Annotated in this window: 60 protein-coding genes and 2 pseudogenes (1 of these 62 cut by a window edge); 35 read left to right on the top strand and 27 right to left on the bottom strand. The window is 67.5% G+C overall.

Annotation, left to right across the window (positions count from 1 at the left end; translation table 11 throughout):
- Positions 1–158 precede the first annotated feature (158 nt).
- The 8 genes from ABEA43_RS39825 to ABEA43_RS39860 all read left to right on the top strand — a co-directional run bounded on the left by ABEA43_RS39825 (position 159) and on the right by ABEA43_RS39860 (position 5763).
- Positions 159–770 (top strand): helix-turn-helix domain-containing protein, encoded by a 612-nt coding sequence (locus ABEA43_RS39825; protein WP_345570664.1) that lies wholly within the window; start codon positions 159–161, stop codon positions 768–770.
- A gap of 57 nt (positions 771–827) precedes the next feature.
- On the top strand, positions 828–1217 hold the full coding sequence (locus tag ABEA43_RS39830; RefSeq protein WP_345570306.1) for an integrase core domain-containing protein: 390 nt from the start codon (positions 828–830) through the stop codon (positions 1215–1217).
- Between the two features lie 166 nt (positions 1218–1383).
- Entirely contained in the window at positions 1384–1725 is a 342-nt protein-coding gene (locus ABEA43_RS39835) for a hypothetical protein (RefSeq protein WP_345570307.1), read from the top strand.
- An 8-nt stretch (positions 1726–1733) separates the two neighbouring features.
- Entirely contained in the window at positions 1734–2351 is a 618-nt protein-coding gene (locus tag ABEA43_RS39840; protein WP_345570308.1) for a DsbA family oxidoreductase, read from the top strand.
- Between the two features lie 12 nt (positions 2352–2363).
- Positions 2364–2951, top strand: a complete 588-nt coding sequence (locus ABEA43_RS39845; protein ID WP_345570310.1) for an NADPH-dependent FMN reductase — start codon at positions 2364–2366, stop codon at positions 2949–2951.
- A gap of 15 nt (positions 2952–2966) precedes the next feature.
- Positions 2967–3716, top strand: coding sequence for an SDR family oxidoreductase (locus ABEA43_RS39850; RefSeq protein ID WP_345570312.1), 750 nt, complete (start codon positions 2967–2969; stop codon positions 3714–3716).
- Between the two features lie 123 nt (positions 3717–3839).
- Positions 3840–4535: an antibiotic biosynthesis monooxygenase gene (locus tag ABEA43_RS39855; protein WP_345570314.1), complete on the top strand. Its 696-nt coding sequence runs from the start codon at positions 3840–3842 to the stop codon at positions 4533–4535.
- A 385-nt stretch (positions 4536–4920) separates the two neighbouring features.
- Positions 4921–5763 carry an NAD(P)H-binding protein gene (locus ABEA43_RS39860; protein ID WP_345570316.1) on the top strand — a complete coding sequence of 281 codons (843 nt, stop codon included), beginning with the start codon at positions 4921–4923 and terminating at the stop codon, positions 5761–5763.
- 23 nt (positions 5764–5786) lie between these two features.
- Here the strand turns inward: ABEA43_RS39860 and ABEA43_RS39865 are convergent, their stop codons facing one another.
- Positions 5787–6422, bottom strand: a complete 636-nt coding sequence (locus ABEA43_RS39865; protein ID WP_345570318.1) for a TetR/AcrR family transcriptional regulator — start codon at positions 6420–6422, stop codon at positions 5787–5789.
- Between the two features lie 83 nt (positions 6423–6505).
- Here ABEA43_RS39865 and ABEA43_RS39870 point away from each other — a divergent pair, with 83 nt between their 5' ends.
- Positions 6506–7288, top strand: coding sequence for an SDR family oxidoreductase (locus ABEA43_RS39870; RefSeq protein WP_345570665.1), 783 nt, complete (start codon positions 6506–6508; stop codon positions 7286–7288).
- A 244-nt stretch (positions 7289–7532) separates the two neighbouring features.
- Here the strand turns inward: ABEA43_RS39870 and ABEA43_RS39875 are convergent, their stop codons facing one another.
- Entirely contained in the window at positions 7533–8069 is a 537-nt protein-coding gene (locus ABEA43_RS39875) for a nuclear transport factor 2 family protein (protein WP_345570320.1), read from the bottom strand.
- Between the two features lie 304 nt (positions 8070–8373).
- Positions 8374–9213, bottom strand: coding sequence for an arylamine N-acetyltransferase family protein (locus ABEA43_RS39880; RefSeq protein ID WP_345570322.1), 840 nt, complete (start codon positions 9211–9213; stop codon positions 8374–8376).
- Between the two features lie 249 nt (positions 9214–9462).
- Between ABEA43_RS39880 and ABEA43_RS39885 the strand changes: the two genes are divergently transcribed.
- The 4 genes from ABEA43_RS39885 to ABEA43_RS39900 all read left to right on the top strand — a co-directional run bounded on the left by ABEA43_RS39885 (position 9463) and on the right by ABEA43_RS39900 (position 13039).
- Positions 9463–10071 (top strand): hypothetical protein, encoded by a 609-nt coding sequence (locus ABEA43_RS39885; protein ID WP_345570324.1) that lies wholly within the window; start codon positions 9463–9465, stop codon positions 10069–10071.
- A 950-nt stretch (positions 10072–11021) separates the two neighbouring features.
- Positions 11022–11663, top strand: coding sequence for a hypothetical protein (locus tag ABEA43_RS39890; RefSeq protein WP_345570326.1), 642 nt, complete (start codon positions 11022–11024; stop codon positions 11661–11663).
- Between the two features lie 305 nt (positions 11664–11968).
- Entirely contained in the window at positions 11969–12478 is a 510-nt protein-coding gene (locus ABEA43_RS39895; RefSeq protein WP_345570328.1) for a hypothetical protein, read from the top strand.
- A gap of 63 nt (positions 12479–12541) precedes the next feature.
- Positions 12542–13039, top strand: a complete 498-nt coding sequence (locus tag ABEA43_RS39900; protein WP_345570330.1) for a hypothetical protein — start codon at positions 12542–12544, stop codon at positions 13037–13039.
- Positions 13040–13294: 255 nt separating this feature from the next.
- Here ABEA43_RS39900 and ABEA43_RS39905 read toward each other — a convergent pair whose 3' ends face one another.
- Positions 13295–13942, bottom strand: a complete 648-nt coding sequence (locus tag ABEA43_RS39905) for a hypothetical protein (RefSeq protein ID WP_345570332.1) — start codon at positions 13940–13942, stop codon at positions 13295–13297.
- 319 nt (positions 13943–14261) lie between these two features.
- Between ABEA43_RS39905 and ABEA43_RS39910 the strand changes: the two genes are divergently transcribed.
- From ABEA43_RS39910 to ABEA43_RS39925, 4 genes are all read left to right on the top strand, one after another.
- Positions 14262–15434 (top strand): serine hydrolase domain-containing protein, encoded by a 1173-nt coding sequence (locus ABEA43_RS39910; protein WP_345570334.1) that lies wholly within the window; start codon positions 14262–14264, stop codon positions 15432–15434.
- A 131-nt stretch (positions 15435–15565) separates the two neighbouring features.
- Complete coding sequence (locus ABEA43_RS39915) at positions 15566–16351, top strand: MerR family transcriptional regulator (protein ID WP_345570336.1); 786 nt, start codon at positions 15566–15568, stop codon at positions 16349–16351.
- Positions 16352–16650: 299 nt separating this feature from the next.
- Positions 16651–17181, top strand: coding sequence for a hypothetical protein (locus ABEA43_RS39920; RefSeq protein WP_345570338.1), 531 nt, complete (start codon positions 16651–16653; stop codon positions 17179–17181).
- A gap of 230 nt (positions 17182–17411) precedes the next feature.
- Positions 17412–17597, top strand: coding sequence for a hypothetical protein (locus ABEA43_RS39925; RefSeq protein WP_345570340.1), 186 nt, complete (start codon positions 17412–17414; stop codon positions 17595–17597).
- Between the two features lie 258 nt (positions 17598–17855).
- Here the strand turns inward: ABEA43_RS39925 and ABEA43_RS39930 are convergent, their stop codons facing one another.
- From ABEA43_RS39930 to ABEA43_RS39955, 6 genes are all read right to left on the bottom strand, one after another.
- Positions 17856–19751 carry a CocE/NonD family hydrolase gene (locus ABEA43_RS39930; protein WP_345570342.1) on the bottom strand — a complete coding sequence of 632 codons (1896 nt, stop codon included), beginning with the start codon at positions 19749–19751 and terminating at the stop codon, positions 17856–17858.
- A 146-nt stretch (positions 19752–19897) separates the two neighbouring features.
- Complete coding sequence (locus tag ABEA43_RS39935; protein WP_345570345.1) at positions 19898–20305, bottom strand: hypothetical protein; 408 nt, start codon at positions 20303–20305, stop codon at positions 19898–19900.
- 72 nt (positions 20306–20377) lie between these two features.
- On the bottom strand, positions 20378–21607 hold the full coding sequence (locus ABEA43_RS39940; RefSeq protein WP_345570347.1) for a serine hydrolase domain-containing protein: 1230 nt from the start codon (positions 21605–21607) through the stop codon (positions 20378–20380).
- A 278-nt stretch (positions 21608–21885) separates the two neighbouring features.
- The gene (locus ABEA43_RS39945) at positions 21886–22266 is read right to left on the bottom strand and encodes a VOC family protein (RefSeq protein WP_345570349.1); all 381 of its coding nucleotides are present in this window, start codon (positions 22264–22266) and stop codon (positions 21886–21888) included.
- 138 nt (positions 22267–22404) lie between these two features.
- Complete coding sequence (locus ABEA43_RS39950) at positions 22405–22920, bottom strand: substrate-binding domain-containing protein (protein ID WP_345570351.1); 516 nt, start codon at positions 22918–22920, stop codon at positions 22405–22407.
- Complete coding sequence (locus ABEA43_RS39955) at positions 22830–23291, bottom strand: LysR family transcriptional regulator (RefSeq protein WP_345570353.1); 462 nt, start codon at positions 23289–23291, stop codon at positions 22830–22832. Before ABEA43_RS39955 ends, ABEA43_RS39950 begins: the two co-directional genes overlap by 91 nt.
- Before the next feature lie 296 nt (positions 23292–23587).
- Between ABEA43_RS39955 and ABEA43_RS39960 the strand changes: the two genes are divergently transcribed.
- Positions 23588–24382 carry a 2-phosphosulfolactate phosphatase gene (locus tag ABEA43_RS39960; RefSeq protein ID WP_345570355.1) on the top strand — a complete coding sequence of 265 codons (795 nt, stop codon included), beginning with the start codon at positions 23588–23590 and terminating at the stop codon, positions 24380–24382.
- A gap of 687 nt (positions 24383–25069) precedes the next feature.
- On the opposite strand, the gene ABEA43_RS39965 is transcribed toward ABEA43_RS39960, so the two are convergent.
- Complete coding sequence (locus tag ABEA43_RS39965; protein WP_345570357.1) at positions 25070–25636, bottom strand: TetR/AcrR family transcriptional regulator; 567 nt, start codon at positions 25634–25636, stop codon at positions 25070–25072.
- Between the two features lie 69 nt (positions 25637–25705).
- On the opposite strand from ABEA43_RS39965, the gene ABEA43_RS39970 reads away from it, so the two are divergent.
- The 3 genes from ABEA43_RS39970 (at position 25706) to ABEA43_RS39985 (ending at position 29184) form a co-directional block, all read left to right on the top strand.
- Positions 25706–26626, top strand: coding sequence for a zinc-binding dehydrogenase (locus ABEA43_RS39970; RefSeq protein ID WP_345570359.1), 921 nt, complete (start codon positions 25706–25708; stop codon positions 26624–26626).
- 359 nt (positions 26627–26985) lie between these two features.
- Positions 26986–28074: an FAD-dependent monooxygenase gene (locus tag ABEA43_RS39975; RefSeq protein ID WP_345570361.1), complete on the top strand. Its 1089-nt coding sequence runs from the start codon at positions 26986–26988 to the stop codon at positions 28072–28074.
- A gap of 849 nt (positions 28075–28923) precedes the next feature.
- Positions 28924–29184, top strand: a complete 261-nt coding sequence (locus ABEA43_RS39985) for a hypothetical protein (RefSeq protein ID WP_345570670.1) — start codon at positions 28924–28926, stop codon at positions 29182–29184.
- A gap of 103 nt (positions 29185–29287) precedes the next feature.
- On the opposite strand, the gene ABEA43_RS39990 is transcribed toward ABEA43_RS39985, so the two are convergent.
- Entirely contained in the window at positions 29288–29923 is a 636-nt protein-coding gene (locus ABEA43_RS39990) for a TetR/AcrR family transcriptional regulator (protein WP_345570363.1), read from the bottom strand.
- A gap of 131 nt (positions 29924–30054) precedes the next feature.
- On the opposite strand from ABEA43_RS39990, the gene ABEA43_RS39995 reads away from it, so the two are divergent.
- The 4 genes and pseudogenes from ABEA43_RS39995 to ABEA43_RS40010 all read left to right on the top strand — a co-directional run bounded on the left by ABEA43_RS39995 (position 30055) and on the right by ABEA43_RS40010 (position 32456).
- Positions 30055–30408, top strand: a complete 354-nt coding sequence (locus ABEA43_RS39995; RefSeq protein ID WP_345570365.1) for a hypothetical protein — start codon at positions 30055–30057, stop codon at positions 30406–30408.
- Complete coding sequence (locus ABEA43_RS40000; protein WP_345570367.1) at positions 30405–31310, top strand: NmrA/HSCARG family protein; 906 nt, start codon at positions 30405–30407, stop codon at positions 31308–31310. The genes ABEA43_RS39995 and ABEA43_RS40000 overlap by 4 nt, the downstream gene beginning before the upstream one ends.
- Before the next feature lie 333 nt (positions 31311–31643).
- A pseudogene (locus ABEA43_RS40005) lies at positions 31644–31853 on the top strand (transposase); the annotation flags it as partial.
- 123 nt (positions 31854–31976) lie between these two features.
- On the top strand, positions 31977–32456 hold the full coding sequence (locus ABEA43_RS40010) for an IS3 family transposase (protein ID WP_345570666.1): 480 nt from the start codon (positions 31977–31979) through the stop codon (positions 32454–32456).
- A gap of 170 nt (positions 32457–32626) precedes the next feature.
- Here ABEA43_RS40010 and ABEA43_RS40015 read toward each other — a convergent pair whose 3' ends face one another.
- Positions 32627–33154, bottom strand: a complete 528-nt coding sequence (locus tag ABEA43_RS40015) for a hypothetical protein (protein ID WP_345570369.1) — start codon at positions 33152–33154, stop codon at positions 32627–32629.
- Positions 33155–33703: 549 nt separating this feature from the next.
- Entirely contained in the window at positions 33704–34423 is a 720-nt protein-coding gene (locus ABEA43_RS40020; RefSeq protein WP_345570371.1) for an FAD-dependent oxidoreductase, read from the bottom strand.
- Positions 34424–34527: 104 nt separating this feature from the next.
- On the opposite strand from ABEA43_RS40020, the gene ABEA43_RS40025 reads away from it, so the two are divergent.
- Entirely contained in the window at positions 34528–35115 is a 588-nt protein-coding gene (locus ABEA43_RS40025) for a TetR/AcrR family transcriptional regulator (RefSeq protein ID WP_345570373.1), read from the top strand.
- Between the two features lie 67 nt (positions 35116–35182).
- Here the strand turns inward: ABEA43_RS40025 and ABEA43_RS40030 are convergent.
- Positions 35183–35356 (bottom strand): annotated as a pseudogene (locus ABEA43_RS40030) (ISKra4 family transposase); the annotation flags it as partial.
- 644 nt (positions 35357–36000) lie between these two features.
- Positions 36001–36855, bottom strand: a complete 855-nt coding sequence (locus tag ABEA43_RS40035) for an NmrA family NAD(P)-binding protein (RefSeq protein ID WP_345570376.1) — start codon at positions 36853–36855, stop codon at positions 36001–36003.
- Positions 36856–36937: 82 nt separating this feature from the next.
- On the opposite strand from ABEA43_RS40035, the gene ABEA43_RS40040 reads away from it, so the two are divergent.
- A complete protein-coding gene (locus ABEA43_RS40040; protein WP_345570378.1) occupies positions 36938–37903 on the top strand; it encodes an AraC family transcriptional regulator in 966 nt (321 codons plus the stop codon).
- A 296-nt stretch (positions 37904–38199) separates the two neighbouring features.
- Here the strand turns inward: ABEA43_RS40040 and ABEA43_RS40045 are convergent, their stop codons facing one another.
- Positions 38200–38439 carry a DUF1963 domain-containing protein gene (locus ABEA43_RS40045; RefSeq protein WP_345570380.1) on the bottom strand — a complete coding sequence of 80 codons (240 nt, stop codon included), beginning with the start codon at positions 38437–38439 and terminating at the stop codon, positions 38200–38202.
- Positions 38440–38689: 250 nt separating this feature from the next.
- Positions 38690–39616 carry an SDR family oxidoreductase gene (locus tag ABEA43_RS40050; protein ID WP_345570382.1) on the bottom strand — a complete coding sequence of 309 codons (927 nt, stop codon included), beginning with the start codon at positions 39614–39616 and terminating at the stop codon, positions 38690–38692.
- 82 nt (positions 39617–39698) lie between these two features.
- Here ABEA43_RS40050 and ABEA43_RS40055 point away from each other — a divergent pair, with 82 nt between their 5' ends.
- Together ABEA43_RS40055 and ABEA43_RS40060 are read left to right on the top strand one after the other, a co-directional pair.
- Positions 39699–40283 carry a TetR/AcrR family transcriptional regulator gene (locus ABEA43_RS40055; protein WP_345570384.1) on the top strand — a complete coding sequence of 195 codons (585 nt, stop codon included), beginning with the start codon at positions 39699–39701 and terminating at the stop codon, positions 40281–40283.
- 45 nt (positions 40284–40328) lie between these two features.
- Positions 40329–40706, top strand: coding sequence for a recombinase family protein (locus ABEA43_RS40060; RefSeq protein WP_345570386.1), 378 nt, complete (start codon positions 40329–40331; stop codon positions 40704–40706).
- 118 nt (positions 40707–40824) lie between these two features.
- On the opposite strand, the gene ABEA43_RS40065 is transcribed toward ABEA43_RS40060, so the two are convergent.
- Complete coding sequence (locus tag ABEA43_RS40065; RefSeq protein ID WP_345570388.1) at positions 40825–41016, bottom strand: hypothetical protein; 192 nt, start codon at positions 41014–41016, stop codon at positions 40825–40827.
- A gap of 261 nt (positions 41017–41277) precedes the next feature.
- On the opposite strand from ABEA43_RS40065, the gene ABEA43_RS40070 reads away from it, so the two are divergent.
- Positions 41278–42771, top strand: coding sequence for a recombinase family protein (locus ABEA43_RS40070; protein WP_345570390.1), 1494 nt, complete (start codon positions 41278–41280; stop codon positions 42769–42771).
- A gap of 151 nt (positions 42772–42922) precedes the next feature.
- Here the strand turns inward: ABEA43_RS40070 and ABEA43_RS40075 are convergent, their stop codons facing one another.
- The 7 genes from ABEA43_RS40075 to ABEA43_RS40105 all read right to left on the bottom strand — a co-directional run bounded on the left by ABEA43_RS40075 (position 42923) and on the right by ABEA43_RS40105 (position 48749).
- On the bottom strand, positions 42923–44365 hold the full coding sequence (locus ABEA43_RS40075) for a hypothetical protein (protein ID WP_345570392.1): 1443 nt from the start codon (positions 44363–44365) through the stop codon (positions 42923–42925).
- Positions 44366–44543: 178 nt separating this feature from the next.
- Entirely contained in the window at positions 44544–44870 is a 327-nt protein-coding gene (locus ABEA43_RS40080) for a helix-turn-helix domain-containing protein (protein ID WP_345570394.1), read from the bottom strand.
- Positions 44867–45307, bottom strand: coding sequence for a hypothetical protein (locus ABEA43_RS40085; protein WP_345570396.1), 441 nt, complete (start codon positions 45305–45307; stop codon positions 44867–44869). Before ABEA43_RS40085 ends, ABEA43_RS40080 begins: the two co-directional genes overlap by 4 nt.
- Positions 45304–46419, bottom strand: a complete 1116-nt coding sequence (locus tag ABEA43_RS40090) for a tyrosine-type recombinase/integrase (RefSeq protein WP_345570398.1) — start codon at positions 46417–46419, stop codon at positions 45304–45306. The genes ABEA43_RS40085 and ABEA43_RS40090 overlap by 4 nt, the downstream gene beginning before the upstream one ends.
- 225 nt (positions 46420–46644) lie before the next feature.
- A complete protein-coding gene (locus ABEA43_RS40095; protein ID WP_345570400.1) occupies positions 46645–47442 on the bottom strand; it encodes an alpha/beta fold hydrolase in 798 nt (265 codons plus the stop codon).
- A 12-nt stretch (positions 47443–47454) separates the two neighbouring features.
- A complete protein-coding gene (locus ABEA43_RS40100) occupies positions 47455–47745 on the bottom strand; it encodes an alpha/beta fold hydrolase (RefSeq protein WP_345570402.1) in 291 nt (96 codons plus the stop codon).
- A 215-nt stretch (positions 47746–47960) separates the two neighbouring features.
- A complete protein-coding gene (locus tag ABEA43_RS40105; RefSeq protein WP_345570404.1) occupies positions 47961–48749 on the bottom strand; it encodes a MerR family transcriptional regulator in 789 nt (262 codons plus the stop codon).
- Positions 48750–49184: 435 nt separating this feature from the next.
- Here ABEA43_RS40105 and ABEA43_RS40110 point away from each other — a divergent pair, with 435 nt between their 5' ends.
- From ABEA43_RS40110 to ABEA43_RS40130, 5 genes are all read left to right on the top strand, one after another.
- Positions 49185–49784, top strand: coding sequence for a recombinase family protein (locus ABEA43_RS40110; RefSeq protein ID WP_345570406.1), 600 nt, complete (start codon positions 49185–49187; stop codon positions 49782–49784).
- Between the two features lie 591 nt (positions 49785–50375).
- A complete protein-coding gene (locus ABEA43_RS40115) occupies positions 50376–50525 on the top strand; it encodes a hypothetical protein (RefSeq protein WP_345570408.1) in 150 nt (49 codons plus the stop codon).
- Positions 50526–50753: 228 nt separating this feature from the next.
- The gene (locus ABEA43_RS40120) at positions 50754–51368 is read left to right on the top strand and encodes an RNA polymerase sigma factor (protein WP_345570410.1); all 615 of its coding nucleotides are present in this window, start codon (positions 50754–50756) and stop codon (positions 51366–51368) included.
- Positions 51361–52539, top strand: a complete 1179-nt coding sequence (locus ABEA43_RS40125; RefSeq protein WP_345570412.1) for a CU044_5270 family protein — start codon at positions 51361–51363, stop codon at positions 52537–52539. The genes ABEA43_RS40120 and ABEA43_RS40125 overlap by 8 nt, the downstream gene beginning before the upstream one ends.
- A 57-nt stretch (positions 52540–52596) precedes the next feature.
- Positions 52597–53061, top strand: coding sequence for a pentapeptide repeat-containing protein (locus ABEA43_RS40130; protein ID WP_345570414.1), 465 nt, complete (start codon positions 52597–52599; stop codon positions 53059–53061).
- A gap of 455 nt (positions 53062–53516) precedes the next feature.
- On the opposite strand, the gene ABEA43_RS40135 is transcribed toward ABEA43_RS40130, so the two are convergent.
- Positions 53517–53995: the 3' portion of a sigma-70 family RNA polymerase sigma factor gene (locus ABEA43_RS40135; protein WP_345570416.1), read on the bottom strand. The gene runs 418 nt beyond the window's last position; only the last 479 of its 897 coding nucleotides appear in the window; the start codon falls outside the window, past its right edge — the gene reads right to left on this strand; its stop codon occupies positions 53517–53519.

Raw genomic sequence — 53995 nt, forward strand, 5'->3', positions numbered from 1 at the left:
GAAATCTTCGAAGTCGTGTTACTACACTCTCGGGCCTTCGTGACGCCCCGGAGCTCTCTGCAAGCCATCTACCAGCAGATTCTCCCAGCCCAGTCTCCACGTGTGACTACGAACTGCGGAACCCGGGTGTCTGACCTGGCCTTCTAGGCTTGACTCTCGTGCTGTTTCGACTTGTGTATCTGCTGGTGATCAGGGTGTTCGGCTGGCTGGTGCTGCTCACACGGGGCAGCGCTTCCCAAGAGGTGGAGATCTTGGTGTTGCGGCATGAGGTCGCGGTGCTGCGTCGCCAGGTCGCCCAGCCCAGACCGGACTGGGCCGATCGGGCGCTGCTGGCCGCGCTGGCCAGGCTGTTACCCGCTCGCCTTCGACGGCATCGCATCGTGACGCCCAGCACGCTACTCGCCAGGCATCGCAGGCTGGTCAAGAAGAAGTGGACCTACCCCGCCAAGCAGGGCCGACCCTCAATCTCCCAAGAGATCCGCGATCTGATCATCCGGCTGGCTCGGGAGAATCCACGATGGGGACATCGACGCATCCAGGGCGAGCTCCTCGGTCTTGGCTACAGAGTCGGGGAAGGGACGGTCCGCCGGGTTCTGGCAGCGGCGGGGTTGGGGCCCGCGCCGCGCCGGGCCTCACCGACCTGGCGCCAGTTCCTCATCGCTCAAGCCTCCGGCATCCTGGCATGCGACTTTCTCCACGTTGATACGGTGTTCCTCAAGCGGTTGTACGCGCCGTTCGTCATGGAGATCGAAACATGGCGCGTGCACTGAGGTGCCCCAGCTCATCCGACCAGTGCCTGGACGACACAGCAGGCACGCAACCTGGTGATGGAACTGGGCGAGCGAGCCGGCAGGTTCCGGTTCCTGATCCGGGACAGAGACGGCAAGTTCGGCAGAGCATTTGACGAGGTCCTCGCCAGCGCGGGCGTGCGAGTCCTGAAGATTCCGCCGCGCTCGCCATGGGCGAACGCGTTCGCCGAGCGGTTCGTCGGCACACTCCGGCGCGAATGCCTCGATCAACTTCTGGTCCACGGTGAACGGCATCTTCGACAGATCTTGGCCGAGTACGAGCGCCACTACAACCAGCACCGTCCGCATCAGGCGCTGTCTCTACGTCAACCTCTTCACGATCCGGCCGAGGTGGTCGATCTCACGGCTCGAGTACAGCAACGAAGCGTCGTCTGCGGTCTGATCCGTGAATATCGCAGGGCCGCATGACGGCTGCGTGAAACCGCAGGCCAGCGCTATGAGCGAGTTTTGGCACCAGACAGGCCGGTCAGCAGCGCGATCAGTCAGCCTCGGACATCTGGCTCTCTATTTGCGTACATAGTACCTGAATGGCTATGGTTCATTTCGAGTACGAAGTACGCAAAATGGAGGATGTGTGGACCGACTTCCTCGTACGGGCTTTGCCGGGCTGATGCTCGGCATGATCGCCGTGCTGATCGGCACCGGCCGCGCCCGGATCCATCCCATCCTCGGCAGCGCCTTCACCCCTGGCCTGCTCGTCCTGCGACCTGGCACCGGTCTGGCGCTCGCCTCCGGTCTCACCCTGATCCGCGGCATGGGAGTGGGCCTGCTGATGCAGAGCATCACGATCATCACCGTCAACAACGCCCCGGGCGCGGCCGTACTGGGAGTCATCGCCTTCGCGCTCTCCTGGTCCATCCGCGAGGTCCCGCTACGTGACCGGACTCCCGCCGATCTCACCACCGCAGCAGTGTGAGGGCCCGCATGCCGAACAGAGCACAGAGCGTGCACGTGAAGATCGTCCTGGACGTCATCTGCGCGCACTCCTACCTCGGCTACAGCCGCCTCATCCGCGCGGCAGACCGACTCCGGAGCCAGGACGTCGCGGTGACGGTCGAGGTCTCGCCCTTCGAACTCGCCCCCGGTGCGTCCACCGAAGGGCAGCCGCTGCTCGCCGTCCTGGAGCAGACCTTCGGTCCCGAGGTCGCCGCCGGCACAGCGAGCTTCGCCGCGCGCGCGGCGCTGGAGGGCCTGCGGTTCGAATACGGCAAAGCCATCGCCACCGGCACCTTCGAGGCGCACCGGCTGATCGCGAGCGCCGCCCTCCAGCACAAGGCCGAGCCGATGGTTGAACGCCTCTTCCGCGCGCACTTCACCGACGGGCTGCACATCGGCGACCCCGGCACCCTGGCCCGGCTGGCCGCCGAGGTCGGTGTCGTCATGGACGGCGTGCCGACCGGCGAACTGCATGCCCGGCTCGAGCGGGTACGCCGGCTCGGCGTCACCGGCGTACCGATCTTCCTGATCGAGCGGCTGCCCCCGCTGACCGGATCCCAGAGCGAGAACACCCTGTTCGCGGCCCTGACAGAGGCGCACAGATGAATGGAGAACACCATGTCCGATAGACAGCTCAGGCTGACCGTCATCGTCGGCAGTGTGCGCGACGGCCGCATCGGCTCGACCGTGGCCACCTGGTTCGCCGGCCAGGCGGCGCAACGCGCTGACATCGAGGTCGACGTGGTCGATCTGGCGGAGGTGCCGCTGGGTGCCGCCGCTCCGTCCATGTCGCCGCCCAAGGAGGTGCAGAGGGCTCTGAGCGATCTGACACCGCGGCTGGATGCGGCCGATGGGTTCGTGGTGGTGACCCCGGAGTACAACCACAGCTACCCGGCGGCGTTGAAGAACGCGATCGACTGGCACAACGCGCAGTTCCACGCCAAACCGGTGGCGTTCGTGTCCTACGGCGGCCTGTCGGGAGGCCTGCGGGCGGTGGAACACCTGCGCACGGTCTTCGCCGAGCTGCATGCCGTCACCACGCGGGACACGATCAGCTTCCACGGCGTGTGGGAGTGCTTCGACGGCGATGGACACCCCAGGGATCCGCACGGGCCCGCCACCGCCGCCAAGACCCTCCTGGACCAGGTGACCTGGTGGGCGCGCGTGCTGCGCGATGCCAAGGCCACCACCCCCTACACCGTTTAACAGAAAGGCATGATCATGACGACATTGACCGGCAAGACAGCGCTGGTGACCGGCGCGAGCAGGGGAATCGGCCGGGCCATCGCCACCCGGCTGGCGCGACAGGGCGCCCGGGTGGCCGTGCACTACGGCAGCAACGAGACGGCGGCCAAAGAGACGGTCTCGGCCATCGAAGCGGCAGGCGGGCAGGCCTTCGCCGTCAGGACCGAGCTGGGCGTGCCCGGAGACGCCGAAGCCTTGTGGGCCGCGTTCGACGTGCACGCCGACGGTCTGGACATCCTGGTCAACAACGCGGGAATCCTCGGCGGCCAGGCCGAGATCGCGGGCGTGACCAGGGAGGGCTTCGAGCGGCTGTTCGCGGTCAACACCACGGCTCCGTTCTTCATCACCCAGCTCGGCCTGCCGCGGCTGCGAGACGGTGGCCGGATCATCACCATCGGCACGATGCTCACCCGAGGCATGGCCATGCCCGGGGCTATCGACTACGCCATGTCCAAGGCGGCACTCGACGTGCTCACCTCGGTGCTCGCCAAGCAACTGGGGCCGCGCGGCATCACCGTCAACACCGTGGCGCCCGGCGTCATCGACACCGACATGCACCAGGGCCGCCTGGTCGGCCAGGCTCTGGCCTGGCTGTCATCCCTGTCGCCGCTGGGCCGGCTGGGCACGCCGGAGGACATCGCCGACACGGTGGCCTTCCTCGCCTCGGACGACAGCGGGTACGTGACCGGGCACCACCTGGACGTCTCCGGCGGGACGCTCGTGTAGCCGTGCACCGCCATTCGTCAAGTGTCCGCCCAGCTGAACGCAGTTGCCTTGCGCGACACGGTCCCCCGAGTTGCACGAAGCCTGTACGCCGCCTGATCCACCAGGAACGAGCAAAGGAGAGAAATGACCGTCAGCCGTGATCGGTCGCCCGATATCACCCGTCCCGATGCCGGCACCGTCCTGGTCACCGAATCGTCCGCACACCACCTCACGGTGGAGGAGATCGTGGCCGCGGTGGAGCACGCGCCCTGGCCTGAGGAGCTCATCTCTTTCAGTACGTTAGTGAGTACCGACGGCGAGACGACGCTGACCTACACTCAGTGGGCCCATGGCGAAGCCGGCCATGAGTTCATGGCCGGACTCACCGGCGCCGAGCCGGTCGAGTATCGGCTGTACCGCAGCAGCGAGCGGGAAAATCCGCCGGTCCCAGGCTGCGTCGTCGTCGTCAGTGTCGAGTTCGGCGGACCCGATGACCAGCGGCAACAGCACTGGATCGACGCCGTGTTCGACGCGATGGCGGGCGAAGCCCAACCACATCCCGGCGGGATCTCGGGCCATTTCCACACGAGCACAGACGGCACCCGGGTGCTCAACTACGCGGAGTGGACCGATGAACAGGCACACCGCGACGCCCTCGACAAATCCGGCCAGGCAACGGTGGGGTCGTCGCCCGGGTGGCGGCGGGTCGTAGATTTTCCCGGCGTGAAAAGCGGCGGATTCCGGCGCTACTACCTGCGGTACAGCCGTTCCGCAGCTTCGTCGGCAGAGCTGTCCGAACGGTCCGGGCGAGACGAGGTATTGGACAGCCCTGCGGGCTGAGCGGCCGAGCACGTCCGCACGTACGTCGAAACCAACGGCCAGAGCGGCCACCTTTACCAGGGCCGGCCAACACTGCCACAACACGAGCAAGCTCCGGTGCACCACGTTGATTTTCGGACAGGACGGCAGCCACCACCTCGGGGGCTCGAGCAATGGCTCACCACACCACCTCGCGTGGCACTCAACCTGCCCGCGCGCCGTTCAGGGCGGCGCGGAGACGTTCACCGCGCTCGCCCACACCCGTCCACCACTGAGGAGAAACAACAGCCGTGGCCAAAGATGACAGCGATCCTTCGCTCTACGACACCCACCAGGATCGAACCAGCCGTACATCGCCCCCGGTCATCGTGGAACGCCCTACGAGAAAGGCAGGTCTGAGCAACCGATGATTCTGGTGACAGGCGCGACCGGCAACATCGGTCGACAGGTGACGGCCCAACTTCTGGACGCAGGCGTGCCGGTGCGAGTCTTGACCCGCGATCCCGACTCCGCCCGGCTACCAGAGGGCGTTCAGGTCGCGGGCGGCGACCTTCTCGCGCCGAACACGATGGCGACCGCCCTGCACGACGTGGAAGCCGTGTTCCTGATGTGGCCCTTTCCGACGGCCGAGCCCGCACCCGCGCTGTTCGATGTTCTCCGAAAGCACGCCCGACGGATCGTCTTCCTTTCGTCCGGGGCCATCCGCGACGACCTGGACGAGCAGGCCGAGCCGATCGGCAGACTCCATGCCGACGTGGAGCGGGCGATCGAACAGTCCGGAATGGAATGGACGTTCCTCCGCCCGCACGGATTCGCAAGAAACACTCTTTCGTGGGCACCACAGATCCGCGCCGGCGATACTGTACGTGGCGCCTACGGGACAGCGGCCATGACCCTGCTGCACGAGCTCGACATCGCCTCCGTAGCGGCACGAGCACTGATCGAAAACGAGCATGCCGGACGCAGATACATTCTCACCGGCCCACAGATCCTGACGCAGGTAGAGCAGGTTCACATCCTTGGTGACGCGATCGGTCGCCCATTGCACTGGGAAGAGATCTCTCCAGGCGCCGCGCGGCAACAGATGCTCGCCTGGCTACCCGCCTCGGTCGTCGACGTCGTGCTCAACGGGTATGCCCACATGGTGACGGAACCAGGCCCCATAACGTCGACTGTGGAGGAGACCACCGGAGTGCCGGCACGCACCTTCCAAAAGTGGGCCACCGACCACGCCCACGAGTTCCGTTAAGCACCCCTGTATGCTCCCTTGACTCAGTTCGGCGGGCCCTGGCGTGGCTCGCCTCTCGGCCAGGCGGCCATCGCCATGTCGGCGATCTCGGCCAGTTCGGTCGCGTCGGCTCCATCCCGGGCGCGCTGTGACATTCCCTGGATGACGACGGCGAAATAGCCGGCCAGCGCGCGGGGGTCGGCGTCGGAGGGCAGCTCGCCTTCCTGCTGGGCGGTGCGCAGGCGGTCGTGGAGAATCACGAGGTTGGCGTTGCGCAGGTCGCGCAGGAACGCCGCTATCTCGGCGTCCTGGACGGCGACATTGGTGGCGGCGCTGATGGTCAGGCAACCAGCGGGGTGGGATGGGTCGGGGTAGATCACCGCAGCCTCGCGCAGGATGCGGGCGAAAGCCTGGAAGGCGGCGGGCTCCTCCTTCAGGGCGATGCCGACGAACGCACCGACGGGCGAGCGCGCGTAGGCGCGTACCACCTCCTTGAACAACGACTTTTTGTCGCCGAAGGCGGCGTAGAGGCTGCCCGGGCGAATGCCCATCGCTCTGGTGAGCTCGTTGAGCGAGGTGGCCTCGTAGCCCTGCTCCCAAAACAGCTGCATGGCCTGGGTGAGGGCGGCGTCGCGATCGAACGTGCGCGGACGTCCCCGTGGGGCACCTGTCTGGCTCATGCCCCCATTCTAGAACGCTCACTCAACAAACCGTGCTAGCCTCTTTGTTGAGTGATAGCTCAACAAATGAGGGGAAGGACATCATGAGCGCACACGTACGGAGTGGCCTGAAGGACAAGGTCGCGCTGGTCACGGGCGGCAGCCGAGGAATCGGCCGGGCCATCGCCGAGCGGCTCGGCCGAGACGGCGCCGTCGTGGCCGTCGCCTTCGCCCGCGACCAAGCCGCGGCCGACGAGGTTGTCGAAACGATCGGCAAGGACGGCGGCCGGGCGTTTGCGATCCAGACAGAGCTGGGCCGCCACGGCGACGCGGCCGCGCTCTGGTCCGCCTTCGACTCCCAGATCGGACAGCACTTGTCACGGGCCGGGGTCGACATCATCGTCAACAACGCCGGCATCGGCCGCAGCGCGGACCTGGCCACGCTCACCGAGGAAGGATTCGACGAGGTCTTCGCGGTGAACGTCCGGGCGCCGTTCTTCATCGTGCAACAAGGACTCAAGCGGCTCCGCGACGGCGGGCGCATCATCAACATCTCCAGCGGCGCGGCCCGCCTGGCCATGCCGGAGATCATCGCCTACGGCTCCACGAAAGGCGCTCTGGATACCTTCACCCTCAACCTGGCCAAGCAACTGGGTCCGCGAGGCATCACGGTCAACTCGGTGGCCCCCGGAATCGTCGACACCGACGTCAACGCGGGATGGCTGCGCGGCAATGCAGAAGCCCAGGCCCACGCCGCATCGCTGGCGGCCCTCGGCCGGATCGGACAGCCCGAGGACATCGCCGACATCGTGGCGTTCCTCGCTTCGGACGACGCCCGCTGGGTAACCGGCAGAGTGATCGACGCGACCGGCGGCGCCGGACTGTGACGCCCTTCTCGGGCGGGAAGTGACCGCCGTACCGCTCCCGCCCGAGGTGACCAACCCACAGCGATGACAACCGCCCGGCCGGGCGCCCTGCACCGCTGACCTGGACCTACGCCGGCGGATACGCCTTCGCGTCCATGCCTGACGACTGGATCACCTACGAGCGCTCGCGGCTGCGCACCGAGCTGACCCGGATCAGCCGGTTCCTGTCGGCCACCGTGCGCCGCGGGCCGCCTGAGCCCCTGGTTCAAGAGGCCGTGATGGGCCCGACCGACACCGAGTCACGCGTATCAGCGTCACGTGGCCGGCAGGCGTCGGCGATGGCCTTGGGGTCCCAATAGAAGGGGCGGCACTCGAGCATGCGTCCGTTCCTGACGGTGATCAGTTGCACGATCAATGTGTCGACCTCCTGGCCGCTGACACGAGCGCGAAAGCGCACCCGGTTCCGCACGACCACGGTGTCCCCGTCACCCCAGTGCTCCTGCTCCAAGAACTCCATCGACTCCCAGACCTCACTGAAGCGGGCCAGAAATCGCTCCATGCCATCGTGGCCGCGCCAGGTTCCCGTGCCGGTGAAGGGCAGCCCGGGAGCTTGATGCAAGACCACCTCCGCATCCAGGTAAGCAGCGACCTGGTCGTAGCTCGCCTTGCCGAATCCGCCTGCGGCCACATACGCGGCCTCGGCCTCGTAAAACTTCTGCATCACCGTCCAAGCGTCGGCCGGCGACTGCTCGTCTGCTCTCGGTCTGCCAACCTGATCCCTTGCCAAGTCCGCTGTGCTCATGGCGCTAGCATCGCTGGCTGGGACGGGTCTCCACTCGCGGCAATCAGACCTCTGACCGAACCGCGCCTTCCAGGATCTCGTCAGAGACGCTCCCGGGCATTGCCGGAAAGCCAAATGATCAACTCTGGGCGATCAGGTGCAAAGACACCTTCTGAACCGTCGCTGCCTGGCTGGACAGCGGCACCCAGACTCGCTCGTAGCTCCGGTACCAGAACTCACGCGTAGAGCCGTCGGCGGCCTGCGGTGTTCCGATCCTGATGTACGCGGGCACGACTGATCCCTGGCACGACCACACAGGCACCCCTCACCGCCGCCCCGCGGCCTCCCGCTCCTGGTGCGCGGTGTGGACGCGGTGCCACAGTTCCGCCCGCGTGGGGACGTCGACGTCGGTCAGGTCCAGCCGGAACACGTCGGCCAGTACGTCGTACCAGTCGTCGGCCGAGTCGATGATCCGCTCCTCCGTGCCCCTGGCCTCGATCCGGCGCAGCACACAGCCGCGCAGCATGTCCACGCCCTTGGCGTCGCGAAGCTGGGCTTGGAAGACCCGGACGAAGCCGGACTCGGGGGAGGTGGACAGCCGGGCGTGCTCCGCGGCGAAGGAGGACAGCTCCACGGGCTCCGGCGCGAAGACCATCGCCGTGAACGCGCCGCGGGGGTCATGGGCGAACCGCCAGCCGCCGGGCACCACCACCGACGGGGCCATCCCGTAGGTGAACGGCCCCTGGGTGTAGCTGCCTTCGCGCAGCGGCAGCGGCTCGTACATTCCGCCGGCGAGCCCGGTGTCGACCAGCCACCGCTCGCCGTCCAGCCACACGGTGAGCGCGAGATGGTCGCCGGCCGCGCCCGCGGGGTCCTCGACCTCATCCTGCACCCCGGCCCGGTGCAGGGTGACGTCGTAGCCGAGCGCCGTCAGCAACGCGGCGAAGGCCCCGTTGAGGTGGAAGCAGTAGCCGCCGCGCCCGCGCAGGATCCGGGCCACGGATTCAGCGGCGCCGATGCCCGTCGGCCGGCCCAGTTGGTTGTCGAGGGTCTCGTAGGCAACCCGTTCTACCTGCGCCCGGTGCAGCGCCCACAGTGCCTCGGCGGTCGGGGCCGCCGGCCGGGCCACTCCCAGCACGGCCAGATACCCATCGACGTCGATCATGCTCCTCCTTCACCGTCCGAACGGATGAGCAGCATAGTCGCCGGTACCGCCGTCTCACGCCCGTCCCCCTGGGTACTACGCCCTCCCGGATCCCGCCACGGTCACGAACACGGCCCACCTCTACCCGAGTACGCGGTCCCGCGAGTTCGCCCACGAGGCTGGCTGCTCCATCGGCCGATCCAACGACGACTCCAACTTGGCCGGGCCTACCACGGGCGCGCCGGGCGAACCCGTCCCACACTGGGAGCCATGACGGATCCGGTGTTCGAGGCCCGTACCCACCTGGGCCCCGTGGAGCCCCTGCATCAGGTGATGGACCTGCTGAACATGCCGCCGCTGGAGGCGGCCGTGCTGAACAGCGGGGCGCCGCCGCACCGGCAGCAGGCCACGCTCTACGCCGCGCTCGCCGAGTGGGCCGCGCGCTCCGCCCAGGCGGCCGAGCAGTTCGGGGACAAGGAGCACACCGCCAGGCTGACCACGCAGTACGCGTATCTGATCGAGAGCGTCAATGAATACAGCACCTCCGGGTGGACCGCGCCCGGCGACGACTGCGTCGCCGGGGTCGGGGCCTCGCCCGACACCGCCGAGACCTTCGCACGCCTTGTCCGCGACCGCTATCTCCGGCACGTGGCCGATCATCTCGACGACTTCGACGGTTGGCTGGAGCAAGAGCCGTACCTGAGGATCAGCGTCTGGGGCGCTCGCGGTGCAGCCGACGGCTACCGGCACAAGCTGGGTTCCGGCGACTACCCGCCGGATCAGTACGGCCGGGTGCTCAAGCTGTCGAAGGTCCCGCCCACGGCGGTGAACATCCGCACGCCGCTGCAGGTGTCCCGCCAGGTGCACGCGCGTCGTTGATCCTGCCCTCGACCACGAGAGCGGCGGCGCCACACACGTCGCGTGGCGACACCAGACCAGCCGGAAATAGCGTCCCAAGCCTGCTACCTCGGCATGAGCGTGATGCGCACCTGGTTCATGGGGCACTCGCAGGAGCGCGGCGGCGACTCGACGTATTCGAGGGTCGCCGTACCATGTGCGATGACTGCGCTGGTGTGGTCGCGCAAGGTAACGCGTACGCCGGTCCCCGTCCACCGTGCGAGGCCCTCGGAGCTTCCTATCGGTGGACTGACGTATTCCCTGTTGAATGCGAAAGATTCCGGGTCGCGCCCTGCGTCCGCGTCTCCTGACCGGGGCCGCTGCCATGGATATGTCCGGCAGGGGCCGAAATCGGTGCACACTTCGTACGATCGGCCACGCTGTAACAGCTCGGCGGACTCAAAGATCAGCACTTCGTTACTCCTCACGCATGGCCCGCAGAGCGGTTCTCTCGTGGAGCAACTCACCAGGAGTGCGCACGCCACCACGCCGAGGAGCAACCGCGCTTTACGCGTCACCTCAAGATCGTAACTGACTTGATGGCAGGCGGCGAGTTCGTCGCATGTGACGCCGTCGAGCACTGTGAGCGTCTTCCCACGCCTGGCCGGGTGGCCAGCACGAGGTCACGTCATGATCAATGGCCAGATTCGATTGTCACCTGACAGCCGTCCTGGGGATCAGGCGCCAGGACGGTGCGGGTGCCGAATATTCATCCGTGCAGGTCGAAGACCTGATGGGCAGGTTCGGTCTCTGGTGGATGTCGCGAGCGCTGCGCCAGATGGCGGCATGATGGTCGGTTGTGTTACTGCGCTTGGCCTACCTCACGATGACGACCACCTTCTCGTTCCTAGGGCTACTCCCCCGAACCAATCGGGACAAAGAGATCGGAATCTTAGTGTTACGGCACCAGTTTGATGGTGCTACAGCGGCAGGTGACCAAGCCCGCGTTCACGCCAGCTGATCGGTTTCTCCTCGCCGGGCTGCTTCACCTCCTGCCGACAGACAAGCTCCGGCACCTTATGTTGCTGGTCCGCCCGGACACCATCCTGCGCCGGCACCGTGATCTACTGCGGCGCCATCACGCCGCGGCCAGCGCGCCTCGCGGGCGTGGACGTCCACGTACTGCCCGGTCCGTTCGATTGCTGGTGTTGCGGCTGGCTCGGGAGAACCCCTCCTGGGGCAATCGGCGCATTCACGGTGAGCTGGCCGCACTCGGCATCAAGATCGCCGCCTCCACCGTGTGGGAGATCCTCAAAGCACACGGCATCGACCCGTCCCCCGAGCGGACCGCCACAACCTGGGCCACGTTCCTGCGTAACCAGGCAGGCGCCCTACTCGCGTGCGACTTCTTCGAGGTTCGTACCCTCACCGGCGCGCGCCTGTACATTCTGGCGGTCATCGAGCACGCCACCCGCCGTATCCGCATCCTCGGCGTAACCGCCCATCCCACCGGGCAGTGGGTCACCCAACTCGGCCGCAACCTCGCCATGGATCTGCAGGATGCGGGAGCCACGGCCAGGTTCCTCATCCGCGACCGAGACGCCAAATTCACCGCGACCCTCGACACGATATGAGCCGATGCCGGAGTACGCATCGTCAAGAATGGCGTCCGAATACCGCGGATGAACTCCATCATGGAATGCTTTTCATCCTCAGGCGGCCTGGGCAACGCGGTGGTTCTGAAGGACGGCGATGGCCTTGCAGAGGTGGCCGGCCTTGCTGGGGCTGCAGCGTAGCTTTCGGAGGATCTTCCAGCTCTTCAGCTGTGCGCCTGCCGATTATCACATCCGCCCTGGTCATGACCATGTGAGGGCTTCGCGTGGCGGCGCGAGCTCCGAGCATCCAGGCGACGGAACCAAGTGCGGCAGGATGATCGGCCGTGCTCCTTCGCCTGGCCTACCTCGCCGTCACGAACGCTTTTGCCGCGCTGTGGCTGCTACCCGTGAGCGATCGGGACAAGGACGTGGAGATTCTTGCTCTGCGCCACCAGATCACTGTTCTTGAGCGCCAGCTCGGCGCTGACACCAGAGTGAGATTCGCGCCTGAGGACCGGGCCTTTCTCGCCGCCCTTCTGACCTCGCTGCCCCGCGAGGTCCTGCGCCGACTGCGGCTGCTCATCCGGCCGGACACCGTCCTGCGCTGGCATCGCGATCTGATGAGACGTCGTCATGCCCGTACCTGCCGGCCGAAGCGGTTGGGGCGCCCGCCCACGGTCCGCTCCATTCGCGCTCTCATCCTGCGCCTGGTTCGAGAGAACCCCGGCTGGGCCTATCGGCGGGTCCACGGTGAACTCGCCACGCTCGGCATCAAGGTCGCACCGTCCACGGTGTGGGAGATCCTCAAGCAGGCAGGTGTTGACCCGGCGCCCGAGCGTGCGTCCACCACGTGAGCCGATTTCCTGCGCTCGCAAGCCGACGCCCTGCTGGCCTGTGATTTCATCGAGACCATCACTTTGAACGGGCAGCGCCAGTACATCCTGGCCGTCATTGAGCATGCCACCAGGCGTGTCCGTGTGCTGGGCACCACCGCTCATCCGAGCGGGAGCTGGGTCATCCAGGCGATAAGGCCCGAAAGGCGGCTGCTGCAGGACCTACGTCACGACCCGGTCCTCGGGCCCGCCGTGTGGACGCAGCTCATCGATGCCGGGGAGATAAAGCCCGGGTCGTTGAGTGAGCGGGAGAACCTGCTGATGGGGGCGGAGAACTTCCTGTCGGTGCTGGAGCTCGCAGGGCCTGAGGGGCTTGTCGGGCAGCTCAAGAGGATGGGGGGCGGGGACGCGTACGAGTTCGTGGAGGCGATCCTGACGTCGGGGCACCCCGATGTCGTGGGGTTGCGGGAGCTACGCGAGCTGGTGGCCGAGCCGCTCCGCAACACCGCCCGACACCCCCTCCGCCTCGTTCCCACCCGGCCGCCGGGAGCCCGAGGCCGCCGGAAGAAGCGTAAACACTGATCTTGATCTTTGACTTGCGCGCCAGGGTTCACAAGGTAGTCCGGTCTTCCCGCGCCTCCCCTCCAGTATCGACCACTCGGCATCGGTCAGATCCGAGTACCGGGAGGGCCTCTCCCACGCCTACGACTCCAACGAGTCCATCGCCGAACCCGCTGGAGGCTCCGGCGGGCCTCGTCGAGACGATCGCCGCCTTCGTACCCGTCGCCTGACCAGGTGCCGGGGCGAGGCGTCCGAACAGCGCGTCCTGGTGCCCGGTCAGCTGGTCGAGGCGAGTATCCGGTTCAGCACTTCCCTGAGCGTGCCCATGCGCCGACCTTCGCGATCGCCGAGCCGTAGCGTGTCGACCCGGCGGACGGCCGTCCATGCCGCGTCCATCGCGTCCTCCTGCAGCGCCGCCTCCAGGACGCTCACCGCCACGTACCGTGGGTGCCAGCCGTTCATCTCCTCGGGCGGCGCGCCGGCGGGTGGGGCCTGGGCCAGCAGGTCTTCGCCGAGGCGGCGTACCTCAGCCCGCAACTCGGCCAGCACCGCCGGGGCGGGCGATCGCGCCAGCGCGGTCACGACCCGGTCGGCCAACGGCACGCACTTATTCGATGGGTTGAAGGCGAGCCCGAGGTTGAACGGGAATGTATCCGCCGCCGCCTTGGCTGGGGCCACCATGGCCGGGAAATCCGATTTCCCGTCCCGATCGATCTCGTCCACGTAGAAGAACACCTTGAATTGCCGGCTCTTGTACTGGTTGGCCTGCCGGGCCTGGTTGTTGTTCCTCTCTCCGGTGAAGGAGTGTGCGATAAGGGTGACACGGGCGTCGTATCTGAGCGAGCCCACGACCTTGCCGTTCTGCGTGAAGGTGACGCTGGAGCCGATCTCACCCCACATGCACCAGTTATAAGAGTTCTTCACCGCGTAGGCCTTCGGACCCGTCAGGGGGGCCTCGACCGGAACGGTTCCCGGAGCACCTATACGGAACACCCCGACCTGGGGCGGTTGCCCGGGCGGCTGGTGTTCCGGTGGGGATCGCCTTACGGAACACCCGCCGGGCCTCCCGCGCGAGATGCGACTGTCACCCAGCGGGGGACGGCGTCCTGCTCCCAAAGCTGTCTCGAACCCCAATGCAGCTGTGAGCTAGATCACGCTTGAGGTTGACCTTGGGTCAGGGTGGAAGCTCGGCGCAGCGGCGAGACGCCGACCCGGACATAACAACTTCGAAGGGCAAACCACCATGACGATCACCCGTTCCGACCAGGGCAAGAGCACCCTGCCGGCAGCTGCGGCCGGGCAGGATCGCCCGGAACTGCACAAGGCGATCGAGGAGATCGTCGAGTCCGGTTTCCTCGGGGTGTCGCTGCGCGTACACGATGAGCGGGGCGAGTGGGTCGGCAGCGCCGGGGTGGCCGAGCTGGGCGGGACCGCGAAGCCGCCGGTCAACGGGCATGCCCGGATCGGCAGCAACACCAAGACCTTCACCGCGACCCTGGTGCTGCAGCTGGTGGCCGAGGGCAAGATCGAGCTGGACACCTTGGCGGCCGACTACCTGCCCGAGTTCGGGCTGGACCGGCGGATCACGGTGCGGATGCTGTTGCAGCACACCAGCGGGCTGTTCAACTTCACCGGCGAGGTCTACGACGACGGGTCGATCGTGCACGGGATCCCCGTGCCCTACAGCACCACGGGCAAGGAGTGGGTGGACAACCGGTTCCACACCTACCGGCCCGAGGAACTGGTACGTCTGGCGCTGTCCAAGCCGGCCCGGTTCGAGCCGGGCACGGGCTGGAGCTATGCCAACACCAACTACGTGCTGGCCCGGCTGCTGATCGAGAAGGTCACCGGCCGCTCGCTGGCCGAGGAGATGCAGCGGCTGATCCTGGGGCCGCTCGGGCTGTCGGGCACCGTGGTGCCGGACGCCTCGCCGGAGATTCCTGCGCCGCACGCCCACATCTACTACTGCTACGAGGAAGACGGCCAGCACAAGACGATCGACATCACCCGCTACAACCCCTCCTGGGTCTCCACCGGCGGTGACATGATCTCGACCACCCAGGACCTGCACACGTTCATCTCCGCGCTGGTAGGTGGCAAGCTCCTGCCGGCCGCACTGCTGGCCGAGATGTGCACCCCGCACGCCACGGGCATCCCGAACATGGACTACGGGCTGGGGGTGTTCGTCCAGAAAACCGACTGCGGCGGCGCCGTCATCACCCACAACGGCGGCAACGTCGGCTCCGCGACGCTGATGTACAGCACGCCCGACGGCAGCAAGACCCTGACCTCCGTACTGACCTGGGTGGACGACGCCGCCATGTCCATAGCGACAGCGTTCCCGAATGCTCAGCAAAAGCTCGTCAACAAGGTGTTCTGCGGCGAGCAGGCCGATCCAGCCCGGCCGGCGCACTGAGCACCTGTGACCCGCACCCCTCCAGAGGCGGCCCCTTCCGGGTCGTGCATCAGGGAGAACGTGAACCGGGGCCACATGCTCGGCTGTGGTCTGCCTGGTCGCCGAGCTCGAGCACAAGGCAGGATGAGCGGATGAGGAACGGAGTCACGATCGGGCAGGCGGCGGCATTCGTCGGCGTCACGGTGAAGACGGTGCGTCACTACCACAAGCTCGGCCTGGTGAAGGAGCCGGAACGCGACAGCTCCGGCTACCGCAGATACGGATCGGCCGAGCTGTTGCGGCTGGTGCAGATCCGGACGCTGGCCGCCGCCGGGGTGCCGCTGGCCGAAGTCGGGCCCCTGCTTGAGACCGACGCCGCGCTGTTCGCCACCGCGCTCGCCGACGTCGAGCGGCAGCTCACCGAACGGATCGAGGAGCTGATCGCGCGCCGTGACATGCTGCACCGGCTCGCCGACGGAGACCGGGCTCTGCTACCCGACCGCGCTGTGGCGCTGCTGGAGCGGATGGCCGGCCTCGGCCTCCCCTCGGACGAGGTGGCGGCCACCAGGGAGGGCTGGGTACTGGCCAGGGCCCTGGTCCCCGAGGGCTTCGACGACTTCCTCACCCATGTCGAGCACGCCCTCGACGACCCCCGCTTCGTCGCGTTGAGCAAGCAGGCAACCGAAGCCACGGCATGGGAGCCGGACGACCCGCGTCTGGCCGAACTCGCCACTGCCATTGCCGAGCACTTCCTCGCCAACCCCGCACACCTGAAGATCGTGACCGGCCTGCAAGCCCGCACCGACACCGCGGCCCGGTACCACCTGATCGCCCACTACGGCGAAGAGCAGGGATCGGCCGCGGCCCGGGGGGCCGCGCTCGTTGAGGCCAAGCTCCGCGCTGCGGGCATCCACATCCCCAGACCAGAAACCCACTGACCGGCCGGGATCTGCCGGCCGACACTGCTGGAGCGGCTCGTCCCACGCTGGATGCATCGCCTCAGCCATCCACACGTCCTTCGAAGGAGCGGCCAAAGGACAGGATCGCGCAACCAGGCCGGGCACGACGGGCGATTCGCCGTCCAGCTCAAGAAAAGCCTCAGGACAAGGACGCCGGCCACGATCCTGGCCGCTACACCCCCCTCCTCGCCTAAGATCCACTCACGGCACCTACCTCGTCGAGCTATTTACACCGCTCCGATCCGAAGACGCCACCCCCTTCCAGGCAAGGAAGCCACATGAGCGATGCATATTCGCCCGTCCCGGGGCTGAACCTGCTCAAAGAGTTCGACGACCGGATCGGTCCGGTCTACTACTCAGAAGGATTCGAACTGTTGGAGTACGGCGAGGACGCTGACCTCGACACCTGGTCGGAGCATCCGGAGTTCCTCAGCCGATTCATTCCCTTCGCCCGGGCCACTCGCTCCGGCTCCAACTACGCCCTGTGGCGGTGCGACGATCGGACCGAACTTGCCGCCTTGCCCGTCGTCTTGGTCGGCGATGAGGGAGACCTCTGTGTAGTCGCGCGGAGCCTGCCGGAGCTGTTTCAGCTTCTCGCCATCGATAGTGAGCCCACCTCCAGAGGGTTCCCTGACCCCGTCAGCGTCGAGGAGTACAGCGATGGCCACCAAGAGTTCCTCATCTGGTTGGACCAGAACTTCGGCCTGGGGCCGCCAGAGGACCTGGACGCGTTTTGGGCTGAACGAAAGGAGTGTGACGAACGGTTCAAGACATGGGTGAGCCGGTTTGTCGAGCTGTACGAATGTTGATAATCGTCATGTCTAGGCGGTTTGTTCGCCGGTAGTGGCGGGCCTGGACTCGTCGCGCCACCGCACATTCCACGTGACGGCAGGCATGGTCGCCACGGCCTCCCGGTACCACCGCGACACGTCGTAACTCGCACCGGCGACCACACCGCTGTATCCGGGGTAGTCGTCAAGCGCCACCGCGCTGCCACCCGACTGGGTGCTGGTCAGCTGCCCAGGACATCTCCGACGTCGTGCGGCAGCTCGTTGCTGAGGGCTGGAGCATCACTGCCGACCGGCTCGGCCAGATCGCCCCGCACCTACGCGCCCACATCAGCCGCTTCGGCGCCTACGCCCCCGACGACCTGCGCCGCCGGCCTGACCCGTTCGATCCCCTCCTGAAAGAGGTCGGCTTCACCGTGATCGAGCTGGCTGCCTGATTCTCGGCAGGTCAGTTGGTGCTGTGCCCCTTGACTGGTGAGAGTCCTGCTACAGCCTTTACTGGCACGGCCGTTCTCGGCGAGAACGCTCGTAGTCGGTGCTGGATGCCGTCGCGGTGCGCGGACCCGGGAGTTCACGCTCGTCAACCCCCTCTTCGGGCCAGGCCGCGGCTGCACTGATCCGGCACGTTCGGTTCTGCCCTGTCCGGGTACGGTCGCGGCCGCCATTGGCCGCGACCGTACGCGGACGTCGATCTTCTACTTCTTGAGGGGCGTGCCGTTGACCAGCGGCAGCGTGATCGAGGTGCCGGCCAGGTCGATGGTGACCTGGGCCCCGGTGCCGGGCTCGACGTCCTGCCCGGTGCCGTTGCCGCTCACGTCGAGGTTGAAGTCGTCGTTGGTGCCGGTCAGCACCAGGCCGAGGCGGTGTCCGGCCTTGAACTCGTAGTCCTGCGGCAGCATCTTCCAGGTGATCTGGTACGGCTTGCCCGGCGTGAGCGGGGCCTGGCGGCTGAGCGACGTGTGGTTCTGGGCGTCCAGGAGTGCGCGGGTGACCACGTTGAAGGCGGAGGTCGCCGTGTTGTCGCCGGCCTTGAGGTAGCAGCCGTCGTCGTCGGCCGTGCTCTGGCCGACGCAGTCCTCGCCGCCGATGAACTTGAGGCCTTCCGCGGCCGTAGCACCGCGTTCGCGGTAGTTGATGCGGGTGTCGGTGCCGTAGTCGACGAGCAGGACGCCCAGGTTGGCGGTCGGCTTGTCGAGCTTGACCTTCAGGCTCACCGTCGGCGTTCCGGACAGTCGCATCGCGGTCTTCAGCGGCGGGGTCAGGTAGGCCAGCCGGTGGGGGTTGGTGGCGGCGGGGTTGTCGGCCATCGCGATCTCGGTCTGGGCGGTGTCGAGGTAGCTGCCGGTGCCGGTCGAGGGCGTGCGGCTCAGGGAGCCGTCCTGCCGCGGCCTGAAGGTCGCCTTCTGTGTCGGTGCCGGCCAGTCGGCCTGGCTGATCCACCGGTCCGGGCCGAGCTGCACATCGACGCGCGGCCGGCGCATGATGTCGTTGGCGACGCCCATCAGTTCGTGGTCGAACCACTGGTGCAGGGTGTCGACCCACACCTCACGGCGGGCCCAGAACGGCTCGAGGTGCCCGTACTGCGTCACCCACATCTTGCGCTGCACGTTGGAGGGAAGCAGGGCCCACCACTCGGGGATCTGGTTGCTCACCACGTTGCGGTCCTGCATGCCCATCACCGCGAAGACACTGGCCTGGATGTTGCGCGCCTTGGAGATCGACCCGTTGCGGTAGTTGCGCTCGTGCCAGTAGGCGTTGTAGTTGCCGGTGGCGTCGTCGGAGTCCTCGAGCATCTTCTGGCGCACCGCCGCGCACTTTTGCGCCGGATCCTTGTCGACCCGCTCGGCCTGCCACGCCGCCGCGCCCTTGAACCAGGTCAGGACGCTGTTGAAGCGCGAGTTCTCATACCCGCTGGTATAGCCCGCGATGTTCACGATCGTCTCCAGCCCCTGCACGCCGGTGCCGGCGACACCGGCGCCGAGCGCCCCTTCGTAGGAGTGGCCGATCATCGCGGTGCGTCCGGTGGTCCAGGTGGCTTTGACCGGATCGCCCTGGTCGTCGTAAGCGGTCGCCCGGCCGTTCAGCCAGTCCACGACCGCCTTGCCGCCCAGCACGTCGGCGGCGCCGTAGGAGGTCGGGCAGCCCTCGGACAGCCTGGTGCCGATCATGTCGACGGACACGAACGCGTACCCGCGGGGCACGAAGTAGTTGTCGTAAAACATCGGGAACTTCGTCACGTTCCCGTTCGCGTCGTAGGTCTTCTTTTCGATCTCGTAGCCGACGCCGGGGTCGTCGTAGTACGGGGTTTCCTGCATGATGACCGGGACCCTGAGCCCGGAACCGGACTCCTTCGGCCGGATGATGTCCACCCGGACCAGGTCCTTCTTGCCGTCGCCGTCACTGTCGACCGGCGCCTGCACCCGGACGTGCTCACGGATGGCGTCGGCATAGGAGAAGACCGGCTGCGTCACCCCATCGGAGACCTTGATCTCCGGCTCCGCCGCCGCGGACGCGGCGGGAGCACCGGCGACCACGAGCGCGGTCGTGAGGGTGACTGCGGCGAGAAACCTTCGCCGTTGCGAGGCTAACATGTGCCTTCCTTGGGCTGGTTACTGCTGGTGATGAAGCGTGCGCGGGTGGGCCCGGCGTCTGGGGGTCGGCGGGCCGTCCTGGTCGCCGTGCCACGGAGCCCGGAATGGACCGGTGACAGGCGGTAGCCGCGCCGGCCGGCCTGCCCTCAGGCGGCGTCGAGCGCTTCGGTGATCTTGCGGCTCATGTCCGCCACCGTGGGGCTGGGCTGGCCCTGGTGGGTGCGGGCGGCGGCTTCGACGGAGACCAGGACGGTGCGGCGGAAGTTGTCGGCCTCGGCCGGAGCCTGCTGCTTGAGCAGGCTCATGGCTTCCGTCAGGGCCGGCAGCACCTGGTCGGCGATGGCGGCCACGGACGTGTGGTCCAGCTTCATGTCCTTGGGGTAGGTGGCGAGCACATGCCCGATCAGTCCGGTGGCCGAGGCCAGGGCGATGGAGCCCTCGGTGGCGCTCTTGTGGGGCTTGCCGGCGGCGTCGGCGGCGGACATCAGCGTGACGGCGCCGTAGGCGGCGGTGCGCAGGGTGAGCTTGTCCTGGTCGGTCAGGGTGAGGGACATGGCGGGGTGCTCCTTGATATCGGTGATGAGAGGTGATCGCCGAGGATGGCTCTGCTGGGGGCGGCTTAGGTGTCAGGCGTCGATGGCCTGGTAGAGGGTGGTCCAGAAGTCGTTCATCAGGTGGGCGGGGTTGGGGACGGAGTAGCCGAGCTGGCAGAGCAGGATGCCGGTGAGCTGGTTGGCGGGGTCGGCGTAGGCGGAGGTGCCGCTGCCGCCGTCCCAGCCGAACTGGCCGATGGGGGCGTAGTCGCCGCGGTAGGTGCGCACGGCCATGCCGATGCCCCAGCCGCCCTGCTGGCCCTGGCCGAAGGAGATGTGCACGTTGTTGCGGGCCAGGTCGGTGCGGGGGGCGTTCTGCTCGGGGGTGAGGCGGTTGGTGGTCATCAGCTCGACGGCGGGCCGGGACAGGATGCGCCGGCCCTGGTGCGTGCCGCCGTTGAGCAGCATCTGGAAGTAGGCGTGGTAGTCGTCGGCGGTGGAGACCAGGCCGCCTCCGCCGCCCTGGAAGGCCGGCGGCGTGCTCCAGCGGCCGTTCTTGGGCTCGTCCCAGGCCAGGAACTCCCCCGTCTGCGGGTCGGGGGCGTACAGGGTGGGCAGCCGGTCGAGCTGGTCGGCGGGCACGTGGAAACCGGTGTCGGTCATGCCGAGCGGCTCGAAGATGCGCTCGCGCAGGAAGTCCTCGAAGCTCTGGCCGGTCACCCGGGAGACGAGCACCCCGGCCAGGTCGCTGCCGATGTGGTACTGCCACTGCTCGCCGGGCTGGTACATCAGCGGCAGCTCGCCCAGGCGGCGCATCCATTCGTCCTGCTCGGGCACCTCGGTCGGCAGGTTGGGGGTCAGGCCCTGAGCGAAGACCGCGTTCATGATCGGCTTGCCGAGGGCGGTGAAGTCCATACCGAGGCCGAAGGTGCAGGTGAGGATGTCGCGGACGGTGATCGGGCGGCGGGCCGGGACGGTGTCGTCCAGCTCGGCGTCCGGGCTGCGCAGCACCTGGCGGCCGGCCAGTTCGGGCAGCCACGGGTCGACCACGTCGTCCAGCCGCAGCCGGCATTCGTCCAGCAGCACCATCGCCGCGGCGATCGAGACCGGCTTGGAGGTGGAGGCCATCCGGAAGATCGTGTCGCGCTGCATCGGCGCGCCGCCGTCGTGCCGCATCGTGCCCAGCGTCTCGACGTGCGTGTGCTCACCCCGGCTGACCAGGGCCACAACCCCGGGGATCTTCCCGGAGTCGACATGCCGCGCCAGCACCTCGTGCAGCCTGCGCAGCCCGGTTGCGGTGAAGCCGGTGTTGTTCTGTCCCATGATGAATCTCCTCATCTACAGTGTTCGATCTTGCGAAACCCGTCCTGGTGCGGCGCTCATGAGCATCCATGAGCGCCGTGCGAGGGCCGGGGTGCGTACGGCGTGGCCTGTGCGCGGCCCTGGGGGCCGCGATCGCCGAACCGTTCATGGCAGCTACCATCGCCGACCGCGCTGATAGCGGGCCGTCGCCGTCCTGACGCGGCCGCTGACATGACAGCGAGTGGTCGGCGGTGAGGCCGGTGACGGTGAACGGCACGGCCAGGCCGGCCGGTCCGGAGTCAGCCCGTGATCGGGGAAATCCACTCGGTGAGCTGGATCGCCACGCCGTTGGGGTCGGTGAGCTGCACCAGCAGCTCACCCCACGGCTCGCGCCGGAGCGGGATGGTGATGGTGGCGCCTTCACTGCGCAGCCGCTCGTATTCGGCGGCCAGGCCGGTGACCGTGAACACCACGATCACCTCTGCCAGCCCCTGTCCCGGCTGCCACCGCTCAAGGTCGCGCTCCACCAGGACCAGGTCGACGGCCGCATCGTCACGGCCCAGCGCGATGAACTCCTCGCCGGCCAGGATTTCGCGGAAGCCGAGATGACTGGTGAAGAACCGGCTGGAAGCGGCCGGGTCGGCGACGGTCAGGGATACAGCGGAAGAGACGATGTTCACGCCGCAGCACCAGAAAAGGACATATCCCCATTCACCTCCCGACGGGTGTGCTTTGTTGGATGGATCAAGCATCACGCCGGGCAGTGCTGCGGATCAACGACGACTATCGCAACGGTCGTTAACCCCAGGTTGACGGTCTTAGCCGGGCAACGGTCCCAGATCGCGCACCACGCGGGCGAAAGCGCGGATGAGGTCGTTCTCCGCATCACTGCGCCACACCAGCCCGTACGGCAGCGCAGCCATGTCCTTGACGGGCAGGTACGCGATGTCGGGGCGGGGAAAGTACCAGCTCACATGGGCCGGGAAGAGGGTGACGGTCTCGCCCAGGGCCGTGTGCATGAAGACCTCCTCGATGTTGTTCACGTTGGCGGTACGGTCGATCAACCGGCCCTTGGGGGTGAGCTCCGGAACGAAGTGGTCGAACCAGTAGCCGGGCACAGACTCGATGACCACGTGCTGGAAGTCGCCGACCGCCTCCAGGGAGACCGAGGACCATCGGGTGAGCGCATGGTCGCCGGCCACGGCCAGCACCCTCGGCTCGGCGAAAAGCAGCGGACCCACCGTCAGGTCGGGCTCCTCGACGGGCAGCCAGGTGACCAGGATGTCGGTCTCCCCGTTGCGGAGCTGGGCGAACGGATCCTGGTAGGCCGACACCCGCAGGCGCAGCTCCCACTGCGGGTGCCAGGCGCGGAACTCTCAAAGTAGCGCCGCAACTCCTGAACGTTGACGGGAAACAGGCTCACCCGGAGCGTGCCGGTCTTGCCCCGGGCCGCCAGCCGGGCCCGCTCCAGGCTCTGCGTCAACCCCTGATACACCTGGCGCAGGTCGTCGCGGAGCTGCTCACCCACCGGCGTGAGCCGAACATTACGGCTGTCACGGGCGAAAAGCTCGACGCCGACGGCCCGCTCCTGTTTCTTGATCGCCTTGCTGACCGCCGCCACGGAGACATGCAGCCGCTCTGCCACGCGGCCGAAGTGCAGCTCCTCGGCAAGGGCAAGGAAGATCTCAATCTCGCGCAGCTCCACAAGCCCCCCCCCACCCCCACCCCAAGTCACCCTGAAGGCTCCACACCGGTTGAGATCACCCATTTGGCCGGCAAGCCTGACATACAAATACTTGGGCATCGCATTCCTGTGTCGCCATTCGTTCAGCAGAGCCCAATTCTCTCGATGGGCTTGCAGGGATCTGACCCCCAACGCAATCGACGGCAACCACGATCCGCCAGACCCATCGGGAAGGCAGGAAGCCCAGCTCGCCGACTTTCAGCACAGCGACGCACCGTCGGAGCCACCGCGCAGGCTTACCGACCACACCGGCTCAGATGGCAGGATGGCTGATCATGGGTGATTGGTATGTGCAGACGGGCCATGGGGTTCGTTTCGAATGGGGCGTGACGGGCGCAGATCGGCTGGCGCCGGAGGTCGGGTGCATCGTGGTCGTCGATGTGCTGTCGTTCACGACCTCAGTGACGGTTGCGGTGGAATCCGGGATGCGGGTTTTCCCCTATCGCTGGCGGGATGCGACCGCTTCCACTTTCGCGGACCAAAAGGGTGCCGCCCTGGCGGTTGGTCGTCGTGCGGCCAGCGCGTCATCGCCCTGGTCGCTCTCTCCTGCGGCACTACGCCGTGCGCCTTTCACTCCCCGTCTGGTGCTTCCCTCCCCCAACGGCTCCACCATCGCTGCCTCGGCCGGCGACTCACGTGTCGTCGCCGGGGCTCTTCGGAACGCGACAGCCGTGGCGTCCTGGCTCGTTGAGCAGGGCTATGGGACGATCGATCGCCCCGTCGCGGTGATCGCTTCGGGCGAGCGCTGGCCCGATGAGAGCTTGCGGCCCGCTATGGAGGACCTGCTCGGCGCAGGAGCTGTCATCGCCGCACTGCGCAAACGGCTCGGCGATGTGCTCTCGCCCGAAGCCGCTCTGGCCGCGGCCGGTTTCGAGGCAATGCCGGACGTCAGGGCAGCAGTGGTTGCCAGTTCCTCCGGCCGGGAGCTGATCGGCGGTGGATTCGCCGACGATGTCAGCGTCGCCACCGAGCTGGACGCCTGCGCCGCCGTTCCCGTCCTCATCGACGGGGCCTTCACTGATCTTCACTCAGTGACAGATCGCTCTGCTTGAATGCAACAGGTCCGCGACTCGTCGAGGCCATCTGGGGGTGTTCACGAATAGCTCTGACCTGGGTTCCCCGACGGCCATAAAGATCGTTTCCCAGCCGGTAGGTGACTGCTTCCCAGATTTCAAGCCAGAACGATCGCGCCGAACCCCCCAACCGGGAGACGCGCCATCGGTGTGGCCGTAAGGGATGACCGCCATGCGTGACGCATCGGTAACCGGGTGTCCGGGCGGAAGCGATTCGCCCGCCAGCGTCAAAGATGGAAGTGAGTCGGCCGTCCAATCGATGCGCGGCGCTCCATCGTCCCCAATCTGCAGATATGGCGTGAGATCAATGTTGGCGAGTAGTTCTCCGCGCCGGACTCGGCGCTCCCGAAGAGTTCGATGAGAGGTTCTTCGCCACGCCTTCGAGAAGGTTCATGTGCGCTTGGCTGAGTGCTGGCAGCGTTTGACGCCGCGGCCGTGGGATTGGCTGCCGCGGACGCGGCGGCGGCCGAGCTGGGCCTTTCCCGGCGCCAGGTGTCTGCCGGGGGAAGTTCGCCATCTTGATCCGCCGGTCCGAGGCCGGACGGGAGGATCACTCCCGGCGGCACGCTCGGCCCGGCGCTGCAGCCTGCTCCATATCGGTGGCAAGGCAGCGGGTGAGACGGTCGGCCCGTGGCGGACGCCTGACTCGGGGGCTACGCGAGACGATCAGGATCGCGGGTGTAGGCCGTCCATCATGACGGTGACAAAGCTGGCGGCGAGGTCCGGGGATGCATCGCTGGAGCGTGCGATCGCGTAGGCCGCCTCGCCCAGCATCACCGTGGTGACGTCTGGGTCGATGTCGGTCCTGATCCCCCCTGCTTCGCGCGCCCGGTGGAGCAGGTCGACGAGCGCCTTGCGCAGCTCGGCGCGACGCGCGCTTGTCAGGGGCACCGGCAGCCGGGTGAGCTGCTCGCTCACGATCCAGTGAACGGCCTGGAAGTCGATCAGTTCCAGCAGGAACCGGCGCAGGGCGGCGGCCGGGTCGGGTTCGGCCGCTGCCTGATGGGCCCGCTGGATGAGCGGTTCGAGCAGGTCGGCCACCGCTGCGTCGATGAGTGCGTCCTTGGTGCCGAATGCTCGCACGATCGTGGCCGCTCCGAGCCCGGCCTGGCGGGCGATGGCCTCCACGGTGATGGTGGTTCCGGGCTGGGCGAGCAGCGTCTTGGTGGCCTTCAGGGCGAGGTGGCGGTTGCGGACGGCGTCGGCGCGGCGCGGGTGTTCGGCGGTTGACATCTGAAATAGCCGTTCCATATCCTTAAGTGGAATGTTCATTTCAGATAGCTTATGAGCCTGGAGAGGCCTATGCAAGCGCTGATCAGCGACCCGGACACCCCTGCTGGTGTGCGGCTCGGCCAGGTCCCCGAGCCGGTGCCGCAGGCCTCCGAGGTCGTGATCGAGGTGGAGTGGTTCACCCTGCTCGCCCGCAATCTTGACCACGCGGCCACCTTGCCGGCGGGAAGCATCCCGGGATTCGACGCGGTGGGCGTGGTACGGCGGGCCGCCGAGGACGGCACCGGTCCCGCGCCAGGCACCCGAGTGGCCACACTGACGACCGCGAACGCCTGGGCGCAGTTGCGTGCCGTTCCCACGCACGAGCTGGCGATCGTGCCGGAGCGCGTCGACCCCGGCCAGGCCGCCACCTTGCTGGTGCCCGGGGCGAGCGCGCTGCGAGCCGTGCGGCGGCTGGGCGCGTTGACCGGCCGCCGCCTGCTGGTCACCGGGGCCGGCGGAGCGGTCGGGCACTTCGCCGTCCAGCTGGGCCGGCTCGCCGGCGCGCACGTGATCGCCGCAGTACGCAACTCCGGCAGCCGGGACCGGCTGACGGCCCTGGGAGCCGAGGAGGTGGTCACCGGCCTGGACCAGGTGTCCGCTCCGGTGCACGGCGTGATCGATTCAGTCGGCGGACCGCTCCTTGCTCAGGCCTTCGAGCTGCTGGCCGAGGGCGGTCTCATCCAGCAGGTGGGCGCGAGCTCGGGACAGCCGACCACGTTCGCCCCCTACCAGATGGTGGGGCGACGCCGCGCGATCGAGGGCTTCTGGGCGGGCGACCGGTTCGGGACCGACCTGGCCTATCTGCTGGACCTGCTCGCAGACGGCACACTCCTCCCGTTGGACAGCGAGCACGCCACGTGGGGCGACATCGACGCACTCGCCCAGCAGTTGCGCGCGGCCGACGCCCCCCGCCGGATGGCGGTGGCCGTCCGACCAGCCCACGCCTCCTGATCCCCAGCCGGACATGGTGCGGTCGAACAGGGTTGCACCGATGCGGCGCTCCTTCCATTGATCGCTGGCTGACCCGCTGTTGAAGGATTGCCCGGCTGACCCGGTGCGGGGCGATGTTCAGGCACTCGGCGGTCCGGCCGACATGCCACTCCTCAGCCAGTGCCAGGAAGATCCCGATATCTCCGAGCCCGGCATCTCGCCGATCGTCAACCTTTCGGTTCACTCTGGGCCGCCGAGATCGCCGCCGTTCGCCCCATTGCTCCGCCCAGACCGAGCCGGGCGCTGAGCTGGCCTTCCCTTGCACGGGCCGCGGCCCCCGACCACGTGCGACAACGACAACGACACCCTTTGGAGTAGCGATGAACAAAAGAGTTCTCATCTCAGGAGCCAGCATCGCCGGGCAGACCCTGGCCTACTGGCTGACCAAGCACGGTTTCCACACCACGGTGATCGAGCAGAAGCCTGCGCTGCGGACCGGCGGACAGGGCGTGGACGTGCGCGACCAGGCACTGGACGTGGTCGAGCGCATGGGCATCCTGCCGCGGATCCGGGCGGCGGTGGCCGACGTGCGCGAGATGCAGTTCGTGGACGCAGCGGGGCAGCGGGTGGCCTCCGTGAAGCTCGCGAACGAGATCGAGATCATGCGCGGTGACCTGGTGAAGATCCTGTACGACGTGACCAAGGACGACGTCGATTACGTCTTCGGCGACTCGATCAAGAGCCTGGCGCAGGACTCCGACGGCGTGACGGTCACCTTCCAAAGCGGCGGTACCGGCCGATTCGACCTGGTCATCGGCGCGGACGGGCTTCATTCCAACGTGCGTCGCCTGGCCTTCGGGCCGGAGTCGGAATTCCTCGACCACAAGGGCTACTACTTCGCCTTCGGCAACGCCGACGCGGCACTGGGCGCGGACCGTACGATCACGATGTTCAACACGCCGGGCAAGATGGTGGGAATCTACCGCTCGGGCAACCACGCCCAGGCCAAGGCATACTTCATGTTCCGGCGTCCCGAGGCGATGGACTTCGACCACCACGACCTGGACGAGCAGCGCAGGCTGCTGAAGGAGAACTTCGCCGGCGAGACATCGTGGCGGGCGCCGGAGCTCCTGGACGGCGCGCTGGCCGATCCCGACCTCTACTTCGATGCCCTGAGCCAGGTACGCATGCCGTCATGGTCGGCCGGCCGGGTGGCCCTCGTGGGCGACGCCGCCTACTGCGCCTCCCCCGCCTCGGGGGCCGGGGCGGAACTGGCCCTGACCGGCGCCTACCTGCTTGCCACGGAGCTGGCGGGCGCTGACCACCGCGAAGCCTTCCGCCGCTATGAGGACCAGCAGCGCAAGCTGGTCGATATCAAGATGCAGATCAGCGACAACCTGGGCCTGATGGTGCCCGAGACTCAGGACGCCCTCCAGGCCAGGAACGCCGCGCTCACAGTTGGTCAGTGAGCCGTCTCGGCGCCGGGCCGCCGCCGTCAACCGTACTCACTCCTCCTCGGGGAAGGCGTCGCAATCGACACAGGGGGACGCCCCGATAGCCACCCCGCCCCGCTCATGTACGTGATAATGGCCGGTTATCACGTACATGAGCGATCATGACGGCGCAGCGACCAGGAGAACCCCTCGCCGTGCAGGTGCGCGACTCCGGCACGTTATCCGGTACATCATCCGGACCGGCGCGGCACTCGCCGCTGGGCGGCTGGCATGAGCGCCGCGCCGAAAGTCACCGCTCTGCGCCGCGGCCGCCGACGCCTTCCTGGCCACCCCGCGCACGGCCAACCCCAACACCCACCGCGCCTACGCCTCGGCCGTCGACCGCGTCATCGCCCTGCTCGGCCGGGGACCGCCCGCTGGCCGAGGTGACCGACGCCGAGATCGGCCAGGCGCTCGCCGAGCTGTGGGGGACGAGCGCGCCGGCGACCTGGAACCGCAACCGCGCCGCCGTCACCTCCTGGCTCACCTGGTGCCAGTCCAAGAAGCACTGGGCCGCCCCGTCGGTCCCAGCCGATGCCGAACGCCGCAAAGAAAACGCCGACGAGACCCGCGCGGTCGCCAAGACCACCATCCACCGGGTGCTGTCACGCCGCGACCTCCCCCTACGGGAGCGGACGCTGTGGCGAATGCTCTACGAGACGGCGGCCAGAGCCGCCGAGATCCTGGCGCTCAATGTCGAGGACCTTGACCTGGAGCACCGGCGGGCCCCCGTCCGCTCCAAGGGTGGCGCCGCCGAATGGGTGTACTGGGACAGCGGCACCGCCCACCTGCTGCTCCGGCTGCAGCACGCGCACGCACGGGCCGGTGTTCCTGTCCGAACGCCGCCCGGTCCCTGCCCGCCGCCCGGCCGCCGGCGACATCTGCCCGCACACCGGCCGTGCCCGCCTCGGCTACGACCGCGCCCGCGTCCTGCTGGACAAATACGCCGGGCTCGATCTGCACCAGCTGCGCCACAGCGCCGCTACCCACTTGGGCGAGGCCGAGGTCCCGCTGCAACTCATCATGGGCAAGACCCGGCACAAGAAACCCCCGCACCGCCATGCGCTATGTCAAACCCGGCGCTGAGGCCATCGCCAAGGTCACCGAGGTCCAGGCACCGCGTCGCCGTACCCACTGATCATCCGAGTGGCGGCTGGCCGGAGCTGTAGGAGTTTCGGGCCATGTCCGCTTACGGCGTCGTTGCCCAAGGGCTCAGCGCGCGTTCGGCGGCGTTGTGGATCCGTGCCCCGATCTCGTTTGGGCGCTCGGCCAATTGCTCGGCAAGCTCGGGATCTTCGAGCAGCACGAGAAGTGCTCCGCTGATCGCCCCGATGAGCGCACCCACCAGGGCGCCCGCGTCGATCTCGTCGAGATGGTCGGGGAACGCCGCGTGCAGGTGCCGGGCGATGTCGCGCTGCGCCTGCTGTTGAAGGCGCAGGACGCGCCCTTGAATCGCGGGCACGGTGCGCATCAGGTGAAGCCGGATGCGCGCCATCGGGCTGACCATGTCGGTGTCGGCCTGGACGATGTGGCGGACGGCATGGAGCAGCACGTCGATGGGCCGGTCGTCGGGCTGTCGTGACGTGATGGCGTCGATGGCCGCGCGCGTGCGGGCCTCGCTCTCGGGGAAAAGGATCTCTTCCTTGCTGGCGAAATAGCTGAAGAAGGTACGGGTGCCGATCTCGGCGGCAGCGGCGATCTCCGCCACGGTCGTCTCGTCGTACCCCTTGTGCTCGAACAGTTCCGCGGCGGCCTCGATGAGCATCTGCCGGGTGCGCCGGCGTTTGCGGTCCCGCAGCGTGCTCTCGTCGTGCTGGGTCGTCATGACGCCAGTCTACTGCACTCCATGCTGTACCGCATCAAGTGCTTAAACGCACCTGTTGCCGACTTGCATTGAGTGCAGCTATGGTGGCGGAGCCGGGATCGCCCCGGTGCACGGCGAGACGGGATGGCAGCATGCCGACGTACTTGATGCACGAAGCGCTTTCTCCTCAGGGATGGAAGGCGATCCTCGAGGGACAGATGGACCCTCACCCGCTCAGCGATCCGCGGGAACTGGCTGCCGGCTTTGAGTCGCTGGGCGGCACCCTGCAGGGGGTGTGGCTGTCGGCCGCCACAACCGAGCTGGTCTTCATCGTCGACCTGCCCGATACCGTGGACGCCGTCGCATGCAGCCTGCGCTACCTGCAACGCGGTCAGTACGGCCCGATCAGGATCACACAGCTGCTGACCCCGCAAGAGGCGGTACGAGCCACAGAGAAGGCGGTCGCGCTGCCCAAGCCCTACTCGATCACCGGGAGCGACGCATGACCACGGCACGGCACGACGAGACCATCCTGGTGACGGGAGCGACCGGCCGGCAGGGCGGCGCCGTCGCCGCCCACCTCCTGGCCGACGGATGGCGGGTACGCGCGTTGGTGCGGGACGCGTCCGCTCCCGCGGCGCTCGGCCTAGCCGAAGCCGGCGCCGACCTCGTCGTCGCGAGCATGGACGATTCCGCAGCCCTGGTGGCCGCGATGCGGGGAGCCTATGGCGTCTTCAGCGTCCAGCCGTCCGACGAGCACGAAGCCGCGCGGGGCATCCGGGTGGCCGACGCCGCCGCTGCCGCCGGAGCCCGCCACCTCCTCTACAGCTCCATGGGTGGCGCCGACAAGCTGGCACGGCACGCACCGCTGGACAAGTGGCGGATCGAAAGCCATGTCAGGGCTCTCGGCATCCCGGCCACGATCTTGCGGCCGGCCGCCTTCATGGAAGACCTCACCGGCCCGTACTTCGGCCTCGCTCAAGGACGCCTCACGCTGCCGTACCGCTCCGATCTCGCAGTGCAGCTCATCGCCGTGGACGACATCGGAGCCTTCGCCGCACTCGCCTTCGCCCGGCCCGACCGGTATGCCGGGCAGGCTCTCGACATCTCCGGAGATGCGCTGACGCCCCCGCAGATAGCCGACGCCCTCAGCCGGGCGGCAGGCCGGACGATCCCGCTCGCTCCGCTGACCATGACGATGGGAGACCAGGAGGTGACCCTGGAGAGCATCCGGCAGCACAGCCCCGAGGCCACGGCCGCGTTCGACTGGGCCAACACCGAGTACTACACGACCAACCTGGCAGACCTGCGTCGCATCCACCCCAAGCTGATGGACTTGGACACCTGGCTGGCCACCACCGAGGCACGACGAGGGATCGAGGCCGCATTCGCCGGCAGGCCGGACTGAGGCGCAGCAATCGCAACGATCAGAGTGTGAACAGCCAGCCCCCGCGAGCAGCAGCTGGCCAACACCCGCCGCATCGAAGCCCCCGAGAAGGAAGCGCTTGGCGCGTTGGCCATTGAGATCGAACTCCTTCAGCCCGCCACCGCATAAACCGAAGCAAACCCCAGCAATGGATCAGGGCCTGTGCACCACGCGGGCCCTGACCGCGTCCAGGAGTGTGCAGACCACTTCGCGCATCCGTGCAGACGACTTGAGGTGCCGAGCAGACTCCAGACAGTCGGCTACATAAGCTGACGGAAGTCTGGAAGAGGTAGGTACGCGACGAGGCGTCGTAGGCAGTTCTCGCCGGAGTTCAAGGAAGAAGCCATCCGCATGGTGCTGGAGGGCGACCGGACGGTCGCGTCGGTGGCGCGGGAGTTCGGGATCAATGCCAGCACCCTGGGCAGCTGGGTGAACCGGCATCGGATCGCGAGCGCCCAGGAGGAGCGGCCGGCGGTCTCCGGGCCGGAGCGGGCCAGGATTCGGGAGTTGGAGCGGGAGAACGCCGAGCTGCGCGAGAAGTTGATCTTCTTGAAAAAGGCAGGCCACCTTCTTCGCGTCCGAGACTCGATGACGCTCGCCACGTACGAGCTCATCGATGCGGAGAAGGCCTGCCATTCGATCGTGAAGATGTGTGCCTGGCTGGGGGTGTCCCGCTCGGGCTACTACGAGTGGCGTGAGCGGCCGGCCTCGGCCACCGCGCAACGGCGCACGCTGCTGGCCGAGTCGGTCGCCGAGATCTTCGCCGGCTCGCACGAGGCCTACGGCTACCGGCGGGTGCACGCCGCCCTGGCACGTCGCGGTGAGCACTGCTCGGCCGAGCTGGTGCGCGCCTTGATGCGTGAGCAGGGCCTGGTCCCGGCCCAGGTGCGGGCGTTCCGGCCGGCCACCATGGGAGGAGGCGGGTGTCGATGCCTATCTCCCTGCCCCAACCACGCCCGGTGGGGAGAACGAGAACTGAACCGCTGGCAGAGGAGGCCATGGGGCCGCTGCTGGTCTGGGCGATGCGCGTGGTCGATAATTTGGCGGAGGACATCCTCGCCGCCTGGGCCGAACGGCAACGCCTCACCGACGTCGCCCGCACCAGCGTCGCGACACCCCCTACGCTGACAGCAGCAGGTCTGTGGTCCCTGATCTCCACCGCAGGCCGACATGGACCAGTGTGGGGTCGTCGTGGTCGGCGGTGGTGGTGACATCGGTCAGCGTGGTCCGCAGCTGCTGCGGTGGAACTGAGGCTGAACATCCAGTTGCCGACGAGAGAGCGGCCGTGAACGGAAGGCTCAGAGGTTGAGCTCCTCTAGTTCGTCTAGAAGATCAGCGATGATCGAATCCTCGTCATCAAAGGTCAGCCACCAGTCAGCGAAGGATCGCCCGTACTCGACGAGCGCGGCTTGGTAGATGGCGGCGGGCTCCTCGGCCGGCGTCAGCCCGAAGGTGCGCTCCAACCAGGCGACGTAGGCCCCATGGGCGGGCTCGCCCTCGTCCTCGGCCGCAAGCAGGCGGAACAGCTCAGGTAGATCGCGTGCTGCTATGTACAGGTCCCCCTCATCGCCGCAGAAGATCACCGGCAGCGTGGCAAGGTCTGTGCCGCCGTCATGCTTCCACAGGGCGTAGAAGGAGCCAGAGGCGGTTGCCTGGGCGAACGGGATGAGCTGGTCGCGCAGCTCGGCGGGCGGCTCGGGGCCGAGAGCGGAGACGCGACCGTATTCAAACAGCTCGAAGCCGCGGGCATAGGGCTCCCCGTCGAGGCTGTCCTCGAATTCCTTGAGGAGGTTGAGCTCGGGTATCGGGGAGAATATGGCACTCATGTTGCCTCCAAGGGGTAGATGTGTGCGGCCCTCCAACGGCTCCTGGTTACCTGATCGTGGAGGGGCATAGGGCGGAGTACGCCCAAGGCTCAGTTGGACGAGGATCATCCAATTGTCCTCGTCCTTCGTGCAGGTGGCTCGGACCCTGTACTGGTCAGGCTCGAGATCGATGATGAGTCGCTCGTCAGGCTCCAGGTCGGCGCCGGGAACGGCGGAGTCAAAGAGTACGGCTGCCTCCCGTACCTCCCCGTTCAGGTCTTCGTCGTCGTCCCAATTCGGTTCCGTTGCGTGTCGTGACCAGCTCGGCTTCGGAATTTGCGGCGGCCCAGCGCAGGAAGATGCGTTCGGTCGACAGATAGGCCGTATGCAGCACCGATGGCCTCGCTTCCGTGCATGATCCTTCTTGGGTGGACAGAGTACGAGCAGAGGCCGACTCCCCGGAAGGGCGCACAGGCGATCCCCTGTCAACTACGCCGAGCCAGCGCCGACACGCCCTGCCACGCGACCCGAGGACACCGATAGGTGTAGCTCCGGCTCTTCTGCAGTGAGTTATCCGCCCAGCCCAGTTGCTCCGTGTGGGAAAGCCGCGCTTGCCCGGATTTTCTCGTTGAGGTGTTGGCGGGCGGCGTCCACGTTGATGACCGTGTCTGACGTGATGGTCGCGGTCAGGTCGGCGCAGGCTTGAGCGGCTGCGGTGGCGCGGGCCTGCATCGGGTTCTCGTAGGCACGGACGGCCTGGTCGAGGTCGTCGTGGCTGGCGATGGCGGTCGCCAGGTCGGTGCCGTCGAGCATGGCGAGATTCGCGCCGATGACCAGGGCAAAGTCCTGGCTCGTGCCGTCATCGAGGTGCAGACGGGCGGTGCCGTCGCCGGCCTGGGACACCGCGGCCACTGGATGTCCCCAGCGAACCGTGCCGGCAGCCAGGGAGTCCAGAAGCAGTCCACGCAACTGGCCGCGGTCGATCTCGGGCGCACTCATCGTGGCGTCGGCGGGCCGCTCGTGGTGGACCAGTTCGCCGGTGACGGGGTCGAGGCCGCGCAGTTCCTGACCTTCGGGACGGGCCAAGGCGCGGAACTCCCCGACCAATCCCGCGGCGTGGATGGCGGCCTGGCCGGTGTCGTGCAGGTCCAGCATGCCGCCCTGCCAGCGGGAGCGGGCGGAGGGCTCGCGTTCGAGCACGGTGACCGGACGGCCGTACTGCTGAAGGGTTCGGGCGCAGGCGAGGCCGCCGATACCGGCTCCCACGATGGCGATGGGGACAGAGGTCATGGCACAAGGTCCTTTCGTGGCACGGAACCCAAAAAGCGTATCCGATTCAAAAGTGAAGTTACTAGCCTTTTGAATCGGGTACGCCTTGACCGTATGCTGGGCGGGTGAGCGAACCACACGGACGTCGCGAGCGGAAGAAGGCCCAGACCCGTCAGGCCCTGGCCGACGCCGCACTTCGGCTGTTCCTCGAACGCGGCTATGACGCCGTCAGCGTCAAGGACGTCGCCAATGCCGCCGACGTGGCGGTGACCACCCTGTTCAAGCATTTCCCCAGCAAGGAGGCCCTGCTCTTCGACCTCGACGCCGACCTTGAGGCGGCGTTGGTGTCAGCGGTGCGCGACCGCACGCCCGGCCGATCGATCCCCGCCGCCCTGCGCGACCACATCCTGGAGTGGGCGGTCAAGGTCGTCGCGGATGAGCGAATGGCCGCCATCCGGCGGATGGTCGAGGAGACCCCGGCCCTGAGCGAGTACGCTCGCCGCATGTGGGTGCGCCACGAGACCGCACTTGCGCACGCCATCGCCGAGGAGTGCGGGGCCCCGGCTGACGATCTCGCCTGCGCCACGCTGGCCCGGTTCACGCTGGAGGCTGCCGGGCTGGTCCAGCGACACGCCGACCCGTGCGAGGCCGCAAACGTGATCTTCGGCCTGCTCGAACAGGGCTGGACGGCTCAGCGGCCTTCACGCCGTTGAACAACAGCAGTGGTGATCAGGCGGTGAGTGCGTATCGGTACGGGTCGCGGGCTTGGTGGATGCGACGTTATTCGCGGTCGAGGTGATAGGTCCAGTAGGCGTCCAGGTCTCCATTGCTGATGACGGCTCGTAGCTTGAAGATGGCCTCTGCTCCTGCCAGGCTCCACCGGGCACCGGTGATCTGCAGGCGGTCACCGATCAAATGACGTGCAGTGCCCTCAACCACGCCGGTGGCGATCGGCCTGTTGGGTGCGAAAACTACGATTCGTGGAATTACCTGGGCGTATGCAAGCTTGGTCAGGCCGCTTGCTGATACTGGCTGATCAGTCCGTCCAGGACTTCGTGACGCTCCAGGCGGAGCTGGTCGAGATCGTCGGGTGCTGATACAACCGGAACCGCCCGGCTACTTCCCAGACTGTTGCCGAACGGACCAAGGGCCCGCTGTTCCTAGCCGCAGGATGGCGGCCGCTGCGGGAGCTGGGACTGACACCTTGAGCGGCTCGGTGACGTGGCCCGAGTGCCGCCACGGCGGACATCGGCGCTGCACCTGTGGCACCGACCGGCCTGCCTCGGATGCATGAGAACGGCCATGCTCTGCCCGGCCATGTGACGGCCGGGCAAGGTCGCCATCGGGTCAGCCGTCCAGTGAGGTCCAGAAAGCGCAACGGTGGTCACGGGCGAATGCACGATGGCCCTATCCTGGTCGGTGCGTGCGATGTTGCGGCAGCCGGGCGCCTGTACCGCTTTGAAAATCATCGCATAGGGGCTTGACCTGGGAGCCCTCCGGAGCGGCTACGCGGCTCGGACGCTTCGCGTTGGTTGGGTCCGGTTTTCCGGACCCACTGCGACGGTCGGGGCGAGCGACGGGATCTCATAGAGTGCGCGTCAGGCTCCACCAGAGGACTCGGTGTGGGCATTCCAGATTCCAGTTACGGCGGTTCTGCGGACATACTCCGTGAAGTCGCGGGGCGGCCGGCCGAGAACGCGCTCGACGGTGTCGGTCATGTCGGCCCTGCGACCGTCGAAGACCTCGGCCATCAGGCTGGTCAGTTGCGTCGCGTACTCGGCCGGGACACCTCGCCGGGTCAGCGACGAGACGAACCGCTCGGGCGTGACCGGCAGATAACGAACCTCCCTGCGGGTCACCCTCGCTATCTCACCGACGGCATCGGCGAAGGTGATCAGCCGTGGCCCGGTCACTTCGTGGTTCCGGCCGGCATGGCCGTTCTCGGTCAGCGCCGCGACGGCGACATCCGCGATGTCCTCCGCGTCGGTGAACGGCTCCGCGACGTCGCCGACCGGCAGCGCGACCACACCGGCCCGGACCTGTTCGAGGAGGAACGCCTCACTGAAGTTCTGCGTGATGAACCCCGCCCGCACGACGGTCCACTCCGCACCCGAGTCGCGCACTGCCTGTTCGCATCGCTCAGCCTCGGCGGCGCCACGGTCGGCGAGCAGGACGAGATGCCGCACGCCGCAGGCCACCGCGAGTTCCGCGAAGGAACCCACGGCTCTGGCCGCGCCGGGGAACGCCGCATCAGGATGGAAGGCCACATAAGCGGAGTCCATGCCTCGCAGTGCAGGTTCCCACGTGGAGTCGTCTTGCCAATCGAAAGCCGGCTCAGCACTGCGTGAACCGACCCGTACCGGCATGTCACGCGCACGAAGCCCGGACACGACCCGGCGCCCGGTCTTGCCTGTCCCGGCGAGGACCAACGTTGTCGGCTTAGTCGCTTTCATGCTGCACAGTCCAGCAGAACGCCGAGGTCCGGGCCATGTTCGAAACACGCAGGCACATAATCGTGCCACTTATCCTGTGCCGGTGGACCCCTTCTCGATCCTGCTCGACGGAGCCCGAGCAAGAGACACGTTCGTGCTGCGAACCATCCTGAACCCACCATGGTCGGTACAGGTGCGGGACGGGGCGCCCCTCAACCTCGTGGCCGTCCTGCGCGGGATGCCCTGGATCGTACCCAGCACCGGAGATGCCGTACGCCTGAACACCGGCGACATCGCGATGATGCGTGGCCCGGACATGTTCACCTTCGCCGATGATCCCCGTACTCCCATCCAGGTGGTCGTGCAGCCCGGCCCCCGACGGATGACCGCAGCCGGCGCGGACCTGCCCGAGGTCGCGGACCCAGATGTGCACACCTGGGTCAACGGCGAGCGAGCTCACGACGGCGCGGACGGCTCGTCGGTGCTGTTGATCGGCAAGTACTCGGGACCGGGCGAGATCGCCACACACCTGCTCCACGCGTTGCCGCCGCTGCTGGTCATCCCCACGGCCGCCCACCTCGAATCCGCGCTGGTGTCGCTGCTCGCCAAGGAGACCGTGCGAAACGAGCCCGGCCAAGATCTCGTGCTCGAACGGCTGCTGGACGTCCTGCTGGTCGGCACCCTCCGCCAATGGCTCACCCGGCCCGATGCCGATGCGCCTGCCTGGTACCGGGCCAACGGGGATCCCGTCGTCGGGTCCGTCCTCCGGCTCATCCACCGCGACCCGGGCCATCCCTGGACGGTGGACGCGCTCGCCCGGCAGGCCGGGGTGTCCCGAGCGACACTGACGCGCCGCTTCACCGACCTCGTGGGTATGCCGCCCATGGCATACCTCACCGGATGGCGCATCGACGTTGCCGCCGACCTGCTCATGGAGTCGGATGCCACGATCGACGTCGTCGCCCGTCAGGTCGGTTATGGCAGCGGGTTCGCGTTCAGCGCCGCCTTCAAGCGAGCCCGTGGGGTCAGTCCGCAACGCTACCGCGCCCACGCCCACGCTCGTCCTTGACGTCGGAACAGGACGCTGGAGCTCGGCTCGGGCTACGGCGGCAAAGTCGAACGCCTTCAGGACCGGATCGTTGACTCTTCCGCAACTGACGGCAGGGTGATGATGGGTGCGGCGTGCAGCCGTATTTCATCGAGGATGTGAGCCGGCGATGGCGCCGGAATCTCGACCGCGCGCGATGGGTCTGCGAGCACAATCCGGCAGTCGCCCGGACGGTCGCGTTGACCCCACCAGCGTTCGTAGGGCTTCATCAACCCGGTGAATCGGCCATCCTCCCGATACTGGAAGTCGGGCTGGATCTAGAACACGTTGACCAGGCCAAGCCGCGTGGGCAGTTGTTCACCGAGCCATGGCACGAGTTCGTCGGTGTCCACCACCGCCACCAGGCTGAGCGGGAAGCCTCTGCTCGTCTCCGGCCACGGGGTTCCCGGCTCAAGCAGCGCAGGGCCGCCAACGCACCATCGGCCGGTCTGCGGCGCGTCGTCGTGAGCAGGCTTAAGAACGAATCCAGGCTTGGCCAGCGCGGACAGACCGAGCACCCAAACCCTCGCCCAGATGCTCGACACACAATGCCTGAATCTCGGTCAAAGTGCCCTCGTAATCAGGACGATGGCCTCACCCACCCCAAGGCGCAGGCCGAAGCCAGCTGAGCAGCGTGATCAGCCCCGCTTCAGGATGCCCTCCAGGGCGAGATCGGGAGCCTCCTGATCGCTGAACTGCGCTGGGACCTTGCCGCGGAATGGCTCCGGCATCCCCAAGGGCCGGGCAGGTGGTGTTCTTCGGGGCTGGTCAGGTGGTGGTGGCGTCAGGGGTGTGGAAGTAGTGGCCCTTTTCGAGGTCTTCGAGGAGGCCGGGGTGGCTCGGCTGCCAGTCCAGCAGCTCGCGGGTGAGGGTGTTCGACACCAGGACGTCAAGGCCGATGAAGGGGCTCAGCCAGGCGAAGTGCTCAGCCGCGGCCTCGGGGGCCACGGAGGTCACCGGCACGTCGAGGTGGCGGCCGATCACCTCGGCGATGTCGCGGAGCGCGACGCCCTCCTCGGCGGCGCCGTGCAGCACCGATGCGGCGGGTGCCTTCTCGACGGCCAGGCGGAACAGTCGCGCGATATCGCGGCGGTGGACTGCCGGCCAGTGGTTGGTGCCGTCGCCGGTGTAGCCGGAGACGCCCGTGACGCGGGCGGCGGCGATCAGGCCCGGCACCCAGGCGTAGTCCCCCTCACCGTGGACGGTCGGAGAGACCCGCACCACCGATGAGCGGACGCCGCGGGAGGCGAAGGCGAGCGCGGCCTGGGCGGTAGCGGTTCGGACCAGAAAGGGCGAGCCGTCGATGGCAGGCACGTCCGTCTCGGTCACCACGCGCCCGGACGGGAGACCGATGAAGCCGGAGGCGAGGACGAAGGGGCGGTCGGTGCCGGCGAGCGCGTCGCCGAAGGTGTCGACGGCACGGCGGTCGGCCTGGGCGGCGCCCCGGTAGTCGCCGGAGAACGCGACGTCGCCCTTGAAGGCGAGGTGGATCACTGCGTCCGACGCGGCGGCCGCGTCTCGCAGGACCTCAAGGTCGTCGATGGTGCCGCGGACGGCTTCTGCGCCGGTGGCGGTGAGCGCGTTGGCGGAGGCGGCGGAGCGGGCGAGCCCGACGACCTGGTGTCCCGCCTCGATGAGCTCGGGAACGAGGGCGGAGCCGATGAAGCCGGTCGCGCCGGTGACAAGGATGCGCATGGAAACCTCAACTCTTGACTTCAGTTACTGCAATCGACCTTAACAGGTGACTTCAGTCCCTGTAATCACGTAGGGTCTGCCCATGAGCAGATGGGAGCCGAACGCGCGCGGGCGCCTGGCCACAGCAGCGCTGGAGCTCTATAGCGAGCGCGGATACGAGCAGACCACCGTGACAGAGATCGCCAAACGCGCCGGGCTCACGGAACGGACCTTCTTCAATCATTTCGCCGACAAGCGCGAGGCGTTGTTCGCCACCTCCGGCGAGTTTCAGGAGTTGTTCGTGCGGTCGGTCTCCGATGCTCTGAAGTCCGTGGCGCCGATCGACGCGCTGGCGGTGGGTCTTGATGCGATCTCCGAGATGCTCACCGGCCAACGCGACTGGGTGCGTACCCGACAGGCTGTGATCATGGCGAACCCCGAGCTCCAGGAGCGCGACCTGCTCAAGCTCGCCTCAATCTCGGCTGCTCTCGCCGACGCCCTGCGCCGACACGGGGTGACGGAGCCGGCCGCGAGCCTGGCCGCCGAGTCGGGTGTCGCCGTCTTCAAAGTCGGCTTCGAGCGCTGGATCGTGGCGGACGAGGAATATGACTTGTCGCGGTTGATGCGGGAAGCGCTGGACGAGCTCAAGGTCGTGACCGCGGGCGGCTTGGGAGCGTCCGACGAATGATCAACGTTCGCGCTGGAATGGTTGATCGTGATGCGACGTGGAGAGTTGACCGACACCGCCGCCCGCCCCGCTCAGCGACGACCGGCCGACATCCGGATCGGCTACGCCCGCTGCTCCTTCCTGACCCAGGAACTGCAGTCACAGCTGAACACGCTGGCCGCGCACGGCATCGCCCGTCGCAAGATCTTCGCCGAGAAAATCTTCGCCAGGGTGAGGGTACGCCCGCAGTTCGAGGCCGCGCTCGCACTCGCCCGCGCCAGATCAAGCGCACGCCCCGCACTGCCGGGTCATCCTGTCACCCTCCTGCGGGACCTCTCCAGGCAGGACCGGCACGCTTGCCCGGCTTGGCGGGACGGCCGACGTCAACACCACACGGCCGGGGAAAGCCGGTCGGCATCCACACCTTCGCGCAGAAACCGATGAACACGGTGTGATCCCCTGTGTACCGATGCTTCCGTGCCACTTGAAGCCGTCCGGGATGATGGGGCAGACCAGCTTCCCCACATCGGACGGCGCCGCAGTTCCGCCTTGACCGTGATGTTCAGCTCGACCGCCCGGACGCCTCCTCAAAGCGATGACGGTCGGCCGTGGGGTCAGTGATGCTCACACTGAAGTACTCATCGGTCTTCTTGATGGAGACGGCCGTGTTGGCGTAACTCGTCACCGGGCCACCGACCAGGCTGGTACCGGCAGTGATCGCCGTGGCCGTCACCAGGGAGGCCAAGCCCACCACGAGCCACCGTCGTATCTTCGGGCGCGGCCAACTGGTTCCCGCCCCTCGGACATGATCGCGTGCATGAGCGTCCGCGCCTCCGGTGCGGACGCCTCTCCGGCGAGGTCTTCGTCGCCCACGCGGGCGAGATCAGCGAGGTTCACAGCGAGCTTCCTTCCAGGGTGACGGCACGAGGATGATCGATCACGGCTTCGCGCGGATAGGTGGCGAGACAAGAGCACGGATAACACAGGCATATTCCGGATATGGCAGGCTTCCCTGATGAACGTGGAACGTGCCCTCGATCTCCTCGCCCAGTGCGCCTACCGCTTCTGGGACGATCACGGCACCGACGAGATCGGTGCGCTGCTCGCCGAGGCGCGCGCCTGCTACGACGCCGCCGAGCACGCCGATCCCGCGGCGGTGGCGATAGGCCGCTGCCTGATCGCGGCGTTCGAGCTGCGCCTCTGCACCGACGTGGAGAACCAGTTGAACTCCGGCTGGGACTACGATCTGGAAGGCCCGCCGCTCAACGGCGTGGAGGAAGACGACTGGGACGACGTGAGCCGCCCGGTCGCCGAACGCGCCGCCGAGGCCGCACGGGCGGCGCTGGACGCCGATCCCGAAGATCCGCTCGTGCCGATCCACCTCGGCCACGCTCTCGCCTGGCTCGGCGACCGCGACGGCGCGGTAGCCGCCTACCGCGAGGCACTGCGCCGCGACCCCTTCGACGAACAAGCGGACGCCTGCCTCGAGACGCTTGAGGCCGAGACCGGTCCGCCGCCGGCCCTGGAGACGAGCCCGCGCTCGTACGCGTTCGCCCTGCTGCGCGAGGGAGCGCGGATCAGCAACTCCGAATGGATCGACATCGGCCACGTGTTCAGAACCCTTGCTGCCGCGCAGGAGGCCGCCGAAGCGAGACTGCGCGAAACCGGCGACCTGACCCGCGAGGACCTCGACGGCTTCATCAAGCTGGAACTGCATGTCCACCGCCCTGGGCAGCCGATCGTCACGTTCGAGCTGATCGGCCGGATCCCATCGGAACCGAACGAAGGTCCGTTCCGATTCGACTGGTCGGACGTTTCCCCTGGACGAGCCCTTGGAGCCTTCGCTGCCGCTGGGGATGCCAGTGCGGATAGAGAACCTGGTGTGCTTCTGAACGTATTCGACGGCCAGCAGATCTATTGCGATATCTACGGCAACTCGGAAAGGGACCGCACCCTGGCGCTGCGCCACGGCCACGTCATCGGATCAATCGTTCACTTCAACCACGCCGCCTGGAACCCGCTATTGGCAGACACGCGGATCTGCACAACATCGCTTGAGCGTCCGTTTAAGAAAGGATCTCTGCTTGTCAAAGACTTGCAGGTGGGACCGTCGGACGTGATTTTCGGCACCCACACGCTCAGCGGGGCACGTGCTGACCACGGTCAACAAGCTGCGCGACCGCGGCATCACCGTAGTGTCGCTGACGAAGAACTCGATCTGGGCACCAAGGAGGGCCCTTTCATGCTCGCGGTCCTTGCTGCGGCCGCGGAATACGAGCTGGAGCTGCGCGCCGAGCGCCAGGCCAAGGGGATCGCCGCCGCCAAGCGCCGCGAATCCACTGGTGCCATGCTGCCCGGCAAGAAGAAGACCGGCCGGCCGCGCGTCATCGGCCCCGCCGAACTGGCCACACCACGCCGCCTGGTCGACGAGGGTGTCTCGATCACCGAGGCCGCCCGCACCCTCAAGATCGGCCGCTCCACCGCCTACGCGGCACTCGCGGGACGCTGACCAGAAGCTATCCCACCCGCGTCCCGCTTCAGCGTCCTAGCAAGATCGTTCTTATCGATAACGGCTGTCTGCCGGTTCCTCAACCCCGGAGAAGTCCCAGAGTTCATGCGAACTGAAGGTTCCTCAGCCTGAACTGAAGGGTCTTCATCCCTCATGGACCGTTTCGACCCTTGGGTTCGTCGCGACTGGCGGGGTCTTGCTCTTCGGCTGCGGTGGCCAGCAGGGCGCGGGCGTTCTCGGCATAGCGGATGGCGGTCTTGGGGTCGAGGCCGAACACCGCGGCGAGGTGGAGCGGGTCCGGTCCATGCGCGAGGGCTTCTTCAAGCTGCCGATCAACACGCAGGCGTTCGAGTGTCGCAGCCTGACCGCGAAGCTTCTTAGAGAAGTAGATCTTGGAGGCCGGGCCGGTGTCGAGGGCGCTCAGCCGATTGATCAACAGGTGAGGGTTGGCCGTGTTCGGCCAGCGGGTCCGCCGGTAATCGAGCCATTCGAGCAGGATCTGATGGGTGAACTCGTCGATGGGGCGGGTGCGGCCGGCGATGGTGAGCCGTCGGTTGCCGAGGTCGACGTCATCGAGGAGCAGGGAGCGGATGGCGCCGGTGCGGGCGGCGTGAACGGCGGCGAGCATGAGCACGAGCCGGGCGGCCGGGGTGGTGGCGGCTTCGGTCGCCTGGTCGATGTCGTCCTGGTCGAGCCGCTGGATGAGGCCATAGGGATGCTGGCCGATGCGGATGCCGCGGGTCGGGTTGCGAAAGATACTGCGTCGTTTGCGGCAGAACGCGAACAACGATCGTGCCGCAACCAGGAAGTTCGAGCGGTGAAATCCCTGCAGGCCGTCGAGGACCGCGGCGAGGTCCTCCCGGGTGACTTCCCGCAGGTGGTCGTATCGGTCTGACCAGCGCAGCAGCGTGGGGCGCAGCCGGTTCACCTGGATCCAGATCGACTTGATGTTGCGGGGCTTCATCCGGGGTGCGCCGTCGCGCAGCGCCCGCGCCCAGGCCTCGACGTCGTCTCGGATGCCTGAGGCGAGTCCTTCGAGCCTGGCTTCCAGCCACCTGTCGAAGGCCGGCGGCCGGTCATCGACGAAAACGCCCATCTCCTGCAGCACCTCGACGGTCCGCTCGACGGTGAGGTCCAGCGCGCGCAGCGCGGGGAACACCTGTGAGTAGTAGACGATGTCGAGGCAGGTATGCCGGGACAACACGATGGTCAGAGCGCGCTGGACAGCGAATCGAACACCACGTCGCCAGCCGCGCGCCTCGCCCCGCCGATAAGCGAGATAGAGCGCCCAGCTCAGCCACGGATTGGCGAGATCGACATTGGCGCTCTCGTCGAACCGGGTGAAGTCCCGGGGTGCCTCGAACAGCCTCAGCTGGATCCACCATTCGGCGGGCCGGGCCGCAGGCGGCGGGGGCGGCTTGGGCCGCGACCGCCATCCCCGTTCATGGTCCGGGCTATCGGGACGGCGTCGTTTCATCCGGTCGAAGAACAGCTGCTGGAACGGCAGTCTCTCCCCGGACTCCAGGACCGAGACCGCGCCGCGGGGCAGGCCACCTGCGGCCTTCGACTCATAAGCGGCCTGCTGCCAGCACAACCTGCAGTAACCCCGTTTTAGCGCGACCGTCCAGCCGCACCCGGCGCATTCGCCCTCGCTGTCCGGGTAACAGTGTCGAAGCACGGCGCAGGACGAGCATCGGCGAGCGCCGAGGACTCCCCAGGCCAGGCAGTCCATGCAGCTCTGTGGACCATGCAGAACCCGTCGCGGCGGCATGTCACGCAGGCGGCAGAGAACGACTGTCCTTCCGCTTCGGAACCACGGGCGGGCCGCCCGAGACTGCTGCCGTGACCTGCTTGTCCTGGCCGTCATCGACGCGCCTGACCTTGCCGGGCTCCGGGATGAGGAGCTCTTCGACTCCGCAGCCCAAGACAGCGCAGATGACGTTGAGGTCGTCCAGCTTGATGCTGGCCGGCTCGCCCGACCACAGGCCGGACATCTTCCCGGCGCTGATCTTCAGGCCATGCTCGGCGAGCATCCGCTGCAGCTCAGAAGCTTTCCAGATGCCGCGGTTGGCGGCGGCCAGCCGCAGGTTCCATCTCATGTGTTCTCGGCCTCTTTCCAGAGGGCGGCCGATCCGGCCCGATGTCCGGCGGCGTTCCGTATCGCGGTCGCGGTCAGGGCGAGGTTGACGCCATCCAGGCTGGTCAACGTGTCATTCAAGTCGACTGGGATACCGCCGCTCATGCTCGCGGCGATCCGCAAGACGGCGCGTTCGCCGCCGCTGCAGGGCAGGCGGCCCTCCTGCAGGGCTGCGATCGCCCCGTCCCAGTCGACGAACGCCAGCGCGGTGGCGACGCCGGCGTCGATGGTGATGTACTCGGCGACGAAGTCGGGCCGATGCAGCCAGACGTCGGTGTCGATGAGCAGCTCGACTCCTGCCTGGACGCAGGGCAGTCCGGTGGCGCCGAGCGTGAGTGCGCACGCCAGCTCGTGTCGGGCCCAGTAGTCGCTGGCCGGTCCGGCGGGATGTGCGGTCATGGTGTCACTCCCTTCCCGAGTCCCGTCAGGCGGGCGGCGGCACGCTGCTGACCTGCGGCCCAGGCGTCTTCGACGTGCGTGCCGGTGACGTGCACGTATTTCATCGTGGTGGCGATCCAGGCGTGGCCGAGCAGCTGCTGGATGGCGATCAGGTCCATGCCCTGCTGATAGAGCTGAGAGGCGCAGAAGTGCCGCAGCACGTGCGGGGTGAGGACATCGGCCCACTCCGGCAGGTGGGCGGCCGCGGCCTTGGCGAGTGCGGCCCGGAGCGTCTCATCGCCGACCCGGGCGACCGATCCGTCGGTGTTCTTGCGCTCCGACAGCAGCAGCGCGACCCCGGGCCGGGTGTGGTCGTCGCCGAATTGGCCCCACACGTCTTCGACGAACCAGCGCAGCGTCGCCGCGGCGTTGTTGATCAGTGGCACCATCCGCTCGCGTGGCCCGGACCCGCGGGCCCCCTTGCCGTGGCGGACGTGCAGTTTGCCGAAGCGGCCCAGGTCCCACTTGAGGTCGGCCAGATCCAGCTTGCAGGCCTCGTTGACGCGCAGCCCGACCGCGGACATGAGCCGGCAGGCGGTGTAGTTGCGGGCGGTCGGGGCGAACTTCCGGCAGGTCGTCAGCTCCTGCCGCCACCCGGCGAACAGTCGGCCCACCTGCTCGACGGTGGGCGGGATGCGCAGCTTGCCCTGCGCGCCGCCGCGCGGCCGGTTCATCTCGTCGATCGGGCATTCGACGACGCGGCCGGTCATCTGGTGGATCTCGACCTTGTGCCGCAGTTCCAGGAACAGGAAGAACGTCTTGATGGCCTGGGCCCGGGCCAGCCGGGTGCCCTTCGCGACGCCGCGCAGCGCCTTGCCGAAGTACGCATCGGCGTCGGCCGGCCCCATCTCCCACAGCGGCCGGCCGAACCAGGCCCGCACCTGCTCCAGATGCACCACGTCGGAGGAGATCGTCCCGTCCGACAACCCCGCCGCCGCCCGGGCCAGCACGAACCCGGCCAGCACGTCGGTCTCCAGCGCCTCCAGGTCATCGACGGTGGCCGGGGCACGTGCCACCCGCAGATCCTTCACCACCGCCAGCGCCAACTCCAGCCACCTCGCCTTCACTTTCACAGCAAGACGAACGACCAGGACGATAGACCTTCAGAATCCCCGAAATCTCATCAACACCAGAAGAAGCCGGAGCACCAGCAGATAAGCCCAGGTCCTGGGGCTAGAGAGGCCGAGGAAGCTCGAAGGAACTCAAGGGATATTAGTTAGAGGGCGTGTAGACCTCTGGCTTTGCGCCGGCGGCTATCAGGATGCTCCCGTGCGGGATTCACCGTGACGGCGGCGTCCTCAGTTCCCCTCGTGGTCGAGGGCGGCGACCTCACGTACGGCCTCGGCGATGGCGCGATAGTCCTTACGCAGGATCGAACCGTGGTTGCTGGCGACTTTCGCGCTGATTTGGATGTTCGGATTGCGGGCAGTCACCGCAGGGAGGCTGGCGCGTATCCGTTCGTGCCCGCCCTGGCTTCCGAAGGACTCCCCGGAAGCGACCACGTAGCGCGCCGGGACGGTAATGCTGTCCAGCACGGGGCCCAGGTCACGCTCGCGGGCGATCTTGCCGACCTCGATGTTGCTGTCTGCCAGCTGGTCGCTGGTCATCCGCGGAGCCATACCGAACGGCCGCAGCAGCTGCATGGGCCACCAGATCCGCTTCCATATCTTGCGCATCCCCGGCTCCATGGACTCGTCGAACCAGTCGTAGGGCTGCGCGCCCTCCACCAAGACCGCGCCCACGGTACGGGCCGGATTCCGGCTGGCCCAGTGCGCCGCGACAAACGCTCCATAGGACCAGCCCACCACCACCGCCCGGGCCACACCCCGGGCCGCGAGGACAGCATCGACATCTCGGATGTTCGTCTCGAACGAATAATCCGCCGAGCGCTTCGACTTACCGCGCCCCCGCATGTCGTAGGTGATATGCCGCCACTCCGTCCCCAACTCGGCAAGGACCCGCCGCCATTGCCACTGAACGGCGGCGTGGCCGTTGAGGTAGATCACGGAGACACCGTCGCCGTCGGTGTCGGTGACGGCTAAGGCCGTATCGTCTACCGGGACCATACCGGTCCAGGGGGATCGCTTGATGGTCATGGTCTGCCTTTCTCAGAGGTGAATCGCGAGCGGTGGCTGGTGTGTGCCGGTGGCCAGGTCCCGGACGGCGCCCTCGAACGAATAGTCCGCCGAGAGCCTCGACTTGCCGCGGGCGCGCTCGTCGTAGGTGATGTGCCGGCAGTCGCTGCCGAGGTCAGCGATGATGCCCCGCCAGTGCGACTGGTCGGCATAGGCGTCGTTGAGGTAGACCATCGGATGGCCGGGCCCGCCGGTGTCGCGCACGTACAGCACGGTGTCATCGACCGGCACCATGCCGGTCCAGGTGGATTGCTGGCTGGTCATGGTTTCCCCTTACTCGCAGAAGACACGCAGGTGGCCATCGGGCGGGCGACGAGCTGTACACCGGCTCGCAGCAGGTGCACCGGACGGTGGCTGGCTGCCACCCTGCTGTCTCGGGGCGACGCCGGCCTTACGCCGCGCTCCACCGGCCTGGTCCTGCACCCTGTCGCCCGCCGACATGAGTAGTCGACGTCCAGGTGTGAAACGACGCCCGCAGGTTAGTCGGAGGGCTCCGCCAGCCGCTCCATCCGGTGCCAACCGGACCAGCCGCGCTCGCGCATCAGGTCCAGCAGCCGCTCCGCCCGCGGGTCGGACTCGACGGCAAGTGCGTCCAGAAGGTCAATCGGTAGGTCGTCGTGCGCGACCTCGTCGGGGTTGATCTCGCCGGAGGTGTATGCCTGCTCGGCCAGGCCGGCCATGATATCGGCGGCTTCTGCCAGACGCGGGTCGTCGTCGCCTGCGTCGTCGTTTTCGATGATCTCCGACAGGATCCGGTAGAGCCGAACGAGTTGCGGGTCGTTGAGCTGCGCGAATTTTGCGGCCATAACCGCGGGGATGTGTTCGGGCCAGGAGGCAGCAACAACCAGGATCCACCCGTCCCGCTCGGCCTCCACCATCCGCTCTCCTACCCCGATCTCCCGAAGCAGATCGAGGTAGGAGATCACCTCCGGCGGGAGCGCCAGACTGTCCCCGGCGGCGAGCTGCGCGATCTGCTTGCGGCTGGTCTCAAGCCGTTCGATCTCGTCATGCAGGCGACTGTCGATCCGTTGGACCGCTTCGGCAAAGGTCGGTGCGTCGGCTTGGAGCATCTGACCGATCTGAGACAGCGGCACGCCAGCGTTGGCGAGGATTCGGATCTTGATGAGCGACACGACTGCCTTTGCGCCGTAGCGCCGGTAGCCCGAGGCATCCCGGTCCGCTTCGGGCAGGAGTCCGATCTGGTGATAGTGCCGCACCGCCCGCACCGTGACGCCGGCATACGCCGCCAATTGACTGATGGTCAGCATGCTCTGATCCTGCTCTCAACTTCGCCTAGACATGCAACGCCTTGTACGACTTCTCCAGGCCCTGCACGTGGATTGCGGGCCCTTGGACCTGATCGGTTGTTGGCGGGATGCACATGACAGCCAGCATGCAGGGTTGACGCAGCGTCAGGGTCAAGTCCGCCGGCAGATTCGTGTGTCTGGCGGTGATAGCAGGCGGACACGAGCCGGCGCCGCGGCGCGATCAGCCCCGGCGTGCCCGCCCAGTACGCTGCGGCGTTCGCCGACTACCAGGCCGGCCTGTCGGGATTAGGCGATTTCCCGACACCCCGCCGACCAGACTCCCCGCGGCCCGGAAAATCAGACTTCACGGCATAAAACACCGCTCCTGGTAGGTGTTTTCGAGTCCGAATTGACGACAGGATTTCCCGGCAGGTAGAGGGAGGGCTCCCGTCCCTCATGTCCAAGGAGCCGCCGGTGCGGATCGTCTACTCCCGCTCCTCCACCGCCACCCAGTCCCTGCTGCGGCAGCGGCACATCCTCACCGAGGCCGGACTGCTGGTGCGGACCGAAGGCGTCGCCGAAGGGTTCCGCCCGGCCGAAGGGGTGCTGCTGTTCGAGGACCCGGCAACCACGTCGAAGGTCCCGGCGCTGGAGCGGCCCGCGTTCGCCGTCGCCGCCGCCGCGTACCCGGCGATTGTCCTGACGGTCTCGGAGCTGTTCCGACTGTGCCGCGACCTGATCGACATCCACGCCGTCCGCGATTGGTGCCAGACCCGCGGCGTCGCCCTGGGCGTCCTGTCAGGCCCCCTGTCGAACTTCCACGACCTTGCCGCCAACGACGCCACGACAGCGCTGCTCATCAACGTGATCACCGCGGTCGGGCAATTCCAGCGCGACCTGCAAAACGAGCTGACCGCCGAAGGGATCGCCGCCGCCGAAGCCGAAGGCCGCAACCGCGGCCGCCCGCACTGGCCGGCTCCCGACTTGAGGAGGTTCGATCGGCGTTCGTCGACCATGGCACCTCGATCGCGGCTCTCGCCCGCGCGCATGGAGTGAGCCGGGCCGCCATCCGAACCGCGCTGACCGGGCTGCTGCCCGGCCAGCCGGAACCCCCCGCTCATCCCGGCCGAGGGCCCTGCCGAAGCGTCCAGCTAAGTTACTCGCGGGTACCCCCAACGGCTGTCCGCAGGCTCCTCAACCCCTGTCACGGGCGCTGGGGCAGTTAGGGTCCTTGGCGGCCGCGGACTGCACGCGGGCGGCGGCTTCCTTGTCCCACGGAGTGTGTCTGCTCATGCGGCCACATCTACCGGCCCACGGCTCAATGCCGGGGCAGGCCGGGGCAACCACCGCGTCAAGGATGCCCGTGGCAAGGCACGGCAGCCGCGTGGCAGGCGCCCCGAAACTTGGTGTAGTGCGGGAGTTCGTCCAGGCCGGGCTGGGGGTGGAGGGGATCGATGGGCACCGCCGCCGTCCACGTTCCAGTACGCGGCAACGTACTGGAGGTCGCGCCGGTGGTTCGTCCACAGAGCCGGGCCCAGCGTCTCGTCGAGGTGCTTGAGGCCCTTGCCGATGGAGTTGTAGAACTGGCCGATCGTGGCGTACTGGCCGGGAGGCGGGTCCCCCTCCCCCGGCCTGGCGAGGGGGGCGATGCTGGGCACCGTGTTCGACCTGGCGGAAGCCGGTCCCGGCGAGGCGGCGGTCATCCCCGCCCTCAGGGAGCTGGCGTGGCGGCTGGTGGTGACCGTAACCGGCTTGGTGGGTGGAAAATCCAACGAAGTAGCTTCTGACCTGCGATGACGGCCTCCCGATCGCGCAAAACCACACTCGTGAACACCTCGCCCAGTTCTTCCGGAGCCTGCGTGGATCCCGCCGGTGAACCTCCCGGCCACAGCACCAACAAGTACGGCCGTAGGGGCGTGAAGAAGAATCTGAGGTTTCGCCAAGTAGAGATGTGATCCGAAGACCAACCACAACAGCCACGCGACCCCGTAAAGCGTTCCCGCAGGGAGGAGCGGAGGAATTCGTATGAGCGCGTTACAGGATGTGAGCGATCTTCCGCGAGAAACCGAGGACGCGAACCTGCTCAAGGAGTCCCTCCGCATCCCCGAGCGGTTCGAGGCGCTCTACGACCGCTATTTCGCGGAGATCCATCGATATGTCGCCGGCCGGTTGGGCACGCAAACCGCCGACGACCTGACTGCGGAGATCTTCCTGGCGGCCTTCCACGGCCGCGCACGCTTCGACGCGCACCGTGGCGTCGTTCGCGGCTGGCTGTACGGCATCGCCACCAACGTCGTCGCGCAGCACCGCAGAAGCGAGTCGCGCCAGCTGCAGACCCTGCGTCGTACGGCGGCGGAGGACGCGGTCGACGCCGTCGACGCCGGGCACGAGGATCTGGTGGCTCGCCGTCTGACGGCCGCAGGCGTGCAGGAGCAACTCGCGTCCGCCCTGGGCGCGATCCCCGATGCCGACCGCGACGTGCTGGTGCTCCTCGCGCTGGCGGAGCTCAGTTACGAGGAGATCGCGCAGGCCCTCGGCATACCCCCGGGAACCGTCGGGTCCCGGCTCAACCGGGCCCGCAAGAAGCTGAGAGCCGCTCTCGGCGGCGTCAATCCCATGTTTGGAGGAGCAGATGGATGACCTGACCGCGATCCGGGAGCTGCTCTCGGCACCGCCCGTCTCCCCCGAGGTGGTGGCGGACGGCCGGACCCGGCTCGCCACCGCCTTCGCCAGTACGCCGAAACCAGCCAACCTGAGGAGCCTTGAGATGACCGAAGAAAACCCTGTTCACCAGGACAAACGCCGGGCGATGCGGACGGCCCGATGGACCGCTCTGGGCGTGGGCCTGCTCGGCGCCGCGGCGGCCGTGACCCTTGTGGTCACGTCGGGAACCTCGGCAGGAGCGCCGGGTACGCGGCCCGCCGCTAAGACGCCGTCCGCACAGCTCGCCAAGAAGCTGTCGGCCCAGCAGGTCCTCCTGGCGGCCGCGACCTCGGCCGCGAAGACACCTGCGGACGGGGCGTACTGGGTCCGCAACGGCGTTGCCGGCAAGCAGCGCGTCGAACCTGGCGGCAAATACACCCTTGAGATGATCACCTTGCTGGAGACGTGGGTTTCTCAAGTACCCGGCAAGCCCACCTGGTTCATCAACCAGAACCTGGGGATCAAACCGGCGACGCCGCAGGACGAGGAGGCGTGGCAAGCGGCCGGCTCTCCGCGCAGCTGGACCTACCCGGGCACAACCGTCACCACGCGCGGCAAGTCCTTCGAGACGCGGAGCGTGACGCTGCACAGCAAGCCGGGCGAGCCCGTGACCAAACGGGTGGACGGCGACAAAACCGACTCGTCGGTGGGCAAGCCCATGACGCGGGCCGCGCTGAGCGAACTGCCGACAACCCCCGACGGCCTGAGGGACTACCTGAAGACGGTCATCGCCAAGCAGCGGGGCGCGGAATACGCGCACATGGACGTGAACGCCGAACTCTACGACACCGGCGTGCACATCATCATGGATCTTCCCGCTCCGCCCAATGTGCGGGCGGCGGCGTTTCGCATGCTCGCCGCGCTGCCCGGTGTGAAGGCAGAGGGCGAGGTCACCGACCCGCTGGGCCGCACCGGCCAGGCCGTCAGCCTCCCGCATGGCAATGGGGAGGGCCGGCTCATCGTGAACACGGCTACGGGGGAGCCGCTCGCGTTCGTGACGACCATCAAGGAAACCCGTTCCTTCATGGCGATCAAGAAGGCCCGCTGGACCGACGACAAGCCTGACCTGTCTGCCAGCCGACGCGGCTCGGACGACCCGCCCGCCTAACGCCGCAGGCCGCCTTGGCCGCGTCTTCGGGGCGAACCCGGCGCCGAAGCCACCGCCGTGCCCGCCCCGTCCGGCAAGGCAGGCGATCGGGAGGGCGAACTGCGGGTGCGGCTCACGGCGCAGCGCATCCTGGCTGCCCATGTGCGTGACGACCGGCCCGCCGGCCAGCACCTGATGCCTCCCGCCTTCTGGGAGGGCATGAGCCTGGACCTGACCGGCGCCGCCCTGGTCGATTTCGATCTGACCGATGGCCGCGTCGCCGCCGCCGGCTTCGAACGCGCCCGCTTCCCCGGGGCCGCCACGTTCGACGAGGCGACCTTCGGCGGGTTGGCCGCATTCGCGCAGTCGACCTTCTCCAGCCACCTCAGCTTCGATCGTACGGCCTTCTCCAGCATCGCCGGATTCCATGAGTGCGTGCTGACTGATCGTGCGGCCAGACACGTCTTGCCGCCCGGACGGCGGCTGGGGACGACATCGGAGGTGTCCGCCCGCCTTGTCTACCACGAGAAGAGCGGCGACTGACCCGACGATCAACCGCTTGACAGGCGGTCCTGTCAGGTGTCCTGGGAGAACCGCGCGTCGAGGTCTGGGGCATGCCAGCGCCCGGCGGCCAGGGCTGCGGCGTTCCGGGTACGCCAGTACCCGTCGACCGGGCTGCGGCCCGGCTCGTCTCCGATCGGTCCGACCGGGACCGGGTGGTCGTACCGACGGCCTGGTCGCCGGTCCCACGCCTGCCGGTGCCGGCGAGGTCGCCGGGGCCGAGGATTGCGGCGCTAGTTGGCCGGGAGCAGACGTCAGCCGCACATACCAACCAGCCGGAGATTTCCTCGGCCGAAATGGCGGCCGAACCAAAGTCGCGTTTGCGAGCCGGACGGAGGCGGCTTGGCGTGGATGCCGTGGATGAGCAACCGGATTACCGTCTCCCACGGTGAGCTCATCACCGGCATGGCCCATGCGATGAAATTCCAGTGACCGCTCTACTGTCCGTCATCCAAGCTGAGCACCGCAAGATCGAGTTGTCCTAGGCGGGTGGGATCGGCGATCACGTCATATTCCATGATCTCGTTGTTCTCGATCACAAAGGTGACTGCGAGCACCAGCCGACCACCTGGGGCCACGACAACCCCGACCGCACCATTGACCAGCGCGAGTTCGGCAAGCTGCGACCTTCGGGCAAGGACCAGGGTGCCCTCCGCCACCGCTCGCGCACCACGGACCTCGACTGCCGCGCCCGGTGACAAGGCAGCCGGATCGGCTCGCCGTACCACGTCTGGAGCCAGTACGGCGAGGATCCCGGTGAGATCGCCGGCCCGCGCGGCGGAAAGAAACGCCGAGACTATCCGCCGGTGCTGGGCGAGCGCCGGTGCCGGTACCAGGGGCGTGCCCTGGACCTTCTGACGCGCGCGGCTGGCGAGCTTCTTCGTGGTGACGGGCGTACGCTCTACGATGGGTGCGA

The organism is Nonomuraea rosea, from assembly GCF_039539705.1.
Taxonomy (GTDB): Bacteria; Actinomycetota; Actinomycetes; order Streptosporangiales; family Streptosporangiaceae; genus Nonomuraea; species Nonomuraea rosea.

Excerpts from the sequence above, each read along its gene's own strand:
- ABEA43_RS39830 (WP_345570306.1), top strand. The coding sequence starts at position 828 with ATGGAACTGGGCGAGCGAGCCGGCAGGTTCCGGTTCCTGATCCGGGAC.
- ABEA43_RS39840 (WP_345570308.1), top strand. The coding sequence starts at position 1,734 with ATGCCGAACAGAGCACAGAGCGTGCACGTGAAGATCGTCCTGGACGTC.
- ABEA43_RS39845 (WP_345570310.1), top strand. The coding sequence starts at position 2,364 with ATGTCCGATAGACAGCTCAGGCTGACCGTCATCGTCGGCAGTGTGCGC.
- ABEA43_RS39850 (WP_345570312.1), top strand. The coding sequence starts at position 2,967 with ATGACGACATTGACCGGCAAGACAGCGCTGGTGACCGGCGCGAGCAGG.
- ABEA43_RS39855 (WP_345570314.1), top strand. The coding sequence starts at position 3,840 with ATGACCGTCAGCCGTGATCGGTCGCCCGATATCACCCGTCCCGATGCC.
- ABEA43_RS39860 (WP_345570316.1), top strand. The coding sequence starts at position 4,921 with ATGATTCTGGTGACAGGCGCGACCGGCAACATCGGTCGACAGGTGACG.
- ABEA43_RS39865 (WP_345570318.1), bottom strand. The coding sequence starts at position 6,422 with ATGAGCCAGACAGGTGCCCCACGGGGACGTCCGCGCACGTTCGATCGC.
- ABEA43_RS39870 (WP_345570665.1), top strand. The coding sequence starts at position 6,506 with ATGAGCGCACACGTACGGAGTGGCCTGAAGGACAAGGTCGCGCTGGTC.
- ABEA43_RS39875 (WP_345570320.1), bottom strand. The coding sequence starts at position 8,069 with ATGAGCACAGCGGACTTGGCAAGGGATCAGGTTGGCAGACCGAGAGCA.
- ABEA43_RS39880 (WP_345570322.1), bottom strand. The coding sequence starts at position 9,213 with ATGATCGACGTCGATGGGTATCTGGCCGTGCTGGGAGTGGCCCGGCCG.
- ABEA43_RS39885 (WP_345570324.1), top strand. The coding sequence starts at position 9,463 with ATGACGGATCCGGTGTTCGAGGCCCGTACCCACCTGGGCCCCGTGGAG.
- ABEA43_RS39910 (WP_345570334.1), top strand. The coding sequence starts at position 14,262 with ATGACGATCACCCGTTCCGACCAGGGCAAGAGCACCCTGCCGGCAGCT.
- ABEA43_RS39915 (WP_345570336.1), top strand. The coding sequence starts at position 15,566 with ATGAGGAACGGAGTCACGATCGGGCAGGCGGCGGCATTCGTCGGCGTC.
- ABEA43_RS39920 (WP_345570338.1), top strand. The coding sequence starts at position 16,651 with ATGAGCGATGCATATTCGCCCGTCCCGGGGCTGAACCTGCTCAAAGAG.
- ABEA43_RS39930 (WP_345570342.1), bottom strand. The coding sequence starts at position 19,751 with ATGTTAGCCTCGCAACGGCGAAGGTTTCTCGCCGCAGTCACCCTCACG.
- ABEA43_RS39935 (WP_345570345.1), bottom strand. The coding sequence starts at position 20,305 with ATGTCCCTCACCCTGACCGACCAGGACAAGCTCACCCTGCGCACCGCC.
- ABEA43_RS39940 (WP_345570347.1), bottom strand. The coding sequence starts at position 21,607 with ATGGGACAGAACAACACCGGCTTCACCGCAACCGGGCTGCGCAGGCTG.
- ABEA43_RS39960 (WP_345570355.1), top strand. The coding sequence starts at position 23,588 with ATGGCAGGATGGCTGATCATGGGTGATTGGTATGTGCAGACGGGCCAT.
- ABEA43_RS39965 (WP_345570357.1), bottom strand. The coding sequence starts at position 25,636 with ATGTCAACCGCCGAACACCCGCGCCGCGCCGACGCCGTCCGCAACCGC.
- ABEA43_RS39970 (WP_345570359.1), top strand. The coding sequence starts at position 25,706 with ATGCAAGCGCTGATCAGCGACCCGGACACCCCTGCTGGTGTGCGGCTC.
- ABEA43_RS39975 (WP_345570361.1), top strand. The coding sequence starts at position 26,986 with ATGAACAAAAGAGTTCTCATCTCAGGAGCCAGCATCGCCGGGCAGACC.
- ABEA43_RS39990 (WP_345570363.1), bottom strand. The coding sequence starts at position 29,923 with ATGACGACCCAGCACGACGAGAGCACGCTGCGGGACCGCAAACGCCGG.
- ABEA43_RS39995 (WP_345570365.1), top strand. The coding sequence starts at position 30,055 with ATGCCGACGTACTTGATGCACGAAGCGCTTTCTCCTCAGGGATGGAAG.
- ABEA43_RS40000 (WP_345570367.1), top strand. The coding sequence starts at position 30,405 with ATGACCACGGCACGGCACGACGAGACCATCCTGGTGACGGGAGCGACC.
- ABEA43_RS40010 (WP_345570666.1), top strand. The coding sequence starts at position 31,977 with ATGTGTGCCTGGCTGGGGGTGTCCCGCTCGGGCTACTACGAGTGGCGT.
- ABEA43_RS40015 (WP_345570369.1), bottom strand. The coding sequence starts at position 33,154 with ATGAGTGCCATATTCTCCCCGATACCCGAGCTCAACCTCCTCAAGGAA.
- ABEA43_RS40020 (WP_345570371.1), bottom strand. The coding sequence starts at position 34,423 with ATGACCTCTGTCCCCATCGCCATCGTGGGAGCCGGTATCGGCGGCCTC.
- ABEA43_RS40035 (WP_345570376.1), bottom strand. The coding sequence starts at position 36,855 with ATGAAAGCGACTAAGCCGACAACGTTGGTCCTCGCCGGGACAGGCAAG.
- ABEA43_RS40050 (WP_345570382.1), bottom strand. The coding sequence starts at position 39,616 with ATGCGCATCCTTGTCACCGGCGCGACCGGCTTCATCGGCTCCGCCCTC.
- ABEA43_RS40055 (WP_345570384.1), top strand. The coding sequence starts at position 39,699 with ATGAGCAGATGGGAGCCGAACGCGCGCGGGCGCCTGGCCACAGCAGCG.
- ABEA43_RS40070 (WP_345570390.1), top strand. The coding sequence starts at position 41,278 with ATGAACGTGGAACGTGCCCTCGATCTCCTCGCCCAGTGCGCCTACCGC.
- ABEA43_RS40080 (WP_345570394.1), bottom strand. The coding sequence starts at position 44,870 with ATGAGATGGAACCTGCGGCTGGCCGCCGCCAACCGCGGCATCTGGAAA.
- ABEA43_RS40085 (WP_345570396.1), bottom strand. The coding sequence starts at position 45,307 with ATGACCGCACATCCCGCCGGACCGGCCAGCGACTACTGGGCCCGACAC.
- ABEA43_RS40095 (WP_345570400.1), bottom strand. The coding sequence starts at position 47,442 with ATGACCATCAAGCGATCCCCCTGGACCGGTATGGTCCCGGTAGACGAT.
- ABEA43_RS40100 (WP_345570402.1), bottom strand. The coding sequence starts at position 47,745 with ATGACCAGCCAGCAATCCACCTGGACCGGCATGGTGCCGGTCGATGAC.
- ABEA43_RS40105 (WP_345570404.1), bottom strand. The coding sequence starts at position 48,749 with ATGCTGACCATCAGTCAATTGGCGGCGTATGCCGGCGTCACGGTGCGG.
- ABEA43_RS40110 (WP_345570406.1), top strand. The coding sequence starts at position 49,185 with ATGTCCAAGGAGCCGCCGGTGCGGATCGTCTACTCCCGCTCCTCCACC.
- ABEA43_RS40115 (WP_345570408.1), top strand. The coding sequence starts at position 50,376 with ATGCTGGGCACCGTGTTCGACCTGGCGGAAGCCGGTCCCGGCGAGGCG.
- ABEA43_RS40120 (WP_345570410.1), top strand. The coding sequence starts at position 50,754 with ATGAGCGCGTTACAGGATGTGAGCGATCTTCCGCGAGAAACCGAGGAC.
- ABEA43_RS40125 (WP_345570412.1), top strand. The coding sequence starts at position 51,361 with ATGGATGACCTGACCGCGATCCGGGAGCTGCTCTCGGCACCGCCCGTC.